Annotated in this window: 53 protein-coding genes, 1 tRNA gene and 1 pseudogene (1 of these 55 cut by a window edge); 12 read left to right on the top strand and 43 right to left on the bottom strand. The window is 71.7% G+C overall.

The features are described from left to right. Positions 1-103: 103 nt before the first annotated feature. A complete protein-coding gene (locus ABD714_RS03600) occupies positions 104-1,045 on the top strand; it encodes a manganese catalase family protein (RefSeq protein WP_344810893.1) in 942 nt (313 codons plus the stop codon). Between the two features lie 114 nt (positions 1,046-1,159). Here the strand turns inward: ABD714_RS03600 and ABD714_RS03595 are convergent, their stop codons facing one another. The 3 genes from ABD714_RS03595 to ABD714_RS03585 all read right to left on the bottom strand — a co-directional run bounded on the left by ABD714_RS03595 (position 1,160) and on the right by ABD714_RS03585 (position 3,958). Continuing rightward, positions 1,160-2,053 (bottom strand): CPBP family intramembrane glutamic endopeptidase, encoded by an 894-nt coding sequence (locus ABD714_RS03595; RefSeq protein WP_344810892.1) that lies wholly within the window; start codon positions 2,051-2,053, stop codon positions 1,160-1,162. An 88-nt stretch (positions 2,054-2,141) separates the two neighbouring features. Beyond that, positions 2,142-2,798: a response regulator gene (locus tag ABD714_RS03590; RefSeq protein WP_344810891.1), complete on the bottom strand. Its 657-nt coding sequence runs from the start codon at positions 2,796-2,798 to the stop codon at positions 2,142-2,144. Continuing rightward, positions 2,795-3,958, bottom strand: a complete 1,164-nt coding sequence (locus tag ABD714_RS03585; protein ID WP_344810890.1) for a sensor histidine kinase — start codon at positions 3,956-3,958, stop codon at positions 2,795-2,797. The genes ABD714_RS03590 and ABD714_RS03585 overlap by 4 nt, the downstream gene beginning before the upstream one ends. A gap of 127 nt (positions 3,959-4,085) precedes the next feature. On the opposite strand from ABD714_RS03585, the gene ABD714_RS03580 reads away from it, so the two are divergent. After that, positions 4,086-5,264: a glycosyltransferase gene (locus ABD714_RS03580; RefSeq protein ID WP_344810889.1), complete on the top strand. Its 1,179-nt coding sequence runs from the start codon at positions 4,086-4,088 to the stop codon at positions 5,262-5,264. Positions 5,265-5,281: 17 nt separating this feature from the next. Here ABD714_RS03580 and ABD714_RS03575 read toward each other — a convergent pair. From ABD714_RS03575 to ABD714_RS03540, 8 genes are all read right to left on the bottom strand, one after another. Then, positions 5,282-5,354 (bottom strand) — tRNA-Ala (locus ABD714_RS03575). Between the two features lie 103 nt (positions 5,355-5,457). Beyond that, entirely contained in the window at positions 5,458-6,762 is a 1,305-nt protein-coding gene (locus tag ABD714_RS03570; RefSeq protein ID WP_344810888.1) for a CynX/NimT family MFS transporter, read from the bottom strand. Further along, positions 6,759-7,385, bottom strand: a complete 627-nt coding sequence (locus ABD714_RS03565) for a histidine phosphatase family protein (protein ID WP_344810887.1) — start codon at positions 7,383-7,385, stop codon at positions 6,759-6,761. Before ABD714_RS03565 ends, ABD714_RS03570 begins: the two co-directional genes overlap by 4 nt. Further along, the gene (gene rsfS, locus ABD714_RS03560; protein WP_344810886.1) at positions 7,382-7,750 is read right to left on the bottom strand and encodes a ribosome silencing factor; all 369 of its coding nucleotides are present in this window, start codon (positions 7,748-7,750) and stop codon (positions 7,382-7,384) included. Before rsfS ends, ABD714_RS03565 begins: the two co-directional genes overlap by 4 nt. Positions 7,751-7,818: 68 nt before the next feature. Beyond that, positions 7,819-8,547 (bottom strand): nicotinate-nucleotide adenylyltransferase, encoded by a 729-nt coding sequence (gene nadD, locus ABD714_RS03555; protein ID WP_344810885.1) that lies wholly within the window; start codon positions 8,545-8,547, stop codon positions 7,819-7,821. Beyond that, on the bottom strand, positions 8,547-8,693 hold the full coding sequence (locus ABD714_RS03550) for a hypothetical protein (protein ID WP_344810884.1): 147 nt from the start codon (positions 8,691-8,693) through the stop codon (positions 8,547-8,549). The genes nadD and ABD714_RS03550 overlap by 1 nt, the downstream gene beginning before the upstream one ends. Before the next feature lie 77 nt (positions 8,694-8,770). Beyond that, positions 8,771-10,006, bottom strand: a complete 1,236-nt coding sequence (locus ABD714_RS03545) for a glutamate-5-semialdehyde dehydrogenase (RefSeq protein WP_344810883.1) — start codon at positions 10,004-10,006, stop codon at positions 8,771-8,773. Positions 10,007-10,045: 39 nt separating this feature from the next. Continuing rightward, positions 10,046-10,534 carry a group II truncated hemoglobin gene (locus ABD714_RS03540; protein WP_344810882.1) on the bottom strand — a complete coding sequence of 163 codons (489 nt, stop codon included), beginning with the start codon at positions 10,532-10,534 and terminating at the stop codon, positions 10,046-10,048. A 586-nt stretch (positions 10,535-11,120) separates the two neighbouring features. Here ABD714_RS03540 and ABD714_RS03535 point away from each other — a divergent pair. Then, positions 11,121-11,981 carry a glycoside hydrolase family 16 protein gene (locus ABD714_RS03535; RefSeq protein WP_344810881.1) on the top strand — a complete coding sequence of 287 codons (861 nt, stop codon included), beginning with the start codon at positions 11,121-11,123 and terminating at the stop codon, positions 11,979-11,981. A 23-nt stretch (positions 11,982-12,004) separates the two neighbouring features. Here the strand turns inward: ABD714_RS03535 and ABD714_RS03530 are convergent, their stop codons facing one another. The 12 genes from ABD714_RS03530 to rplU form a co-directional block, all read right to left on the bottom strand. Beyond that, positions 12,005-12,616, bottom strand: a complete 612-nt coding sequence (locus ABD714_RS03530; RefSeq protein ID WP_344810880.1) for a PQ-loop domain-containing transporter — start codon at positions 12,614-12,616, stop codon at positions 12,005-12,007. Between the two features lie 201 nt (positions 12,617-12,817). After that, complete coding sequence (locus ABD714_RS03525; RefSeq protein ID WP_344810879.1) at positions 12,818-13,702, bottom strand: siderophore-interacting protein; 885 nt, start codon at positions 13,700-13,702, stop codon at positions 12,818-12,820. A 140-nt stretch (positions 13,703-13,842) separates the two neighbouring features. Beyond that, entirely contained in the window at positions 13,843-14,355 is a 513-nt protein-coding gene (locus ABD714_RS03520; protein WP_344810878.1) for a methylated-DNA--[protein]-cysteine S-methyltransferase, read from the bottom strand. After that, complete coding sequence (locus ABD714_RS03515) at positions 14,352-15,434, bottom strand: ABC transporter ATP-binding protein (protein WP_344810877.1); 1,083 nt, start codon at positions 15,432-15,434, stop codon at positions 14,352-14,354. Before ABD714_RS03515 ends, ABD714_RS03520 begins: the two co-directional genes overlap by 4 nt. Then, entirely contained in the window at positions 15,431-16,522 is a 1,092-nt protein-coding gene (locus ABD714_RS03510) for an ABC transporter ATP-binding protein (RefSeq protein ID WP_344810876.1), read from the bottom strand. Before ABD714_RS03510 ends, ABD714_RS03515 begins: the two co-directional genes overlap by 4 nt. 2 nt (positions 16,523-16,524) lie before the next feature. Continuing rightward, on the bottom strand, positions 16,525-17,457 hold the full coding sequence (locus ABD714_RS03505; protein WP_344810875.1) for an ABC transporter permease: 933 nt from the start codon (positions 17,455-17,457) through the stop codon (positions 16,525-16,527). A 107-nt stretch (positions 17,458-17,564) separates the two neighbouring features. Next, positions 17,565-18,590 (bottom strand): ABC transporter permease, encoded by a 1,026-nt coding sequence (locus tag ABD714_RS03500; RefSeq protein WP_344810874.1) that lies wholly within the window; start codon positions 18,588-18,590, stop codon positions 17,565-17,567. A 97-nt stretch (positions 18,591-18,687) separates the two neighbouring features. After that, on the bottom strand, positions 18,688-20,361 hold the full coding sequence (locus ABD714_RS03495; RefSeq protein WP_344810872.1) for an ABC transporter substrate-binding protein: 1,674 nt from the start codon (positions 20,359-20,361) through the stop codon (positions 18,688-18,690). Between the two features lie 173 nt (positions 20,362-20,534). After that, positions 20,535-21,668 carry a glutamate 5-kinase gene (proB, locus tag ABD714_RS03490; RefSeq protein WP_344810871.1) on the bottom strand — a complete coding sequence of 378 codons (1,134 nt, stop codon included), beginning with the start codon at positions 21,666-21,668 and terminating at the stop codon, positions 20,535-20,537. Further along, positions 21,658-23,115 carry a GTPase ObgE gene (gene obgE / locus ABD714_RS03485; protein WP_344810870.1) on the bottom strand — a complete coding sequence of 486 codons (1,458 nt, stop codon included), beginning with the start codon at positions 23,113-23,115 and terminating at the stop codon, positions 21,658-21,660. Before obgE ends, proB begins: the two co-directional genes overlap by 11 nt. Before the next feature lie 119 nt (positions 23,116-23,234). Then, positions 23,235-23,504 (bottom strand): 50S ribosomal protein L27, encoded by a 270-nt coding sequence (gene rpmA / locus ABD714_RS03480; RefSeq protein WP_344810869.1) that lies wholly within the window; start codon positions 23,502-23,504, stop codon positions 23,235-23,237. An 11-nt stretch (positions 23,505-23,515) separates the two neighbouring features. After that, positions 23,516-23,824: a 50S ribosomal protein L21 gene (gene rplU, locus ABD714_RS03475; RefSeq protein ID WP_344810868.1), complete on the bottom strand. Its 309-nt coding sequence runs from the start codon at positions 23,822-23,824 to the stop codon at positions 23,516-23,518. A gap of 179 nt (positions 23,825-24,003) precedes the next feature. Here rplU and ABD714_RS03470 point away from each other — a divergent pair, with 179 nt between their 5' ends. Together ABD714_RS03470 and ABD714_RS03465 are read left to right on the top strand one after the other, a co-directional pair. Continuing rightward, positions 24,004-24,762 (top strand): HipA family kinase, encoded by a 759-nt coding sequence (locus tag ABD714_RS03470; protein ID WP_344810867.1) that lies wholly within the window; start codon positions 24,004-24,006, stop codon positions 24,760-24,762. Next, the gene (locus ABD714_RS03465; protein ID WP_344810866.1) at positions 24,759-25,157 is read left to right on the top strand and encodes a DUF3037 domain-containing protein; all 399 of its coding nucleotides are present in this window, start codon (positions 24,759-24,761) and stop codon (positions 25,155-25,157) included. The genes ABD714_RS03470 and ABD714_RS03465 overlap by 4 nt, the downstream gene beginning before the upstream one ends. Positions 25,158-25,223: 66 nt before the next feature. Here ABD714_RS03465 and ABD714_RS03460 read toward each other — a convergent pair whose 3' ends face one another. After that, on the bottom strand, positions 25,224-26,690 hold the full coding sequence (locus tag ABD714_RS03460) for an FAD-dependent oxidoreductase (protein ID WP_344810865.1): 1,467 nt from the start codon (positions 26,688-26,690) through the stop codon (positions 25,224-25,226). A 143-nt stretch (positions 26,691-26,833) separates the two neighbouring features. Then, a pseudogene (locus ABD714_RS03455) lies at positions 26,834-29,006 on the bottom strand (Rne/Rng family ribonuclease); the annotation flags it as partial. A gap of 420 nt (positions 29,007-29,426) precedes the next feature. Between ABD714_RS03455 and ABD714_RS23030 the strand changes: the two are divergent. Next, complete coding sequence (locus tag ABD714_RS23030; protein ID WP_425562328.1) at positions 29,427-29,747, top strand: hypothetical protein; 321 nt, start codon at positions 29,427-29,429, stop codon at positions 29,745-29,747. An 87-nt stretch (positions 29,748-29,834) separates the two neighbouring features. Further along, positions 29,835-30,026, top strand: a complete 192-nt coding sequence (locus ABD714_RS23025; protein WP_425562327.1) for a hypothetical protein — start codon at positions 29,835-29,837, stop codon at positions 30,024-30,026. A 278-nt stretch (positions 30,027-30,304) separates the two neighbouring features. Here ABD714_RS23025 and ABD714_RS03450 read toward each other — a convergent pair whose 3' ends face one another. Further along, entirely contained in the window at positions 30,305-31,009 is a 705-nt protein-coding gene (locus ABD714_RS03450; protein ID WP_344810863.1) for a TIGR03936 family radical SAM-associated protein, read from the bottom strand. 294 nt (positions 31,010-31,303) lie between these two features. Between ABD714_RS03450 and ABD714_RS03445 the strand changes: the two genes are divergently transcribed. Then, positions 31,304-32,788: an FAD-binding oxidoreductase gene (locus tag ABD714_RS03445; RefSeq protein WP_344810862.1), complete on the top strand. Its 1,485-nt coding sequence runs from the start codon at positions 31,304-31,306 to the stop codon at positions 32,786-32,788. Positions 32,789-32,930: 142 nt separating this feature from the next. Here ABD714_RS03445 and ABD714_RS03440 read toward each other — a convergent pair whose 3' ends face one another. From ABD714_RS03440 to ABD714_RS03415, 6 genes are all read right to left on the bottom strand, one after another. Further along, complete coding sequence (locus ABD714_RS03440) at positions 32,931-33,545, bottom strand: pyridoxamine 5'-phosphate oxidase family protein (protein WP_344810861.1); 615 nt, start codon at positions 33,543-33,545, stop codon at positions 32,931-32,933. A 54-nt stretch (positions 33,546-33,599) separates the two neighbouring features. Continuing rightward, on the bottom strand, positions 33,600-35,570 hold the full coding sequence (locus ABD714_RS03435) for a TIGR03960 family B12-binding radical SAM protein (RefSeq protein ID WP_344811273.1): 1,971 nt from the start codon (positions 35,568-35,570) through the stop codon (positions 33,600-33,602). Between the two features lie 32 nt (positions 35,571-35,602). Next, positions 35,603-36,166 (bottom strand): helix-turn-helix domain-containing protein, encoded by a 564-nt coding sequence (locus ABD714_RS03430; RefSeq protein WP_344810860.1) that lies wholly within the window; start codon positions 36,164-36,166, stop codon positions 35,603-35,605. Positions 36,167-36,227: 61 nt separating this feature from the next. Continuing rightward, the gene (locus ABD714_RS03425) at positions 36,228-36,419 is read right to left on the bottom strand and encodes a hypothetical protein (RefSeq protein WP_344810859.1); all 192 of its coding nucleotides are present in this window, start codon (positions 36,417-36,419) and stop codon (positions 36,228-36,230) included. Further along, positions 36,416-36,895, bottom strand: coding sequence for a hypothetical protein (locus tag ABD714_RS03420; RefSeq protein WP_344810858.1), 480 nt, complete (start codon positions 36,893-36,895; stop codon positions 36,416-36,418). Before ABD714_RS03420 ends, ABD714_RS03425 begins: the two co-directional genes overlap by 4 nt. Further along, positions 36,892-38,616, bottom strand: a complete 1,725-nt coding sequence (locus ABD714_RS03415) for a hypothetical protein (protein WP_344810857.1) — start codon at positions 38,614-38,616, stop codon at positions 36,892-36,894. Before ABD714_RS03415 ends, ABD714_RS03420 begins: the two co-directional genes overlap by 4 nt. 134 nt (positions 38,617-38,750) lie before the next feature. On the opposite strand from ABD714_RS03415, the gene ABD714_RS03410 reads away from it, so the two are divergent. Then, positions 38,751-39,941, top strand: coding sequence for a benzoate/H(+) symporter BenE family transporter (locus tag ABD714_RS03410; protein ID WP_344810856.1), 1,191 nt, complete (start codon positions 38,751-38,753; stop codon positions 39,939-39,941). Here ABD714_RS03410 and mnhG read toward each other — a convergent pair. Genes mnhG through ABD714_RS03380 form a run of 6 tightly spaced genes read right to left on the bottom strand, consistent with a single transcriptional unit; the run spans position 39,933 to position 46,493 of the window. Further along, a complete protein-coding gene (gene mnhG / locus ABD714_RS03405) occupies positions 39,933-40,343 on the bottom strand; it encodes a monovalent cation/H(+) antiporter subunit G (RefSeq protein WP_344810855.1) in 411 nt (136 codons plus the stop codon). The genes ABD714_RS03410 and mnhG overlap by 9 nt on opposite strands. Beyond that, positions 40,340-40,672, bottom strand: a complete 333-nt coding sequence (locus ABD714_RS03400) for an MrpF/PhaF family protein (RefSeq protein WP_344810854.1) — start codon at positions 40,670-40,672, stop codon at positions 40,340-40,342. The genes mnhG and ABD714_RS03400 overlap by 4 nt, the downstream gene beginning before the upstream one ends. Beyond that, complete coding sequence (locus tag ABD714_RS03395; protein WP_344810853.1) at positions 40,669-41,298, bottom strand: Na+/H+ antiporter subunit E; 630 nt, start codon at positions 41,296-41,298, stop codon at positions 40,669-40,671. The genes ABD714_RS03400 and ABD714_RS03395 overlap by 4 nt, the downstream gene beginning before the upstream one ends. Next, complete coding sequence (locus tag ABD714_RS03390) at positions 41,295-42,824, bottom strand: Na+/H+ antiporter subunit D (protein WP_344810852.1); 1,530 nt, start codon at positions 42,822-42,824, stop codon at positions 41,295-41,297. Before ABD714_RS03390 ends, ABD714_RS03395 begins: the two co-directional genes overlap by 4 nt. Beyond that, entirely contained in the window at positions 42,821-43,468 is a 648-nt protein-coding gene (locus ABD714_RS03385) for a Na(+)/H(+) antiporter subunit C (protein WP_344810851.1), read from the bottom strand. The genes ABD714_RS03390 and ABD714_RS03385 overlap by 4 nt, the downstream gene beginning before the upstream one ends. A gap of 40 nt (positions 43,469-43,508) precedes the next feature. Beyond that, a complete protein-coding gene (locus ABD714_RS03380) occupies positions 43,509-46,493 on the bottom strand; it encodes a Na+/H+ antiporter subunit A (RefSeq protein ID WP_344810850.1) in 2,985 nt (994 codons plus the stop codon). Positions 46,494-46,670: 177 nt separating this feature from the next. Between ABD714_RS03380 and ABD714_RS03375 the strand changes: the two genes are divergently transcribed. Then, positions 46,671-47,633 carry a hypothetical protein gene (locus ABD714_RS03375; RefSeq protein WP_344810849.1) on the top strand — a complete coding sequence of 321 codons (963 nt, stop codon included), beginning with the start codon at positions 46,671-46,673 and terminating at the stop codon, positions 47,631-47,633. 210 nt (positions 47,634-47,843) lie between these two features. On the opposite strand, the gene ABD714_RS03370 is transcribed toward ABD714_RS03375, so the two are convergent. From ABD714_RS03370 to ABD714_RS03360, 3 genes are all read right to left on the bottom strand, one after another. Beyond that, on the bottom strand, positions 47,844-48,200 hold the full coding sequence (locus ABD714_RS03370) for a DUF4233 domain-containing protein (RefSeq protein ID WP_344810848.1): 357 nt from the start codon (positions 48,198-48,200) through the stop codon (positions 47,844-47,846). After that, positions 48,197-49,852: a bifunctional folylpolyglutamate synthase/dihydrofolate synthase gene (locus ABD714_RS03365; protein WP_344810847.1), complete on the bottom strand. Its 1,656-nt coding sequence runs from the start codon at positions 49,850-49,852 to the stop codon at positions 48,197-48,199. The genes ABD714_RS03370 and ABD714_RS03365 overlap by 4 nt, the downstream gene beginning before the upstream one ends. 107 nt (positions 49,853-49,959) lie before the next feature. Then, positions 49,960-50,862 (bottom strand): phenylalanine 4-monooxygenase, encoded by a 903-nt coding sequence (locus tag ABD714_RS03360; protein WP_344810845.1) that lies wholly within the window; start codon positions 50,860-50,862, stop codon positions 49,960-49,962. A gap of 203 nt (positions 50,863-51,065) precedes the next feature. Between ABD714_RS03360 and valS the strand changes: the two genes are divergently transcribed. Together valS and ABD714_RS03350 are read left to right on the top strand one after the other, a co-directional pair. Then, complete coding sequence (gene valS / locus ABD714_RS03355) at positions 51,066-53,669, top strand: valine--tRNA ligase (protein ID WP_344810844.1); 2,604 nt, start codon at positions 51,066-51,068, stop codon at positions 53,667-53,669. A gap of 33 nt (positions 53,670-53,702) precedes the next feature. Beyond that, positions 53,703-54,497, top strand: a complete 795-nt coding sequence (locus ABD714_RS03350; RefSeq protein WP_344810843.1) for a carbon-nitrogen hydrolase family protein — start codon at positions 53,703-53,705, stop codon at positions 54,495-54,497. Positions 54,498-54,544: 47 nt separating this feature from the next. On the opposite strand, the gene nhaA is transcribed toward ABD714_RS03350, so the two are convergent. Together nhaA and clpX are read right to left on the bottom strand one after the other, a co-directional pair. Next, positions 54,545-56,482 carry a Na+/H+ antiporter NhaA gene (gene nhaA, locus ABD714_RS03345; protein ID WP_344810842.1) on the bottom strand — a complete coding sequence of 646 codons (1,938 nt, stop codon included), beginning with the start codon at positions 56,480-56,482 and terminating at the stop codon, positions 54,545-54,547. A 56-nt stretch (positions 56,483-56,538) separates the two neighbouring features. Then, positions 56,539-57,039, bottom strand: partial view of an ATP-dependent Clp protease ATP-binding subunit ClpX gene (clpX, locus tag ABD714_RS03340; RefSeq protein ID WP_344810841.1) — the final stretch only. 789 nt of this gene lie beyond the right edge of the window; 501 of the gene's 1,290 nt are visible here — the last part of the coding sequence; its start codon lies off the right edge, out of view; the stop codon is at positions 56,539-56,541.

The raw sequence follows: 57,039 nt of genomic DNA, 5'->3' as shown, positions 1-57,039 counted from the left end.
GTGCCCAGCGGGTCGACGCGGCCGCCGGGTTTCGGATCAGGCCCCGCGGGTAGCCGGGTACGACGGGGTTGACCACGACCCCGCTTCAGCGAAGGGCATCACGATGTACCTGCACACCGAGCAACTCATCAACGAGATCGTCGTCGACGAACCGGATCCGGCAGCGGCCAACGCGCTCCAGGAGGGACTGGGCGGTCAGTTCGGCGAGATGCGGACGATGATGCAGTACCTGTTCCAGAGCATGAACTTCCGCGGCGACCCGGCCAGCAAGCCGTACAAGGACCTGCTGCAGGGGGTCGGCACCGAGGAGATCAGCCACGTCGAGCTCATCGGCACGACGATCGCGCGGCTGCTGGACGGCTCCCCGGAGTACCAGGGCAAGAAGACCGACTCGGTCGACAAGCCGGGGGCCGGCGGGGCCACCCCGCTCAAGATCGCGTTGGACACCGGCAACATCCACCACTACCTGGTCGGCGCCCAGGGCGCGCTGCCGGTCGACGCCGTCGGCAACCCGTGGTCGGGGTCGTACGTCTACAACAGCGGCAACCTCGTCCTCGACCTGCTCTACAACCTGATGCTGGAGTCCACCGGCCGGCTGCAGAAGTGCCGGATCTACGAGATGACGGACAACAAGGCGGCACGGTCGACCATCGCCTACCTGATCGTCCGCGACCAGGCGCACGAGAACGCGTTCGCCAAGGCGCTGGAGTCCCTCGGGGTGAACTGGGGCGGGGTGCTGCCGATCCCGAAGACCAACGCGGAGAAGTTCCCGGAGGTGAAGAAGCTGCTGGACAAGGGGCTGCAGAGCATCCAGTACACGTTCAGCGGGGACAACCTGAGCCAGGCGGGCAAGCTCTATAGAGGCGCCTCACCGTCCAACGACGGCACCGAGCTCAGCACCGCCGTGATGCCGGAGGGGGTCCCGATCACCATCGCCCCGGAGCGCCGCGAGGAGTTCTCGCCGGGTCTGGACGCCGAGCTGCTCAGTCTGATCCAGGCCACCGCCGAGATCGAGCTGAAGAACGCCGACGCCCCCGGCGAGTAGCACCCGCCCGGTCGCCCTCGTGATCGACGGCCGGCCGCGGCCGACGCCCTCCTCGATCGCGCCCGGCGCGGCGCGATCGAGGGGCCGGTCGACGAACGCCTGCGAGCCCGGTGGTCATCGCTCGGCGGTGACCACCGTCGACGCCTCGCCGGCGAGCGCCGGGTCACCGACTCGGTCCGCCTTCCACACCTTCGCGTTCGTCAGCAGCACGATCGCCGCGACCACGACGGCGCCGAGAGTCGCCACCCCGGTCTCCCCCGCCACGTAGGCCAGACTCGCGGGTGTCGTCGAGGCGACCACGGCGAAGCCCCAGTCGAAGCTGAGGTTGGCGAAGGTGTGACCGATGCCGGCCGGCCAGACACTTCCCGAACGGTCCTTCAGCCAGGCGTAGAACACCCCCGCAGCGGTGATGGTGAGGACCGCCACCGGGGCGACGATCCAGCGCGAGCCGTCCGCGTCGTAGGTGGTGGCGATCAGGATCAGCGGCAGGTGGAAGCAGCCGTGGGCGAAGCCGGTCAGCACAGCGGCCCGCCGACGGGTGGTGAGCTGCTGCACCCGGGGCAGCAGGAAGCCCCGCCAGCCGATCTCCTCGCCCATCAACAACACCATCATGATCACGACGTTGGCCGCCGTGGCGCTGGCGAACGTACCCAGCGCGGCCCCGGTGAAGGGGATGGTCTGCAGGTGACCGGCGCCGACCAGCAGGGCGGCGCCGAAGGCCGCCCCGCACAGCAGGATCGGCACACCGAGGGCCCAACCCCAGGACCGTAGGCCGGCTCGACGGAGCCTGAAGCTGCGCCAGAGATCACGACGGGTGCCGCGCGGGAAGAGGGTGAACGTCAAGATCGTCACCGCCACCGTCGGCAGCAGCGCGGACGCCGGCACGTTGAGGTGGGCGTGGGGCAGTCCCACGGCCAGACCGGTGGCCAGACCGAAGACGACGAGCAGGAAGGCGAGGATCTCTCGCAGGGGTGCGGATCTGGGCGTCAGCCGCCGGAGGATGATCATGGACCGAGCCTCGCAGGAGGCCGCCCCGGTCGCGTCTGGCCGAAGACCTGTTCGCCGCAGGTCTCGGGACAGAGTGCGCGGGGACGCTCTATCGCCCGGGAACCGCGAGCCCGGACTCGTAGGCGTACATCACCAGCTGGGCCCGGTCCCGGCAGTCGAGCTTGCCCAGCAGGTGACTCACGTGGGTCTTGACCGTGCCGTAGCCGAGGTAGAGCCGGGCGGCGATCTCCTGGTTCGACAGACCCTGGGAGACCGCCAGCAGCACCTCCCGTTCGCGGTCGGTGAGCCCGTCGTCGTACGCCGGGGTCCGCCGGACGGGCAGCGACGCGAACCGTTCGATCAGGCGACGGGTCACCCGCGGGTGCAGGAGCGCCTCACCTCCGGCGACGACCTCGATGGCCTCGAGCAGCTGATCGGGCCGGGTCTCCTTGAGCAGGAAGCCGCTGGCACCGCTGCGCAACGCCTCCAGCACCAGGTCGTCGTCGTCGAAGGTCGTCAGCACCAGAACCCGGGTGCGCGTGCAGGCGGGGTCAGCCAGGATCGTCCGGGTCGCCGCCAGCCCGTCGAGGTGCGGCATCCGGACGTCCATCAGCACCACGTCCGGGGCCGTCCGCCGACACAGGGTGATCGCCTCGAGCCCGTCGCGCGCCTCTCCCACGACCTCGACGCCGCCCGAGGACCGCAGCAGGAGCACGAACCCGGCGCGGACCAGGTCCTGGTCGTCGACCACCGCGACCGTGATCATCGGGCGGCACCGGTGGGCAACCGGGCGTGCACCCGGAACCCGTCCCCGTCGACGCCGTACGTCAGGACGCCACCGACCATCCGGACGCGCTCGTCGAGACCGATCAGTCCGTGGCCCCGCGACCCGGTCCTCCCGGCGCTCCGGGTCGGCCCGGGATCGGTGACCTCGATCTCCACGGCGGGTCCGCTGGTGTCCACCGTGACGGTGGCGTTCCCGGCGGCGGAGTGCTTGATCACGTTCGTCAGCGACTCCTGGACGATGCGGTACGCCGTCAGGGACTCCGCAGCGCCGAGGACGGGAGCGGTGCCCGATCGGTCCAAAGCGACGTCCAGTCCGGCGGACCGGACGTCCTCGACCAGGGCCGATAGGTCGCCCAGCCCCTGTGTCGGCGGCCGGTTGCCCACCTCGTCCTCCTCGCGCAGCATGCCGAGCATGGACCTGGTCTGCTCGAGCGCCCTGCGGCTGGTCTCGGCGATGATGTCGAGGGCCTGGCCGGCGGCGGCCGGGTCGGTGCGGATCACGTGGGCACCGACGCCGGCCTGGACGGCGATCAGCGACATGCTGTGCGCCACCACGTCGTGCAGCTCGCGGGCGATCCGGAGCCGCTCCTCGGTGATGGCCGCGCGCACCTGCTCCCGCTGCCCCTCGCGCCGGGTGCGCACCGCCTCCCCCACCGCCCACGCCGCCACCAGGAGGGCGACAGCCAGCAGCAGGTCCTTGAGCCGCAGGTCGGGCACCCCCGCCAGAGCGAGGACACCGAAGCACGCGATCCCCGCCCCGAGCCCGAAAGCGGCGTCGCGGCGCGAGGTCCGCGTGGTCAGGGAGTACAGGCTGAGCAACACCATCAGCGACAGCAACCCGATGTAGTGGAAGGTCCCGCTCACCACCATCGACCCGGCGAGGAACACGCCGTAGGCGACCCGCGGTCGCGTACGCCGCCAGGCCAGTGAGCCGGCCGCGACCACGGTGGCCACCGCCCCGACCACGTCGGGCTCTCGCAACCGGGGGTCGATCGTCGCGATGTCGGCCGAGAGGAAGGAGGTGAGGGCGAGCGCTGCGGCCAGCACACCGATGGCCGGATCCAAAAACGGGTCGAGGCGTCGGGCCAGAGCTCCCCAGCCCCGGGGTCGGTGGACCCGCGCGATCGCCTCGGGGCTCATGCAGGTGAGGTTACGCGCGCGCGGCCTGGTCCGCGTCCGTCTGCAGACTCGTTCAGCGTGGGTCGCGGGACAGAGGGCTCGGCCGCGGACGCTGGCGCCGAGTGGACGTCGGTGGGATTCTCGGTGGATGCGGGTGCTGATCTCCACCACCGCCAACGACGGGCACTTCGGACCGCTGGTCCCCCTGGGGCGGGCCGCCCTGGCCCGCGGCCACGAGGTCCGGGTGGCCGCGCCGGCCTCGTTCGCCGACACCGTTCGGCGGGCGGGCTTCGCCCACGTCGCCTTTGCCGACCCCTCCCCCGAGCTGGTCGGACCGGTGATGGCCCGGCTGCCCACGCTGCCGTTCGACCAGGCCGACACCACAGTCGTCCGGGAGGTGTTCGGACGGATCGACGCCCAGGCCGCGTACCCGGGTGTGCTGGCGGCGGCGGAGGACTGGCGACCGGAGGTCCTGGTGCGGGAGCCGGCCGAGCTGGGTTCGCTGGCGGCAGCGGAACGGCTGGGGATCCCTCACCTGCAGGTGGTGATCGGGATGTCGGAGCTGACCCGCGTGCTCACCGAGCTGCTGGTCGAGCCGCTCGCCGACCTCAGTCGGATCGCCGAGCTCACCGACGACGCCCTGTCCACCGCGATGGCCGCCGAGCCGCTGCTCAGCCAGGTCCCCGAGTCCTTGGACCGCGCCGGTGACACCGGGTTCGACCCCACCGCGATCGCGTTCCGCTACCGGGACGGGAGCGCCCCGCCCGGGACCGCCGTACCGCTGCCGGTCTGGGGCGATCCCGACCACCTGCTCGTCTATGTCACCTTCGGCTCCGTCGCCGGCTCGCTGCCGCCGTTCGCGGGGGTGTTCCGGCAGGCGCTCGACGGGCTCGCGGAGCAACCCGTACGCGTGCTGATGACCGTCGGCCGCCGGGTCGACATCGCCGCGCTCGGACCGGTACCGCCGAACGCCCGGGTCGAGGCGTGGTGGCCGCAGACCGACGTGCTCGCCCAGGCCGGCCTGGTGCTGGGTCACGGGGGCTTCGGCACCACCATGGGCGCGCTGGCCGCCGGGGTCCCCCAGGTGGTGGCGCCGATCTTCACCTCCGACCAGATCGTGAACGCCCGGCACGTGGCCGCGATCGGGGCCGGGCGGATGGTGGCGGCCGGACCGGACGCCCCTGGCCGGGCTTGTCGGGAGGTGGCTGGTGTGCTGGCGGATCCGGCCTGTCGGCGGGCGGCCGCGGAGGTGGCGGCCGAGATCGAGGCGCTGCCGCCGGTCAGCCAGGCGCTGGACGTGCTCGAGCGGCATGCATCAGGAGGATGAGAAAGCGTACTGCTGGGTGGAGCATAGGAGATTCGAACTCCTGACCTCTTCCATGCCATGGAAGCGCGCTACCAACTGCGCCAATGCCCCGCTGTGCTCTCGATCTCCGGTCCGGCCGGGTCCCGAGCGCCCGATGAACACTACAGGCTCGGCGCGCCGGGGTGAAATCGAGGTGTCCACCGAAGCGGAGCGCTCACACTCCCAGATCGTCCTCCACGAAGCGGTTCCGGCCGGCGAGCACACCGGCGACGCCCTGCGGGACGAGCAGCACCAGCAGCAGGGCGATCGGGACGTGCCAGCCCCCGGTCGCCTCGTACAGGGCACCGACCACGATCGGACCCGGGATGGAGATCAGGTAGCCGATGCTCTGGCCGAAGGAGGACAGCCCCACGGTGCCGGCCGCCGAACGGGTCCGCAGCCCGATCATGGTCAGGGCCAGCGGGAACACCGACTGGGAGACCCCCAGCACCAGCACCCACAACCAGGGCACCGTGGTCGGCATGATCCAGAGCCCGAGATAGCCGACGAAGCCGAGAGCGGTGAGGCCGACCGCCACCCCACCCTGGGTCCGCAGCCGGGCCGCCAGCGTCGGCACCAGGAACGACGTCGGCACCCCGATGGCGGGGATCAGCGCGAGCAGCACGCCCGCGTACGTGGCCGAGAGCCCCGCGTCGCGGTAGATCTGCGGCACCCACCCCATGGTCACGTACGCCTGTGTCGATTGCAGCCCGAAGAGGATGGCCACCGCCCAGGCCGTACGGCTGCGGGTCAGCCGCAGTCCCCCGCTGCTCGCCCCGGCCGGCCGGCCGCCGGCCCGGTGCCGGATCCACCGGGCCACGCCCATCCAGAGCACCATGGCCAGCACCGCCGGCACCGCCCAGAACGCGAGCCCGTAACGCCAGTCGCCGCCGAGCGCACCGGTCAGCGGCACGGTGACGGCGGCGGCTGTGGCCGCGCCCAGGGTCAGGCCCATCGAGTAGACGCCCGTGACCATGCCGACCCGCCGCGGGAAGGCCCGACGGACCACCACCGGCATCATGATGTTGGCCACCCCGATGCCCCCGAGGGCGAGGCAGCTGACCAGGACGAAGGTGGCCGTGCCGGGCATGAACGGCCGCAGAGCCAACCCGACCGTCACCGCCGCCAGGGCGATCCAGACCAGCCGGCTGGGGAAGGAACGGGCCACCAGCCGCGGCGCCAGCGACCCGAAGGCCACGAAGCAGGCCGCCGGCAGCGCGGTCAGCAGACCGGCCACCACCCCACCCATGCCGAGACCTGTGCGGATCTCCTCGAGCAGCGGGCCGACGCTGGTCACCGCGGGCCGCAGGTTGAACGCCGCCAGCACCAGCGCGACCAGGATCACCACCCCGGCCACCGGGGTCAGCGGCACACCCTCCTGCGACGGCGCGGTCTGGTTCGCCGGTCCGTCGCTGGGCGGCAGGCCCTCGCGCGGAGGTAGGCCCTCGCGCGGCGGCAGGGGCTCCTGCGGCGCACTCACCGCCGGGGGGCGGTCGCGTTGTACTGGGTGATCCGCCAGTAGTCCCCGGTCCGGTGCCGCTCCAACGAGACCCAGCCGCAGTTGTCCAGACCGCTCAGCCGCTTCCAGGTCTCGGTCGGGAAGCCCAGCAGCCGGCAGAGCGCGACCCGCGCGGCCGTGCCGTGCATGACCACGACGACCGTCGAACCGTCGTCGGCGTCAAGGCCGATCTCGTCCAGGGCGGCGGCGGCCCGGTCGGCCACCTCGGCCACGGTCTCCCCCGTCGGCGATCGCCGGACGTCCTCGCCGGCCAGGTACGCCCGACGCAGGTCGTCGTCGAGCTCGCCGAGCACCTGGTCGTAGGTCAGGCCCTCCCAGCTGCCCACGTGGATCTCCCGCAGGCGCCGGTCGGTCTGCACCTCGAGCCCGCAGCGGGACGCCAGTGGTGCCGCCGTCTGCCGGGCCCGGGACAGGTCGCTGGAGAAGATGGCGGTCGGAGCCAGCTCGGCCAGCACCGCGGCGGCGCGGTCGGCCTGTGCCAGCCCCCGCTCGTCCAGCTCGATGTCGGCCTGGCCCTGGAAGCGTCCGGAGGCGTTCCAGGCGGTGCGTCCGTGCCGGAGGACGATCAGCTGGGCCGCCGTCACCGCCGATCGTCCAGCAGCAGCGGGATCCGGGGACAGTCGTGCCAGAGGCGCTCCAGGGCGAACAGGCGGCGCTCGTCGTCATGCTGGACGTGCACGACCAGGTCGAGGTAGTCCAGCAGCACCCAGCGCTGCTCCCGGTCCCCCTCCCGGCGTACGGGCTTGGCGTCCAGGCCGCGCAGGGCCTCTTCGACGCCGTCGACGACGGAGCCGACCTGTCGCTCGTTGCTGGCGGTGATGACGAGGAACACGTCGGTGATGGCCAGCTGCTCGGACACGTCGAAGGCGATGATGTCGGTGCCCAGCTTGTCGGCGGCCGCGACGGCGGCGGCCTGGGTCAGCTGCAGGGCGTGATCGGTGGCGGTCAAGGAACTCTCTTCTATCTCGTACGGTCGTCTCCGGGCCGGGCGCGGTGCGGGTCGCACGCGTCCGACGTTCAGAGCAGGTAGAGACCGCGTTTGGCGATGTACTGCACGATGCCGTCGGGCACCAGGTACCAGATCGGCTGGCGGGCGGTCACCCGCTCCCGGCATCCCGTGGACGAGATGGCCAGCGCCGGCACCTCCATCAGCGTAATGCGCTCCGGCGGTAGTTCCGCGATCGTCGGCGCGTGCAGCTCGACCCCGGGCCGCGTGCAGCCGACGAAGTGGGCCAGGTCGAACAGCTTCTGCACGTCCCGCCAGGTCAGGATCTGGGCCAGCGCGTCGGCACCGGTGATGAAGAACAGGTCGACGTCGTCGCCCCGCTCGTCCCGCAGGTCCCGGAGCGTGTCGACGGTGTACGTGGGTCCGTCGCGGTCGATGTCCACCCGGCTGACGCTGAACCGTGGGTTCGAGGCCGTCGCGATGACCGTCATCAGGTAGCGGTCCTCGGCCGAGGACACCTTCTTGTGCGACTTCTGCCACGGCTGGCCGGTGGGCACGAACACGACCTCGTCCAGGTCGTACCGACTCGCCACCTCGCTGGCCGCGACCAGGTGACCGTGGTGGATGGGGTCGAACGTGCCACCCATGACGCCGAGGCGGTAGGGGCGTCCCGGTGCCGCGGCCGGGTCACGGGCCAGTCCCAGAGCAGGGGTCCGTGCCTCGCGTGCAGGTGGGTCGAGACCGGACTCGGGTTCGGCGGACTCGAGGGGGGCGTCGGTGACGACGGAACCGTCGTCCATCAGCTGTGCGGGCGACCCTTGCCGATGGAGTAGGTCACGAACATCAGGATGGTCAGGGTCACGAAGGCGATGATGCCGAAACCCCAGGCCGGGATCGGGATCTCGTTGTGGGCTTCCGTCTCCAGCAGCATCAGACCGAAGTTCACCGTGCACCTCTCCGTCGGCTCGTCCGCGCGGCGGGATCGGTCTGCCGCACGGACTGTGTCCGGCTGAGCCTAGCCCCTCAGCGCACCTGACCGCTGCCCACCACCACGTACTTGGTCGACGTCATCTCGGGCAGGCCCATCGGACCGCGGGCGTGCAGCTTCTGGGTGGAGATGCCGATCTCGGCGCCGAAGCCGAACTCGCCGCCGTCCACGAACCGGCTGGACGCGTTCACCAGCACCGCGGCGGCGTCGACCTCGTCGGTGAACCGCTGGGCGGAGCGCTGCGACTCGGTGATGATCGTCTCGCTGTGCCCGGTGCTGTAGCGACGGATGTGGGCCAGGGCCCCGTCCAGGTCGTCGACGACGGCGACGGCGATGTCCAGCGACAGGTACTCGTCGGTGAAGTCGGTCTCGGTGGCGGGCACCACCTCTCCGTACGCGGCCGTGCGGTCGTCGCCGTGCACGGTCACCCCGGCATCGGCCAGCGCGGCCAGCGCCGCGGGCAGGAACGCGTCGGCGCTGTCGGCGTGCACGAGCAGCGTCTCCACCGCGTTGCAGACCGAGGGTCGCTGCGTCTTGGCGTTGAGCAGGATGGCCAGCGCCGTGTCGTGGTCGGCCGAGGCGTCCACGAAGAGGTGGCAGTTGCCGACTCCGGTCTCGATCACCGGCACCTGGCTGTTGCGGACCACCGCGTCGATCAGACCCGCGCCGCCGCGCGGGATCAGGACGTCGACCAGTCCGCGGGCCGCCATCAGCTCGGCCGTCACCTCCCGGGGGCCGGGGATCAGCTGGACCGCGTCGGTCGGCAGGTCGGAGGCGGCCAGACCCGCCCGGAGCGCCTCGACGATCGCGGTGTTGGACTCGGCGGCCGAGGACGAGCCGCGCAGCAGGGCGGCGTTGCCCGACTTCAGGCAGATGCCGCCGGCGTCGGCCGTCACGTTGGGGCGGGCCTCGTAGATGATCCCGACCACCCCGAACGGCACCCGCACCTGACGCACCTGGACACCGTTCGCGTTGGTCCACCCACGGACGACGTCGCCGACCGGGTCGGGCAGTCCGGCCAGGTCGCGCAGTCCCTGCACCATGCCGGCGATCCGGTCCGGGGTCAGCCGCAGCCGATCGATCAGGGAGGCGCTGGTGCCGTTGTTCCCGGCCCGGGCCACGTCGAGGGCGTTGGCGTCCAGGACCGCCGTCTCGGCCTTGGCCAGGGCGTCGGCCATGGCCTGCAGTCCCGCGTCCTTGGCGGCCCGCGGCGTGCCGGCCAGGATCCTGGCTGCCTCCCGTGCGCGGACGGCCTGCTCGGTGACACTCACGACGTCTCTCCTCGGCTCTGCGGTCGTACGGGTCCCAGGCTAGTCAGTCGGGACGTACGGCGGGGCCACTCCCCAACCCCATCGCGGGACCGGCGCGTCCGGGACGACGGCGGCACCGGGGCCGGAGTTGGCCAGGGCGATCCGCGTGCCCCACTCCAGGTAGCCCACCAGGGCCGCCCGGAACTCGGGGTCGTCGGGCAGAGCGGCGTCGTCGGCCGCCAGACTCATCAGCGAGGCGAACCGGAACCGCTGGTCGGCGGTGATGCCCAGACCGACGTGCTTGCGCACCATCCGCGGGTAGCCACCGAGCTCGTCGGTGTAGCGGGTCGGCCCGCCGAGCACCTCGCTCCACCAGGCGACCACGTGGTCCCGGTGCTCGGCGGTGACCGCGCCACCGAAGAGCGGCGCCAGCTCGGCGTCGGCCTCGACCCGGTCGTAGAACGCGTTGATCATCCGGGTCAGCGCCTCCCGGCCGCCGGCCCAGTCGTACAGCGCGGGTCGTCCCTCTTCACCCGGAAGACTGCTCATCTGGCGATTGTAATCATGTAATCGCCAGACGTCAGGAGGCTGCGGTGAACGACCCACCCCTTCCTGCCGACACCCGACCCATCCGCCGGCGGCGCCGCTCCGAATCACCCTCGTACCGTGACGGGCCTCGGGGGTGTCGTCGCGGCATCGGCGCGTTCCCGGCACCCGGGTCGCCGCGCCCGACCCGTCGCCGTGGCCGCTGTGCTGCCGGCTGGACTCGGACGACAGCTGTACCCCTGTCGACGAGCCCGACCTCCCGGTCGGCCGGACGAGACGGGGGCCTCGGATGGTGGACAGCATGCGCGCGGGACCGGCAGCGGACCGCCAGAGCGGCCTGGCCTCGCGCCGACAGCTGCCCCACAGCCTTCGGCGGCTACGCCGGTTGCTGACGGCACTGGTGGTCACGGCGACGGTCCTCGGGACAGCCTCCTGTGGATCGCCCGCTGGAGTCACCGCCGCCCCCGGTCCAGCGGGGCCGGCGGCTCGGGCCCCCGGCGCAGAGGAACCCGGGTCGCAGGCACCCGGATCGGGGCTGCCTGCGCCCTCAGCGCCCGCGCAGCTGCCGGACGCCACGTCGCCCCGCTCCGTGAGGGCCGGGCCCCTGGGACCGGACGGAGCGTGGTCACTCGCCTGGCGGGACGAGTTCTCCGGGCGCTCGGTCGATCTGGACCGCTGGCGGCCGAACTGGCTCGCCGACACCGACACGGCCGTCACCAAGCCGATCAACCGCGCCGAGCAGTCGTGCTACGACCCGGCGAACGCCACCGTGAAGAACGGGACGCTGCGACTGAAGGCCGAGCGCCGCCCGTGCCGGACCCACGACGGCCGGTCCTACGACTACACCTCAGCCCTCGTGGAGTCGGCGCACGACTACCGCTTCACCTACGGCTTCGCGGAGGCCAGGATCAAGCTGCCGCCGTCGGATGGCACGCTGGCTCCGGCCGGATCCTGCGGTCCCAACTGGGGGGTCTTCCTGCTCAACGGCCGCCAGCACCCCGACGACGGCGAGATCGACGTGATGGAGTGCCTGTCCGACGACGACGTGTCCTGGCACTACCACCACGGCACCGACGCCGATCCCCGTGGGGTGGGTGGGTATCCGCCGGCCTGGCGCGGCGACATGCCCGGTTCCGGCGGCTGGCACACCTTCGCGGTCGACTGGCAGCCGGGGCGCCTGGTCTTCTACTACGACGGCGTGCCGGTGGGTTCGACCGAGGCCGGCGTCACCGACCGCCCCCACTACCTCATCGCCGCCCTGGCCGTGTCCGGATCAGCGGTCGCGGCGCCGCAGACCATGCAGGTCGACTACATCAGGGTCTGGAAGCGGACAGACCTGGGCCGGACAGAACAGCCCGGGACAGAACAGGGCCGGACAGAACAGGGCCGGACGGAACAGGGCCGGACGGAACAGGGCCGGACAGACCTGGCCGCGGCGCCCGCGGACTAGTGCGGGCGCCTGCGGTCCTGACCTCAGGCCGACAGCACGGCCAGTCGAGCGCGGACGACGCCCTGTCGACGCAGCACGGCCCACAGCAGGTTGAGACCCATCAGCACGCCCATCGTGGAGGCCACCATGGTGATCGACTGCTCCCCCACCAGCAGGGCCCAGGACAGCCAGGCGGCCTGGGTGACCCAGTTCATGGCCAGGAAGGGCAGCGAGACCCCGCTGATCCGGGGCGCGACGACGAGCTCCTGGAACTGCAGCATCTGGGCGATCACCGAGGGCAGACCGGCAGCGATGGCGAAGACCAGCGCACCGTACGTGACATCCAGACCGAGCGTGGCCAGGCCGAGCACCAGGCTCGGGCCGAAGGTCGCACCCCAGGTGAGCACCCGGTCGCGTCGGAGCTGGTTCAGGATGATCACGCTGCAGATCATGAACATCAGGTTGGGCAGCCAGATGTTGGCGTGACCGACCACGAAGCCGTGTCCGGTCCAGGCGATGTTGGCGGCGAGGGTGAGCCGCCAGGCGGTCAGCGAGATCCCCGCGGTGGTGCGGTTGCGGAGCAGCTTGACGACCTGCGGCAGGGCGACGGTGGCGGCGAGGGCGGCGGCGAACCAGCCCAGGGCGACGACGAACACGGCGATCGATCTCTCTGCGGCGCGAGTCGCGACCGCGGGTGAGGTGGGTGGAACAGAGGGGCCGGCAGCACTGCCGTGCGGGCGCCGTCCGTTCGAGTTCGTCGCGGTGCGGTCGAGACCAATCCTAAGGCCATGTGACCGTACGACAAAAACGATTCAGAAGAGTGCCGTGACCGCGGTCAGGGGCCGGAGCTCGGCCACCTACAGACCGCGCGACTCCATCACCGAGAACACGTCGTCGAGGATCTCCTCGGAGTCCGCGCCGGCCCGGCGGCCCGTCTCGTAGACCTCCGCGACGCGGGCCTCCACCTCGCGGTAGCGACGTTCGTAGGCCTCCTGGTCGGGGCGCCAGTAGCCGACGATGTCGTAGTGCTGGGAGCGCCACTTCAGCTCGTGGCGGAAGTAGCGGCGCACGTCGCGGGCGCAGGAGGCCTCCCCGGCCATCCACACGAAGCCCTGCCCCGGTGGCAGGTCGATGGTGCGGACGACGGCGCTGAGCGGACTGGGGATGGCGGACGGGTCGGGGTTGTAGGCCCAACAGACCTTGAGGTCGGCGGGAGAGGACGGGGTGAACGTGGCGGCTTCGTTCGGCGCCTCGAAGACGGCGTGCGCGCGCTGGCGCGGCGACAGGTTCTCCAGGATCCGACAGGCGGCCGGGATCCCCGTCTGGTCCGCCAGGATCAGCACCCAGTCGGCTTCGGTGTCCACGCCGCGCCCGTGGGGCTGGGAGATCAGGAGCTGGTCGCCCGTCTGGACACTGCCGGCCCACCGGGTGGCGACACCGTGGCCGTGCACGACCACGTCGACGGTGAGCCGGCGCCGGTCGGCGTCCCAGCGACGCAGGCTGTACCAGCGTGGGGCCGGCTGGGGGTTGGCGAAGTGGAACTGCTGGCCCTGCTTGGTGGGCAGCTCGACCCGGGTCTGGCGCTCGAACGGCACCATCAACCGGAACCACTCGTCCGGAGCCCCGGAGGACCGGTAGTCGGCCAGCCCCTCCCCACCGAGGACGATCCGGCGCATCGACGACGAGAGAGCGGACACCTCGAGCACCTCGGCCCTGAAGTAGGCCTCCGGCAGCGCAGTCATCCTGGTACCTCCTCCCGATCGTGCCGATAGTTAGGCAACCCTAACTATCTCGAGTAGTCCATCTTCGCACAGATCCGGGGCGCGCGGGCCGCAACCGGACGGACCTCAGTCGTTTCTCACCCACCACGTAGGAATGCACGTCACCACAGCGGCGGCGGCAGGATGCCCTCCAGCTCGAGGAGCCACCGCTTCGTGGCGGGCCCCTGCCCCGGCGGCCCACCGGAGTACCCGCCGAGACCGTCGCCGGCCAGGACGCGGTGGCAGCCCACGAGGACCGGCACCGGGTTGGCGCCCATGACCGAGCCGATCGCGCGAGCCGGCAGTCCGGTGCCGCTGAGGGTGGCCAGCTCACCGTAGGTGATCGCGTGACCGTACGGGACCTCCCGCAGCGCCAGCAGCACCCGGCGCGTCGCCGGCTCGAGGCCGTCCAGATCGAGGTCCACGTCGAACTCGCGGCGCCGTCCGGCGAAGTACTCGCCCAGCTGCCGGACGGTGCTGTCGAGCACGCTCCCGTCCGCGGGGCACGGGTCGGTGACCGCCGCCGTCGACCAGGACAGTCGCCGCACCCGCTCGGCATCGGCCAGCACCACGATCCGCCCGACCGGCGTCTCCAGCGCGGCGCGGCCGACGGCCGGGATCGCCGGGCCGCTCACCGGGCCGGTTCCACCACCAGGTCGGGATCGGCCACCCCGACGGTGCCGGCGGCGATCTCCTCGGCCCAGTGGCAGGCGACCCGGCGTCCCTCCCCCAGCGTGGGGATGACCCGTAGCTCGGGCACCTCGTCGTCGCAGCGGGTCGCCTGCCGGAAGGGGCAACGGGTGTGGAACCGGCAGCCGCTCGGCGGGTTCGCCGGGCTCGGCAGGTCCCCCCGCAGCAGGATCCGCTCACGACGGTCCTCGATGGTCGGGTCGGGGATCGGGATGGCCGACATGAGGGCGATCGTGTACGGGTGCAACGGCCGCTCGTACAGGTCGTCGCTCGGCGCCTCCTCCACCAGGCGGCCGAGGTACATCACGCCGACGGTGTCGCTGATGTGCCGGACCACGGCGAGATCGTGGGCGATCACCAGGTAGGTCAGCCCGAGCAGCTCCTGCAGGTCCTCCAGCAGGTTGATCACCTGCGCCTGGACGGACACGTCCAGGGCGCTGACCGGCTCGTCGGCGATCACCAGATCCGGGTTCAGCACGATGGCCCGGGCAATGCCGATCCGCTGTCGCTGCCCGCCGGAGAACTCGTGCGGATAGCGGGACAGCGCCGAACGCGGAAGACCGACCACCTCGAGCATCGCCGACGCCTTGGCCAGGTGGGCCTTGGCCGAGTCCCGGCCGTACTCCTCGGCGTCCTGGGCCGACAGCCCGTGCACCTGCAGCGGCTCGACCAGCAGGCTCTCCACCGACTGCCGCGGGTCGAGGCTGGACAACGGGTCCTGGAAGACCATCTGCATCCGTCGGCGCAGCCGGCGCAGCGGCTCCGCCTTGAGAGCGCGGACGTCCGTGCCGTCGAAGACCACCGAACCGGCGGTCGGCTCCTCCAACCGCAGCAGCGCCCGGCCCAGGGTCGACTTGCCGCAGCCGGACTCACCGACCAGGCCGTACGTCTCCCCCCGCGCCACCGAGAGGTCGACCCCGTCGACGGCGCGGACGTGGCCGACGGTCCGGTCGAAGACCAGCCCCTGACGGATCGGGAAGTGGACCTGCAGACCCCGGACCTGCAGCAGCGCGTCGTCGGTCATCGTGCCGCCCTCTCGGTCGGGGCCGCTCCGCCGGTCGACCCTGAAGCGTCTGTCGGAGCCGGCAGCGGCGCCGGGTGGACGCAGCGCATCCGGTGGTCACCGGGACCGTCGGCGAGCAGGGCCAGGTCGGGGGTGGCACAGGAGTCGTCGGCGTGGTCGCAGCGGGGGGCGAAGGCACAGGCCTGCGACCAGGACACGACATCGCGGGGGGTGCCCCGGATGGGGCGCAACGGCTCGCCGCGCGGGCTGTCCAGCCGCGGGATGGAGGCCAGCAGGCCCTCGGTGTAGCGGTGCCGCGGGTGCGCGAACAGCTCCTGCCGGGTGGCCGACTCGACCACCCGCCCGCTGTACATCACGTTCACGAAGTCGCAGAGCCCGGCGACCACGCCGAGGTCGTGGGTGATCATGATCATGGCCGTGTCCAGGTCGCTGACCAGCTCCTTGAGCAGCTCGAGCACCTGAGCCTGGATGGTGACGTCCAGGGCCGTGGTCGGCTCGTCGCAGATCAGCAGGGCGGGCTTGCAGGCCAGGGCGATCGCGATCAGCGCCCGCTGGCGCATGCCACCGGACAGCTGGTGCGGATACTCCTTGAGCCGTCGCGCCGGGTCGGGGATGCCGCACCGCCGCAGCAGCTCGGTGGCCTCCTCCCGGGCCTCGGCCCGGCTCACGTCGGAGTGCCGCAGCAGCACCTCGGTCACCTGCAGACCGACCGGGATGACCGGGTTCAGCGAGCTCATCGGGTCCTGGAAGACCATGGCGATCTCCCGACCACGCAGGTCGTTCAGGGTCTTGGCGCCGATGCCCAGGAGGTCCTGGCCGCGGTAGCGGATCTGCCCGCTGACCTGCACCCCGCGCTTCGGCAGCAGTCCCATCACGGCGAGCGAGGTGACCGACTTGCCGCTGCCGCTCTCCCCCACGATGCCGACGATCTGCCCCGGCTTGACGTCGAAGGAGACGCCGTCGACGGCGTGCACCGAGGTCGACCCCTTGCGGGTGAAGGTGACCGACAGGTCGTCGACCTCCAGCAGCGTCTCGTCCCGGTTGGCTACTGGCCGTGGTCGCCCGCGGGTGAGTGTGTCCCGGCTCATCGTCATCGCCTCGATTTCGGGTCCAGGGCCTCGCGCAGGGCCTCCCCGAACAGGGTGAAGCCCAGCGCCGTGACCGCGATGCAGAGTCCGGGCAGGACGGCCAACCGGGGGTCGCTCTGCAGCCGGTCCTGCGCCTTGACCAGCATCCGGCCCCACTCGGCGACGGCGGGATCGGGTTGGCCGAGACCGAGGTAGGACAGGGCCGCCACCTCGATGGTGGCCGTGGCCAGCACCAGGGTGGCCTGCACGATCACGGGTCCCAGCGAGTTGGGCAGCACGTGGCTCATCACGATCCGCCGCTGCCGCAGCCCGAGCGAGGTGGAGGCCAGCACGTAGTCCTGGCCGCGCTGCCCGAGCATCGACCCCCGCAGCAGCCGGGCGAAGATCGGCACCTGGGCCGCCCCGATGGCGATCATGATCGCCCAGGGGTTGCGGCCCAGCACGGCGGCGATGCTGACCGCGAGCAGCAGCGACGGGATGGACAGCAGGATGTCGACCAGACGCATCACGCCGGTGTCCCACCAACCGCCGAGACCGCCGGCCAGCACGCCGAGCACCGCGCCCCCGAGCAGCCCGATCATGGTCGACACGATGCCGATCACCAGCGTCTGGCGCGCCCCGAAGAGCAGCTGGGTGAGCATGTCGGAGCCGAACGAGTCCAGACCCAGCGGGTGGCCCGGCGAGGGCCCGGGCACCGCGCTCGGTGTCACCTGGTCGATCCACTCGCTGCTGGCCGGTGCGTACGGCGCCAGCAGCGGCGCGAACACCGCGACCAGCACCAGCGCGCCCACGATGCCCGCGCCGACGATCGCCGACGGGTTGCGTCGCAACCGGCGGAAGGCGCCCTGCCACAGGCTGGTGCCGCGTTCGTCCTCCGGCGGCTTCCCGACCAGGCCCTCACCGATGGTGCCCTGTGTCGCGTCGAGGGCGGTCATCGGCGGAGCCTCTCGGAGGTGGGGATCACGACGAACGAGGGAGAACGCCCGGAGCCGACGACGCCGGAGCGCGGAGGGCGACCATCAAGGACAGCAGGCATGCCGGATCACCTCGTCCTCAGGCGGGGATCGATGACCCCGTACGACAGGTCGACGAGCAGGTTGACCAGCGCGTAGATGACCGCGATGAACAGGATGAAGCCCTGCAGCACGGCGAAGTCCAGGGTGCTGATGGCCTGGAACAGGTAGGAGCCGATGCCGTTGATCGCGAACACCGACTCGGTGAGCACCGCGCCGGCGAGCAGCGCCCCGGTCTGCAGACCGATCACGGTGATCACCGGCAGCAGGGCGTTGCGGAGCACGTGCCGCCGGGTGATCAACCCCGGGGCCAGCCCCTTGGCGGTGGCCGTGCGCACGTAGTCCTCGTTCAGCACCTCGATCACCGATGCCCGGGTCATCCGGACGATGATCGCCAACGGGATCGACCCCAGCGCGATGGCCGGCAGGATCAGGTGCAGGATCGCATCCCAGGCGGCGTCCCACTCCCGGGTCAGGAGTCCGTCCAGGACATAGAAGTTCGTGATGTGGGTGGCGTCGATGCGGGCGTTCTGGCGGCCCGAGGAGGGCAGCACGGCCAGCGCCCCCAGCGCACCGGGCAGGCCGACGGCGAAGACGAGCTTGAGCATGTACGCCAGCACGAACACCGGGATGACCACGCCGGCCAGCGAGGTGCCGACCGCGAAGGTGTCGAGCCAGCCGCCCGCGCGCTTGGCCGCCCAATAGCCGAGCGGGATGCCCACCACGACGGCGAAGATCAACGCGGCGGCGGCCAGCTCGATGGTGGCCGGGAAGCGCTGCAGGAAGGTCTCCAGCACCGGTTCGCCGGTGCGCGGGGAGTTGCCGAAGTTCCCGCGCAGGATCTGCGAGGCGTAGATGAGGAACTGCTGCAGGAGTGGCTGGTCGAAGCCGTACTGCGCGTTCACCGAGGCGATCGACTCAGGGGTGGCCTTCTCCCCGAGCAGGGCCCGGGCCGGGTCGCCGGGCAGCGCCCGCACCCAGACGAACAACAAGACGACGAGTCCCAGCAGCACCGGCACCATCAGCAGGATGCGCCGGATGACGAACCTGAGCACAGTCTGCCTCCTCCGGGGGGTCGGGAACCGAGACGACTCACACGGTAGGGGGCGGCACCTCCATCGAGGTGCCGCCCCGCCGTGTCAGAAGATCACGTCAGCGTGCGACGGTGACGTTGTTCCAGACCTCGTCCTGCACCGGGCTGGCCACGTAACCCTCCACGCCCTTGGCGAAGGCCAACGACGGCGCCGGGTGAGCCAGCGGCACACCCGGGATGTAGGCCGCGATCGCGGCGTTGATCTTCTCGTAGGCCGGCACCTGCTCGTCCCGGGTGGGCAGCTCGCGAGCCGCCCCCAGGTCGGAGAACAGGGTCGGGTTGTCGAAGCCCCACTCGGCGGACTTGGCGCCGAAGAAGACACCGACGAAGTTGTCCGGGTCGTTGTAGTCACCCGTCCAGCCCAGCAGGTGGATGTCGTGCTTGTCGGTGCCCGCGTCGCCCTGGATCATGTCGAGGTAGTCCGGGCTCCACTTGGCCGCCACCGGGGTGACCTTGATGCCGGCCTTCTCCAGCTGGGACTTGATCACCGCGAAGGTGTCCTCCGGCGAGGGCATGTAGGGCCGGGAGACACCGGTCGGGTAGGCGAACTTCAGCTCGAGGTTCTCCTGACCGGCCTCCTTGAGGAGCTTCTTGGCCTCGTCGACGTCGTAGGCCGGGTCCTCGATCGCGTCGTTGTAGCCCTCCACCAGGTTGGGCATGAACTCCTTGGCGGTGACCGAACCCTCGGGCAGCGAGGACTTGACCACGGCCTCCTTGTCGATCGCGTGGGCGATCGCCTCGCGGACCTTGACGTCCTGGAGCGCCTTGTTCTTCTGGTTGATGCCGAGGTAGAGGATGTTGAAGGCCGGCCGGTTCTGGATCTGGAAGCCGGCGTCCTTGAGCGGCTGGACGTCGGCCGGGCCGACCAGGTCGTAGCCGTCGATGTTGCCGGCCTGCAGCTCCTGGGTCCGCGCCTTGGGGTCGGAGATGGTCCGGATGATCACCCGCTCGACCTTGGCCTTGTCACCCCAGTAGCTGTCGTTGCGCTTCAGGGTGACCTGCTGGTCGCGTTCCCACTTCTCGAACACGAAGGGTCCGGTCCCGGTCGGGTGCTCGGTGGCGTACGCCGAGAACCGCGGGTCCTCTTCGGTGCCCTGGGTGTCGTCGGCGTTGTACTGCTTGAGCGCCGTCGGGCTCTGCATCGAGAACGCCGGCAGCGTCATGGCCTGGACGAAGGCGGCGAACGGCTTCTTCAGCTTCACCGTCGCCTCGGTCGGGCCGGTCGCCGCGCAGCTGTCGTAGATGCCGCCGGTCTTGCCGGTCTTGTAGCCACGGAACAGCTTGCCGTAGTAGTACGTGAGGTTCTCGGACTGGTTCACGCCCGACCAGTTGTACCAGCGGTCGAAGTTCGCGCAGACGGCCTCGCCGTTGAAGTCGGTGCCGTCGGAGAACGTGACCCCCTCGCGCAGGGTGAAGGTGTAGGACTTGCCGTCCTCGGACGCCTTCCACTCCGTGGCCAGGAGCGGCTCGAGCTCGGTGGTGCCGGGCTTGGCGCTGACCAGACCCTCGAACTGCTGACGGGCGATCCGGAAGGTCTCGCCGTCGCTGGCCATCGCCGGGTCGAGCATCACCGGGTCCGACGACGCAGCGAAGACGAAGTCCCCGCCGGCGGCGCCCTCCTCGGTGGTGGAGCCGGTCTCACGCTGGCTCTGCGCGCACGCCCCCAGCGTGCCCGCCAGGGTCAGCGCCGCGATGGCGGCGATCCCCCGACGCAAGATCCTTGTGTTTCGCACGACGTTCACCTCGTGTCTTGGCGGCCCGGCGCCCCTGGTCAAGGGTCTCCGCGGCCGATGGCGGTCCGAACAGAAAGTGACCCTAACCCAAGACACCGCTGAGAACGCAACGTCGGCGCAGTCGGAAACACAACCGAGACGTGGGCGGCGGTCCGCCCCGGGCCGGTCGCGGCTCAGGCGTCCGGCAGCATCACGACGAGCGCGTCCTTGTGCACGACCGTACGGTCGTAGCCGCTGCCCCGCTCGGCCGCGATCTGTCCGGTGGTCTTGCCCAGCAGCGGGGGCAGCTCGTCGGCGTCGAAGTTGACCAGCCCACGAGCCACCACGGTGCCGCGGAGATCGACCAGGTCGACGGCCTCGCCGGCGGTGAACCGGCCCCGGACCTCGGTCACCCCGGCGGGCAGCAGAGAGGCGTTGCGGGACACCACGGCGCGGACCGCCCCGTCGTCGAGCACCAGCTCACCACGGGCGTCGGAGGCGTGTCGCAGCCACAGCTGACGGGTCGGTCGACGCTTGCCGGTGGGGTGGAAGACGGTGCCGACGGGCGCCCCGCTGACGGCACCGGCCACCTGGGCGGCCGAGGTCAGCACGGTCGGGATCCCTGCCGAGGTGGCGATCTTGGCCGCGTCGACCTTCGTGATCATGCCCCCGGTGCCGACCGCCGTGCCGCGGGTGGAGATGTCGATCCCGTCGAGGTCCTCGACCGCGTACACGTCGGCGATGCGCTCGGATCCCGGCAGCTTCGGGTGCCCGGTGTAGAGCGCGTCGACGTCGCTGAGCAGGATCAGCGCATCCGCGTGCACCAGGTGCGCGACCAGGGCCGCCAGCCGGTCGTTGTCACCGAACCGGATCTCGTGGGTCGCCACGGTGTCGTTCTCGTTGACGATCGGCACCACACCGAGCTCCAGCAGTCGGCCGAAGGTGCGGTAGGCGTTGCGGTAGTGGCCCCGCCGGGTCACGTCGTCGACGGTCAGCAGCACCTGGCCGACCTCCAGGCCGTGCGCCGCGAACAGGTGCGTGTAGTAGCCCATCAACAGGCCCTGGCCCACCGAGGCGGCCGCCTGCTGGGTGGCCAGGTCCCGCGGGCGGGTCTTCAGCCGCAACGGTGACAACCCGGCGGCGATCGCTCCCGAGGACACCAGCACGACCTCGCGGCCCGCCGCCCGCGCCGCAGCCAGGGTGTCGACCAGACCCTGGATCCGCCCCGGGTCGAGGCCCTCGGTCGGGGTGGTCAGCGACGAGGACCCGATCTTGACCACGATGCGGTGCGCATCGGCGATCTCCGACCGGGTGCGCTCAGTCGTCATCGGACCAGTCGTCGTCGAACCCGACCCCGTCGGTGTCGTCGGAGTGGTACGCCTGGTCCTTCTCCCGCCGCCGGACGGCGGCCGGGCGCTCCTCGCTGAAGCGCTGGTCCTCCCCCCGCCGGCTGAGGATCTCGGCCCCGATGTCGATCTGCGGTCGGAAGTCGAAGACGACCGCGTCCTCGCCGCCGATGGCCACCCCGTCCCCGGCCTGGGCCCCGAGCTGCAGGAGCTTGTCCTCGATGCCGATCCGGTTCAGCCGGTCGGCCAGGTAGCCCACGGCCTCGGGGTTGCCGAAGTCGGTCTGCCGGACCCAGCGCTCGGGCTTGGCGCCCTGGACCCGCCACAGGTCGTTCTCGCGGCGGATGGTGAACTCGTCGGCTCCGCTGACCGGGGTCGGCCGCAGCACGATCCGGGCAGGCGGGGGCGGCGGCAGGGTCGCCCGGCGCTCGGCGACGATCTCGGCCATGGCGAACATCAGCCCCTGCAGACCCGCGCCGGACTTGGTGGAGATCTCGAACACCCGCAACCCCCGGGCCTCCAGCTCCGGCCGCGCGATCTCGGCGAGTCCACCGCCGTCCGGTACGTCGATCTTGTTGAGAGCCACCAGCCGGGGCCGGTCCTCCAGGCCACCGTGCGCGGCCAGCTCGGCCTCGATCACGTCGAGGTCGCTGATCGGGTCCCGACCGGGCTCGAAGGTGGCGCAGTCCAGGACGTGCACGATGGCCGCGCAGCGTTCGATGTGCCGCAGGAAGTCGTGGCCCAGGCCACGGCCCTGCGAGGCGCCCTCGATGAGGCCGGGCACGTCGGCCACGGTGTAGGTCGTCTCCCCGGCCACCACGACGCCGAGGTTGGGCACCAAGGTGGTGAACGGGTAGTCGGCGATCTTCGGCCGGGCCCGCGAGATGGCCGCCACCAGGGACGACTTGCCGGCACTGGGGAAGCCCACCAGGCCGACGTCGGCGACGACCTTGAGCTCGAGGGTGACCGTACGGGTGTCGCCCTCCTCGCCCAGCAGGGCGAAGCCGGGCGCCTTGCGCGAGGACGAGGCCAGGGCCGCGTTGCCGAGGCCGCCCCGTCCGCCGGCGGCGACCACGACCTCGGTGTCGTGCCCGGTGAGGTCGGCCAGGGTCTCGCCGGTGTCGGCGTCGTGGACGACGGTGCCGTCGGGCACGGCCAGCACGATGTCCTCGCCGTTGGCGCCGTTGGCGTGGTCACCCTTGCCGGGCACCCCGTTGTCGGCCCGCCGGAGCGACTGGCGGTGGAAGTCGACCAGCGTGGTCACGCTCGTGTCGACCCTGAGGATGACCGACCCGCCGTGACCTCCGTTGCCGCCGTCGGGGCCGCCGAGCGGCTTGAACTTCTCCCGGTGCACCGAGGCGCAGCCGTGACCGCCGTTCCCGCCGTGCACGTGCAGCGTGACCCGGTCGACGAAGGTGGGGATCGCCACGGGTGCGCCTCTTCTCTCTGGTGCGGAAACGTGACGGAGGGTGGCCCAGATCTGGGCCACCCTCCGTCGACGAGCTGGTGGATCGGTCGGTGCGTTCCGGTCGGACCGGAGGCTCGGACCTAGACCGAGGCGGCAGCCTCGGCCGGCAGGATGTTGACGACCCGGCGACCGCGACGGGTGCCGAAGTCGACCTTGCCCTCGACCAGGGCGAAGAGGGTGTCGTCGCCACCGCGACCGACACCGTCGCCCGGGTGGAAGTGGGTGCCGCGCTGGCGGACGATGATCTCGCCGGCGTTCACCTGCTGGCCGCCGAACCGCTTGACGCCCAAGCGCTGGGAGTTGGAGTCCCGACCGTTGCGGGTCGAGGACGCGCCCTTCTTGTGTGCCATGTCAGTGCTTCCTAGCTCTCGATCCCGGTGACCTTGACCTGGGTGTACCGCTGGCGATGACCCTGACGCCGCCGGTAGCCGGTCTTGTTCTTGAACTTGAGGATCCGGATCTTCGGACCCTTCGTCTCGGCCAGGACCTCCACGGTCACCTTCGCACCGGCGAGGCCGGCTGCGTCGGAGGTGACGGCATCGCCGTCGACCACCAGCAGCGGGGTCAGCTCGACGCTGTCCCCCGGCTTCTCGGACCGACGGTCGACGTCGAGGACGTCACCGACGGAGACCTTGTGCTGACGGCCGCCACTGCGCACGATCGCGTACACGCCTGACCCACTCTTTCGTTTACGACTGGTTGCATCGGCGACCCAGAGGACACTCACCTGGACACACCTGAGGGGTGCGCCTGAGCGCACACCGAGGAGCAAATCTACCTGGGCGGGCAAGACGGGTCAAACGAGCGCCGTCCGCGTCCACCGCGGGGGTCGACACTACGCTCACTCTCGTGCTGCCCCACCTGACGGCCACGGCCTACCTCACCCCGCTCCGCGAAGGCGGCTCGCTGCCGGGGCTGGTGGAGGCCGACGACCTCGGCACCTACGTGGTCAAGTTCACCGGCGCCGGTCAGGGCCCCCGGGCGCTCGTCGCCGAGATCGTCGTCGGCCGGCTCGGCCAGGAGCTCGGGGTGCGGGTCCCGGACCTGGCCCTGATCGACGTGGACCCCGAGATCGGCCGTCGGGAGCCCGACCAGGAGGTGCAGGACCTGGTCACCGCCAGCGCCGGGCTGAACCTGGCGATGGACTTCCTGCCCGGCTCGATCGGCTACGACCGCAGCTTCGAGGTCCCGGTGGCCGACGCCTCGGCGGTGGTCTGGCTGGACGCCTTCGTGGCCAACGTCGACCGGAGCCGGAGGAACACCAACCTGCTGATCTGGCACCGCAGCCTGTGGGCGATCGACCACGGTGCCTGTCTGCGCTTCCACCACTCCTGGGGCGACCCGCGACGCTTCGCCGAGTCCGCGTACGACTACGGCGACCACGTGCTCGGCGGACTGGGCCGGCCCCGGGACGTGCACGAGAGACTGGCCGCCCGCGTCACCCCCGAGCTGGTGGCGTCGGTGCTGGCCGAGGTGCCGGACGCCTGGCTGGTGCCGGACGCGACCCGCCCCGACCCCCAGGCCCCGCCCGACGCGGCCTCCGCGCGGGAACGGTACGCCGAGTTCCTGCTGGCCCGCCTCGCGGCGGCGGACCGGTGGCTGCCGTGAGCCGCCCGCGTGAGGCGTTCCAGTACGCCGTGCTCCGGGCAGTGCCCCGGATCGACCGCGGCGAGTTCGTCAACGTCGGGGTGATCCTCTACTGCCAGGGGATGGAGTTCCTGCGGGCCGCGGTGGCGGTCGACGACGTACGGCTGCGGGCGCTGGCCGCCGACGTGGACGCCGACGGCGTCCGGCTGGCGGCCGAGGCCGTCGCCCGCGCCTGCCACGAGCCGGTCGGGTCCGCTCGGGAGAACACCGGCCTGGCCACCCGGTTCGGGATGCTGACCGCTCCGAGGTCGACGGTCGTCCAACCCTCGCCGGTGCACGCCGGCGTGACCCACAACCCGGAACGCACCCTGGTCGACCTGATGTCCCGTCTGGTCGGCCCGCCCCGCTCCGCCTGAGCCCCGCATCCGCTTTTGCACCGGGATCCACATCTGACGTGGGTTTCGCTCCGCAATCGGCGGCGATCAGCGCTGGACGGCAGCCTGATCGTCCGCCTCGGCCGCCGCGAGCAGCTCGCTGCGGTGGGCCAGGGTGGTCCGCACCCGGCCGTGGGAGCGGCCCAGCTCCACCTCGGCGGCGTCGATCCGGTGCCAGCCGTCCATCTCCAGCGGGTGGATCCCCCGCTCGGCCAGCAGCGCGGTGAGCCGGCCGACCCGGCCGCCGGGCACCAGCGCCCCGTCGTCCACGTCGTGCAGCAGCGAGGTCACTGTCTCGACCGCGTCGGACTTGTTGGTGCCGATCACGCCGGTGGGACCGCGCTTCACCCAGCCCGTGACGTACTCGTCGGCGGAGAAACCCCCGTCGCGGATCACCCGACCCTCGGCGTGCGGGACCCGCCCGGTGCCGTCGTCGAAGGGCACCCCCGGCAGCGGCGTGCCCCGGTAGCCCACCGAGCGGACCACCAGCTGGGCCGGAATCACCCAGGGCTCACCCCGGCCGACCACGGCGCCGTCGGCATCGAGGGCGGTCCGCTCCACCTCCACCCCCGAGACCCGGTCGTCGCCGAGGATCCGTACGGGCCGGGTCCAGAAGTGCAGGTGCAGGCGACGCGACGCCCGACCGCGGGGACGCTCGGCCCACTCCCGCAGCACCACCAGGTTCCGGGCGGCGACCTTGTCCCGACCGACCACCGCCAGGCCGGAGGTGTCGAGCTCCAGATCGAGCGGGTCCACCAGCAGGTCCAGATCGGCGATCTGGCCCAGCTCGCGCAGCTCCTTGGTGGTGAACGCGGTGTACGCAGGTCCGCGTCGACCCAGCACGTGCACGTCGGTGACCTGCTTGTGGTCGAGGGAGTCCAGCACCTCGTCGGCCATGTCGGTCTCGGCCAGCTCCTCGGCGTGCTTGGCCAGGATCCGCGCGACGTCGAGGGCGACGTTGCCGACCCCGACGACGACCGCGTCGGTGGTGGTGGACACCAGGTGGGTGACGTGCTCCTGCTCCAACCGGCTGGTCCCGTCGGCCCCGGTGCTCGACTCCGCGGTGGGCCGGTCGGTGCTGTCGGGATGGACGTCCGGGTGACCGCAGTACCAGGCGACGAACTCGGCCGCGGCGATGCTGCCCTCCAGGTCCTCACCGTCGATCCCCAGCCGCTTGTCGCTGCCGGCCCCGAAGGCGTAGATGACGGCGTCGACGCTGTCCCGCAGCTCGTCGGCGGTCAGGTCGACCCCGATGGCCACGTCGCCGTAGAAGCGGACCCCCGTCTTCTCCAGCGTCCGCTCCAACGTGTTGCGGACCGACCGGATCGACGGGTGGTCGGGGGCGACCCCGTAGCGCACGAGGCCGAACGGCACCGGCAGCCGGTCGAGCACAGTCACGTCGACCGGGGTCTCGCTCTGCTGGGTCAGCGCCTCGGCGGCGTAGATGCCCGACGGGCCCGCTCCGACGACCGCCACCACCAGCGGCGGCGGGTCGTCGGACGCGGCTCGGGTCACTGGAGGGGGGCCTGCTCCGTCGTCCGGCACGGGCTCAACCTAGCCGGGACGGCTCGACCGCTGCGCGCAGCGGCCACCGGCCCGTCAACGGATGCGTTCGTCTCCGACATCGGGGACGGACGCATCCGATCTGAGAGGTGCGCTCAGTCGGTGAACGCCGGCGCCACGGCCACGTGGTCCGACGACGGCCCGGCGGTCTGGTCCGACGTGTCAGCTGACGACGGCTCCGCCGTGGGCTGATCCTCGTCGTGGCCGTTGTCGGGTCGCAGGGCGGGCGGGATGGACACCGGCTTGTGGGCGTTGCCGCCACCGTTACCACTGGACCGGTCGTTGCCGCCACCGTTGCCACGGCCGCGACCGCGGCCACCGCCGCTGTTGCCGCCACCGCCGCTGTTGTTGCCGCCACCGCCGCTGTTGTTGCCGCCACCGCTGTTGCCGCCACCGCGGTGGTCACGGGACCCGCCGTCCGGCTGCTTCTGGGTCTCCACCGGGACGTCGGAGATCTCGTAGCCACGGCCGTGGCACACCTCGCACTCGGTGGTGAAGGCCTCCAGCAGTCCGGTGCCGATCTTCTTCCGGGTCATCTGGACCAGACCCAGGCTGGTCACCTCGGCCACCTGGTGCCGGGTCCGGTCACGGCCCAGGCACTCCACCAGGCGCCGGAGCAGCAGCTCCCGGTTGGCGGGCAGCACCATGTCGATGAAGTCGATCACGATGATGCCGCCGATGTCGCGCAGCCGCAGCTGACGCACGATCTCCTCGGCCGCCTCCAGGTTGTTGCTGGTGACGGTGGCCTCGAGGTTGCCGCCGCTGCCGGTGAACTTGCCGGTGTTGACGTCGATGACCGTCATGGCCTCGGTGCGGTCGATGATCAGCGAGCCGCCCGACGGCAGGAAGACCTTGCGCTCCAGCGCCTTGGCGATCTGCTCGTCCAGCCGGTAGGTGGCGAACAGGTCCCCCTGTGTCTCCACGTCCCAGCGCTGCATCCGCTCGTGCAGGTGCGGGGCGACGTGACCGACGTAGGCGTCGACGGCCTCGTACGCGTCAGCACCGGAGCCGTTGCCCTGGATGGTCAGCTCGGCGAAGTCCTCGGTGAACAGGTCGCGGACGATCCGTACGGTCAGGTCGGGCTCGCCGTAGAGGAGCTTCGGGGCGCTGCCGGCCTTGACCTTGCGCTCGATGTCGTCCCACTGCGCCTTGAGGCGGTTCACGTCGCGGACCAGCTCGTCCTCGCTGGCGCCCTCGGCGGCGGTGCGGACGATGACGCTGGCCGAGTCGGGGACGAGGTCACTGAGCACCGACTTGAGCCGCTTGCGCTCGGTGTCGGGCAGCTTGCGGGAGATGCCGGAGAGGTGCCCGCCCGGGGCGTACACGATGTAGCGGCCGGGCAGCGTCACGTGGCTGGTCAGTCGGGCACCCTTGGCGCCGACCGGGTCCTTGGTCACCTGGACCAGCACGCTCTGGCCGGACTTCAGGACGTTCTCGACCTTGCGGTGCTGACCGTTCGCGCCGAACGCGTCCCAGTCGACCTCGCCGGCGTACAGCACCGCGTTGCGGCCCCGGCCGATGTCGATGAAGGCGGCCTCCATCGAGGGGAGCACGTTCTGCACCCGCCCGAGGTAGACGTTGCCGATCAGCGACGCCGCCGACTCCCGGTCGACGTAGTGCTCGACCAGGATGTCGTTCTCCAGCACCGCGATCTGGGTGAGGTCGTCGCGCTGGCGGATGACCATCTTGCGGACCACCGACTCGCGGCGGGCCAGGAACTCGGCCTCGGACAGGATCGGAGCCCGGCGACGGCCCGCTTCCCGACCCTCCCGGCGGCGCTGACGCTTGGCCTCCATCCGGGTCGACCCCTGGATGCCGGTGACCTCCTCGGCCGCCTTCTGTCGGGAGCGGGGCTCGCGGACCCGGACGACGACCTCGGCCGGGTCGTCGGCGGACGGGGCCGTCTCCTCCCCACGACGGCGACGCCGACGGCGGCGGCGGCGCTGACCGTCCTCGCCGGGCTCGTCACTGTCGGCGTCGTCCTCGGTGGCTTCGGCCTCCGGCTTCGCACCCCGGGACCGTCGTCCGTCCCCGCTGCGGCCGGAGCGCGTGCCCCGAGACGGCCTGGACTGGTCGTCATCGGCACCGGTCTCGTCACCGCTCGTAGCGGCGTCTGCCTCGGTGCTGTCGCCTGCCGCGACGCTCTCGGAGCCGTCGGAGCGGTCCACCTCAGAGGTCGGGGAGGAGGCCCTGCCGGCGTCGGACCGGCCGGCGTCGGACCGGCCGGCGTCGGACCGGTCGTCGTCGGACCGGTCGTCGTCGGACCGGTCGCTGTCGCCCTGGTCGCTGTCGGCGTCGGAGCGGTCGGCGTCGGACCCGCCACGACGGCGACGGCGACCGCCACGGCGACGGCGGCGGCGGCGCGGTGACCCGGTCTCGTCGGTGTCATCGGCACCGGTCTCGTCGTCGCTGTCGGACTCCTCGTCGTCGGAGTCGACCTCGTCGGACTCCTCGTCGTCGTCCGCCGGCGCATCGGTCACCGGGGCCTCGAGGGCGTCGGTTCCGCTCGACGCCACCGGATCGTCGGCGTTCGACCCCTCAGCGATCAGGCCGTCAGCGATCGGTGCGTCCAGGGACGGCACCGGCGCGAGGTCGGTGTCACCCTCGGTCGCGAGATCGTCGAGCATCGCGTCGGCGGGAGCCTCGTCGACCGTCCGGTCGGCGTCGGACGACGCCTGTGGTGCGTCGGTGCCGTCGACGGACTGCTCGGCCTGGTCGGTGGCCGGCGGGACGCTCAGCTCGGCGGGCGGGAGCTCGGCAGTCAGCGCCGTACGGATCTCGTCCAGCGCCGTCACGGCAGCCGGGGTCTCGGAGTCGGTCACCGACGTCGGGACCGGGTCCGGGGTCGGCGGCTGCGGCTCGGCGGACGGCTCGGCCGCCGCCTTCTTGGTCGCGCGCTTGCGGGGGGTTCTCGGGGTGCCGTCGCCGGTCGCCTTGGTGGCGCGCTTGCGTGCCGTCTTCTTGGCGGGCGGAGCGGTCTCCGCCCCGGCCTGGTCGGCCGCCGGCTGATCAGCGACGTGGTCGGCCATGGAGCCGTCGGTGGGTGCGGGGCCGGTACCGCCGGCAGACTCGGCGACGGGGGCGGTCTCAGCGGTCATGGCCGGGACGGTCTCAGCGGTCATGGCCGGGGCCGGGGCGGCCGTCGGTTCCTGGTCGGGACTCACCACCGGGGGTCCGGCCTGGCGGGTGGCGGCGCGGCGTCGGCGCCGGGGGGCCGGCGCACCGGTGTCCGGGGCCTGCTCGGTCGCCGATGGCGCGGTCGGGTTGTCGTTCGTGTCGGGCTCGTGATCGAGCATCCGGACTCCTTCGGGTGCGCAGATGCACCTCGTGTCAGTCGCGACGGCGGTGCGGGACCGCGTCGCGGAAAGCCTGCGGCATCGATGGCCGGGCGCCGATCTCCCGCGGTCGGACGTGGCCGTGGTGCGGCCGTTCGTCGCGGTGGAGATGGCACCCGCAGCCTCCGCGAGCTGTCACCTCGTGGAGCAGGAAGTCATCGAGTGGAGTGCGGGCGCACTCCAGCCGAGGCCTATTGTCCCACACCACCGGACGCGGACCGACCTGGCCGGTCACAGCGGCGCGGCGATGTCCCCGGTGGTGTCGTCCAGCTGCCCCTGGACGAGCCGGGTCAGCAGGGGTGGATGGGGCGGACGCCACGTCGGCTCCACCTCGCTCAGCGCCACCAGCAGGTCGTCGGGACGGACCAGCGGCACCTGGTGGGCGATGGTGGCGATCAACCGACCCTCGTCCACCCGCAGGTCGCGTACGGCGGCCCGGGCGTCGAAGGTCCGCAGACCGGACTTGGTCATCCGCGACACCTCGACGGCCTCGCGGGCCAGGAAGGCCGCGACCGCCCGGTCCAGGACCGCGGCCTCGACTCCGGTGACGTCGATCTGCCACCGGGACCCGGTCAGCCGGTCGGCCATGGTGTCCCCCGGCGACACCTGGGCGGCGACGATGTCGAGACCGGCGGGCAGCGCCCGGTCCAGCTCCGCCCGCACCTGCTCGGGGTCGCGCGTGGCGGTCAGCCCGATCTCCAGGAACTCGGCCTCGCTGGCGGCGCCGGTGGGCGCGGCGTTGGCGTACGAGATGCGTGGGTGCGGCGAGAAGCCCGAGGAGTAGGCCATCGGCACCGCGGCCCGCCGCAGCGCGCGCTCGAACGCCCGGCTGAAGTCGCGGTGGCTGGTGAACCGGGCTCGACCCCGCCGGGCGTAGCGGAGCCGCAGCCACTGCACGGGTGGCGGGTGCTGCTCGGGCTGGGTCCTGGGCGACACGCGGCTGACAGTACAACGGGCGGCCGGCGCGACGTGCGGCGAGAGCGACGACCCCACGGTCCGGGTCACACGCTCGACCGACCCGGGGTCACGCCCCACCGACCCAGGTCAGCGGGTGCGGCCGGCCGGGGGTGTCTCCCAGATGACACGGTCGGCCGGTATCGGCGGCGACCCGGGCGCGCTCTCTTCCCTCGGTGATCAGCACCTGACGCCCCAGCACGCCGATGGCGTCGGGCAACCCCGAGGCGGGTGCGGCTCCAGACCTGTTCGTCCTCATCCGAAGGGATCCCGATCGTGACCATCGATCTCACTGCACCCCGACTCACTGCACCCGGACCGCTCACCACGGCCACGCCCGACCCGACCACCGCGCCCGACCGGACGACGAGCGACCTGCGAGCGCGCCGACTGACCGGTGCCGGCTTCGACGTCGAGCTGCCCGGTGACCCGGGCTACGACACGTCTCGACTGGCCTGGAACCGGGCCGTCGACCAGCGCCCGGCCGCCGTCGCCCACCCGCGGTCCGCCCATGACGTGTCCCGGCTGGTCCGGCTGGCCGCCGAGCAGGGTCTCCGGGTGGCGCCGCAGTCCACCGGACACAACGCCGGTCCGCTGGCCCAGCGGGGTCTCGACGACGTGGTGCTGGCCAGGCTGTCGGGTCTGGACGACGTCAGCATCGACCCGGTCCGGCGGGTCGCCCGGGTGGGCGGCGGCGCGCTGTGGGACCCGGCCGTCGCCGCGGCGGCGACGCACGGGCTGGCCGCGCTGCACGGGTCCTCCCCCGATGTCGGCATCACCGGCTACAGCCTCGGCGGCGGACTCAGCTGGTACGCACGCTCGCTCGGCCTCGCCGCCAACCACGTCACCGCGGCGGAGATCGTGATCGGCGACGGCACCATCGTGCGCACCGACGCCGGGCACGACCCCGAGCTGCTCTGGGCCCTGCGCGGAGGCGGCGGGAGCTTCGGCGTCGTCACCGCCCTGGAGTTCTCCTTGTTCGACATCGCGACGGCGTACGCGGGCATGATGATCTTCGACATCGGTCGGGTCGAGGAGGTCCTGCGGTGCTGGGCGCCGTGGGCGGCGGCGGCGCCGGACGAGGTGACCACCTCGTTCCGCATCCTGCACCTGCCGCCGTTGCCGGAGCTGCCTCCCTTCCTGAGCGGGCGGTCGGTGGTGGTGATCGACGGGTCCGTACTGGCCGCCGACGACGCCGCGGACCGCATCCTGGGTGACCTCCGGGCGCTGCGACCGGAGATGGACACGTTCCTGCGGGTGCCGGCGGCCACCCTGACCCGGCTGCACATGGACCCCGAGGGCAGTGCAGCCGCGATCGGCGGCTCCGCCCTGCTCGCCGGCCTGCCCGACGCCGGCATCGACGCGTTCCTGGCCGCGACGGCGGACCGGTCCGCGACCTCGCTGATGGTGGCCGAGCTGCGTCAGCTGGGCGGGGCGCTGGCCCGACCGGCCGTCGGCGGCGGCGCGGTGTCCCAGCTCGACGGGACGTTCCTGGCCTTCGGCACCGGCATGGTGTTCGGTACGGAGATGGCCCAGCGGGTCCGGGCCGACGTGGCCGGGCTGCAGGCGGGCCTGGGTCCGTGGACGGGCGGGGGACGCGTCCTGAACTTCACCGAGGACGCGGTCGACCCCCGCGACGCGTACGACGCGGTCACCTGGCGCCGGTTGGCCGCCCTCCGGTCGGTGGTCGACCCGGACGGCCTGTTCGCGGCCAACCACCCGATCCCCCGCTTGTACGAGGACGGCCGCCCGAGCTGCTGACAACTGCCGCGTTCTGAGCACGACCGCCTGCTGAGCCGCTGACGCCCCCGTTCGCTACGTCACGCCCCCACCGCAGCGGTGGCGTGAGCGCGCGAAAGGGAGCGTCAGCAGGCGAGAGGGTGCGGGATGAGCGAAGGGGGGCTCAGCCGTACAGCTTCTCGGCGTAGGACGGTCCGTAGTAGGCGGTCAGCTCGGCCAGGCTGGCTTCCTTGGCGTCGAGGGTCTTGGCGATCACGGCCCGGGGCGGGAGCGGGTCGGTCCAGGTGTCGGGCTGCCACAGCGCCGAGCGCAGGAAGGCCTTGGCGCAGTGGTGGAACACCTCCTCCACCTCGACCACCAGGGCCAGGATCGGCCGGTGACCCTTGACGATCATGGAGTCGAAGAAGTCGGCGTCGCGGACCAGCCGGGCCCGACCGTTGATGCGGAGGGTGTCGCTCCGACCGGGGATCAGGAAGATCAGCCCGACGTGCGGGTTCGCCAGCACGTTGAGGTAGCCGTCGACGCGCCGGTTGCCGGGTCGCTCGGCGATGGCGACGGTGTGCTCGTCGAGCACGTAGGCCAGCTGCCCCGCCGGGTCCCCCTTGGGGGACACGTCGCACCGCCCGTCGGCGTCACTGGTGCCGATCAGACAGAAGGGGGAGGCGGCCAGCCACTGCCGGTCCAGGTCGTGCAGCCCCGGCCGCACCTTGTCCCGGGCCCGCTGGGTCGGTTCGCCGACCAGGGCGGTGAGCTCGTCTTCGCTGGTGATCTCGTCCACGGAACCAGCCTCGCTCACTCCGCCCCGTGCACCAAGCCCATTCCCCGTCCCGGGTCAGACCGGTGAGATCGGCAGCAGCTGGCGACCGGTCGGACCGATCTGGATCTCGGTGCCGAGGTCGGGGCAGACCCCGCAGTCGAAGCACGGCGTCCACCGGCAGTCCTCGACCTCGGTCTCGTCCAGGGCGTCCTCCCAGTCCTGCCAGAGCCAGTCCTTGTCCAGCCCGGAGTCGAGGTGGTCCCAGGGCAGCACCTCGTCGAAACCGCGTTCGCGCACCGTGTACCAGTCCACGTCGACCCCGGTGCCGGCGAGGGCGGACTCGGCGGAGCGCATCCACCGCTCGTAGCTGAAGTGCTCGCTCCAGCCGTCGAACCGGCCGCCGTCGCGCCAGACCGCCTCGATCACCTTGCCGACCCGACGGTCGCCGCGGGACAGCATGCCCTCGACCATGCCGGGTTTGCCGTCGTGGTAGCGGAAACCGATCGCCTTGCCGAACTGCCCGTCGGCCCGCACCGTGTCCCGGAGCAGCTTCAGCCGCCGGTCGATGGTGTCGGCGTCGCACTGCGCGGCCCACTGGAACGGGGTGTGCGGCTTGGGCACGAAGCCCCCGATGCTCACCGTGCAACGGATGTCGCGCTTGCCGCTGGCCTCCCGGCCGGTGGCGATCACCTTGCGGGCCAGGTCGGCGATGCCGAGCACGTCCTCGTCGGTCTCGGTCGGCAGACCGCACATGAAGTAGAGCTTGACCTGTCGCCAGCCGTTGGCGAACGCCGCGGCCACCGTACGGATCAGGTCCTCCTCGCTGACCATCTTGTTGATCACCTTGCGCAGCCGCTCCGAGCCACCCTCGGGCGCGAAGGTCAGACCGGAGCGACGACCGTTGCGGGACAGCTCGTTGGCCAGGTCGATGTTGAACGCGTCCACCCGGGTGCTGGGCAGGGACAGCGAGACGTTCGTGCCCTCGTAGCGGTCCGCCAGCTGCTTGGTGATCGGCGCGATCTCGGAGTGGTCGGCACTGGACAGGCTGAGCAGCCCCACCTCCTCCAGACCGGTGGCGTCGATGCCGCCCTGCACCATCGCCCCGATGGTGTCGATGCTGCGCTCGCGCACCGGTCGGGTGATCATGCCGGCCTGGCAGAAGCGGCACCCCCGGGTGCAGCCCCGGAAGATCTCCACCGAGTAGCGCTCGTGCACCGTCTCGGCCAGGGGCACCAGCGGCTTCTTCGGGTACGGCCACGCGTCCAGGTCCATCACCGTGTGCTTGACCACCCGCGCCGGCACACCCGGCCGGTTCGGCGTGACCGCCGCGAGTGCCCCGTCGGGGCCGTAGGTGACGTCGTAGAACTTCGGCACGTACACCCCGCCGGTCTCGGCCAGGCGCAACAGCAGGCCGTCCCGGCCGCCGGGTCGCCCCTCGCTCTTCCACTCCCGGATCACCGCGGAGATGGCCAGCGCGATCTCCTCGCCGTCACCGAGCACGGCGGCGTCGACGAAGTCGGCGACCGGTTCGGGGTTGAAGGCGGCGTGTCCGCCGGCGAGCACGATCGGCTCGTCCTCGCCGCGATCCACCGCGTGCAGCGCCATCCCGGCCAGGTCCAGCGCGTTCAGCAGGTTGGTGTAGCCGAGCTCGGTGGCGAAGCTGACCCCCAGCACGTCGAAGTCGGCGACCGGGCGGTGGTTGTCCAGGGTGAACTGCGGGATGCCCTGCTCCCGCATCAGCTTCTCCAGGTCCGCCCAGACCGCGTACGTGCGTTCGGCCAGGATCCAGTCGCGCTCGTTGAGCACCTCGTACAGGATGGCCACGCCCTGGTTGGGCAGGCCGACCTCGTACGCGTCCGGGTACATCAGGCACCACCGGACCTCGACGGCGTCCCAGTCCTTGCTGACGCTGTTGAGCTCGCCGCCGACGTACTGGATCGGCTTGCTGACGCTGGCCAGCAGCGGCTCCAGCCGCTCGAACAGCGATCGCGAGCTCGGGGACGTCGGGCCCGGAGACGTCGCGCCTGAGGACGGGGGTGCGGTGATGGTCACCGCATCAGGGTAAGACCTCCGGGTGGTCAGATCTCCTGGTCGCTCGGGCCACCACCGCTGCTGACGGCACGGGAGGGCGAGCGGATCACGAGCACCGACTCCACCGGTTCATCGGACAGCGCCGCGTAGCCGTGAGCGACGTCGCTCACCCACTCAGCGGTCTCCCCCACCCCGATCTCGACCTCCTCGCCGGCCCGCCCGACCCGAGCCCGACCACGGGTGAGAAGGAGGTGCTCGACGACTCCCGGCCCGTGGGGCACGGACCGGTGGTGGGCGCCGGCGTCCAGGACCAGCCGGTAGACCTCCACGGTCGCCTCCCCCGACTCCCGGACGTCGAGCAGCAGGGCCTCCACTCCCGGCGAGGTGACCCGGGCGCCCGGGCGGTCCGCCAGCAGCGACGACAACGGGAGCTCCAGCGCCCCGGCCAGCGCGTACAGGGTGGACAGGGTCGGATTCCGCTGCCCGTTCTCGACCTCGGACAACGAGCCTTTGCCGATCCCCGCCAGATCCGCCAGGGCGCCGACCGAGAGGCCGCGCTCCCGCCGGGCGACACGCAGGCGCTGCCCCACCAGCCGCGCCAGATCCTCCATGGGCTCACTGTAGGTCTCCGCGGTCGGGTCGGCGGGCCCGCCGGCAGCGAGCGGGACCGGCTCAGCCGTGCTCTTCCTCGGGGTCCAGGGTGTGCCGCTGAACCGCCATCAACCGGGCGACGGCGGCGTTCCCGGCCTGCTGCTGCAGATCGAGCAGCGGGTGCTGGGGCTCGTCGTCCGTGCGCCGCTGCACGTGCGGACGGACGTCGCCCTCGCGCTCGTCGTGAGCATGTCGTGCGGTGTGCGGGGTCATCGTCGTTCCCTCCTGATCGGTTCGAAGGCGCCGGTGTGCTCGGGGTACTCCTCGGCGGAGAGGGGTGGATAGAGCCAGACGGCCTGGTAGCCGAGGTCGCCGCTGTCGAAGACGGTGAGACCACGGTCGAGATGGCACCTCTGGTCGCCGCCCGGGACCGGGCCGCGGCCGTGCGCATGGACGATGTCGGGCTCTCCCAGGGCGTTGAGGACGGCCTCCCAGGACGGGTCGACCGCCGGCTCGGACAGGGCCACCAGGTCGAGCTCACCGTCAGTGGTCCAGCGCAGCCGCACGGGGTAGGGCTGTCCGACGACCGTGATGACGGTCTGCAGCCTCTCCCGCCCGCCGACCCGGATCGGTGCGGGTGCCAGCCGGGCACCGAGGGCGTCGCCGAGGGCGGTCGGGGACAGCCCGCCGGACCACCACCACCGGTCGAAGCGGCCGGCCATCGCCGCCAGGAAGGCGTCGGAGCTCATCGCGGCAACCGCGATCCGCCGAGCACGGCGGTGTTGCCCCGGAAGTACGCGGCTCGCATGTTCGGCAGCCCGATCAGCGCCTCGATCTGTTCCGCCTCGACGAGCTCCGGGTAGTGGCCCGGCGGTCCGCCGACCGAGGACATGTCGACGTCGGCGTCAGCGGTGCCTTGGATCCGCTGCCGGAAGCCTCGGTTGGCGGCGATCTCGTTGGGGAACACGGAGTTCCAGGCCTTCAACGTGAACAGGTCGGTGAACCCCTCCTGGTACGTGGTGACGTGGTGGGAGTCGGTGAGCCCCTCGTACCACGCCGTGTAGGTCGGGTGTGCCGTGGTGTGCAGGTACTCATGGAGCATCGTCTTGAACAGACCCCAGTAGATGCCACGCGTCTCGCGTGCCGTGCCGCCCTCACGGGCCCGGATGGAGACGTTGCCGCCCTGGGCGACCCCACCCCACATGCGGTCGATCAGCCGCAGCCGGCGCTGTCGTTCGGCGGTGGACATGCCCACCGCGGCCAGCGCCGCGCGCTCGTTGGCCAGCGCGGGGGCTGAGCGGCCCGAGTAGTGGTCGATCAGCCGGTTCTCGATCGCCTGCGACGCTACGGCGTCCTCGAAGGAGTTGTGCGCGGCCTGGACGTTCGAGACCGGTGCCTCCGCGCCCTCGTTGACGAAGTACCGCGTCATGTCGACCGGATCGCCGGCGATGGTGGTGCGATCGGACAGGTTGCCGGCGGCGAAGCTGAGCGACGGCGCCGGCCTGGATCCGTAGTCGCCGAACTGCGCGTCCACCCGGGCCTTGGCCTCGGTGGCGATGCCCTCCACGTGCCCGCCGGGGCGCGTGTCCATCGGGTTGCGTCGACTCCAGACCTCGTAGTAGGCGAACTCGGCCAGCATCTGCTGATGCAGACCGCGGATCAGGTCCTCGTAGTAGCGCGCCGGGATGAAGGCCGGTGGAGGTAGCCCGGCCGCGGCCGCGGCCGCTCGGGCGGCGGCGACCGCCGGTGGCGTGAGGATCGCCTCGACCCCGGTCTCCCTGGCCGGCGTCGACGCGGTGACTCCAGCCGCGCCGGGCGAGGCCAGCTCGCCGGCCAGGGCGGTCAGGTAGCCGTACGTGAGCCACAACGAGACGGGAACTCCCCCGATCGGGTTACGGGTGCGCAACGCCCTCAGGGCCACAGCGCCTTGGGCGTGGGTCTGCAGCACAGCCCGCAGCCGGGGCTCCGGGATCCTCGAGGCGATGACGAGCCCCAGCACCGGCTGAGCAGACGTCTGGAACACGTCGACCAGCCGGTTGCCGAGCGCGTCGTTGCTCTGAGCGCTCTCCAGGATGCCGATGATCTGCCGCGCCTGCGGATCCGCGAGCAACCCGGCCGCCCCGACAGCGACCTCGAAACCGTCGACCGACCCTCTGACCTGTCGAAGCAGCGCTGTCTGCCGATCGGTCGACCAGCCGCTCAACCGAGACGCAGCGGCGGGCAACCTGGTCGAGAGCGCGGCACCCCGCGCGGCCAGCAGGCGGCGCAACCAGGTCAGCGCGTCGGCCCGCGACTCGCGCTGGACGATGACCTGCCCGGGGCTCGACTCCTCCCGAAGGGAGGTCAGGGCCGCCTGGTTCCCGGCCGCGAAGCGGTTGACCGCGGCAGCCGGCAGGCCGGCGCTCGGCCGGGTCGTGGCCCGTGCGGTGGTCGGCGCCGCCCCGGGGACCCGGTAGGACCTGGTACCCACGGATCTGACGATAGGCGAGTGCCCGGCGGCGACGAAGCGCCGCGGACCGAGAGTGTCCCTCGATCGTCGATTCCTGCCCGATCGGGCATGCCGCACCGATCCACGTCGCACCGAGCGGCGTTAGGGTTCTGTCTATGGAACAGGTATCACGGCCGGTGATCGCCGGTGTCGTCGCCGCCCTGGTCGGCTTCACCAGCTCGTTCGCCGTGGTGCTGGCCGGGCTGCGGGCGGTGGGGGCGACGCCGACCCAGGCCGCCTCCGGGCTGCTGGTGCTCAGCCTGGCCCAGGGACTGGGCATCGTGTGGCTGACCCTGCGGCACCGGACTCCGCTGATCCTCGCCTGGTCGACCCCGGGCGCGGCGATGCTGGCCACCACCGGCGCGGTGGCCGGTGGCTGGGCCGCCGCCGTCGGTGCGTTCCTGCTGGTGGGTGTGCTGATCCTGGTCACCGGGCTGTGGCCCGCTCTGGGCCGCCTGGTGGCCGCGATCCCGACCGCGCTGGCCCAGGCGATGCTCGCCGGGGTGGTGCTGTCCCTGTGCCTCGCCCCGGTGCACGGGCTGGCGGCCGAGCCGTGGGCGGTCGCCCCGATCCTGGTCGGTTGGCTGCTGGCCACCCGGTTCGCGCCGCGCTGGGCCGTGCCGATCGCCTTCGCCCTCACCCTGGTCGTGATCGGCGTCGGGGCCGGTAGTGACCTGGGCGCGGCGCTGGTGGCACCGACCCTGACCTGGACGGTGCCGACGCTGACCTCGCCGGCGGTGCTCAGCCTCGCGCTCCCGCTCTACCTGGTGACCATGGCCAGCCAGAACGTGCCGGGGGCCGCCGTCCTCTCCTCGTACGGCTACCGCGTCCCGTGGCGGGAGTCGATGGCGGTGACCGGGGTCGGCACCCTGGCCGGGGCGGTGTTCGGCGGTCACGCGGTCAACCTCGCCGCCATCACCGCCTCGATGACGGCCAACCCCGACGTGCACGCCGACCCGGCCCGGCGCTGGGTGGCCGCCCACGCCGCCGGCTGGACCTACCTGGTGCTGGGGATCGTCTCGGCGCCGCTGACGGCTTTCGTCAGCCTGGCCCCGCCGGACGTGATCGGCACGGTCGCCGGCCTGGCCCTGCTCGGCACGCTGGCGGCCGCCCTGGTCGGCGCCCTGACCGCCGCCGAGGGACGGGAGGCGGTGACCGTCACCTTCGTGGTGGCCGCCTCCGGCACGGTGATCGGCGGCGTCGGCGCCGCGTTCTGGGCGCTGCTGGCCGGTCTGGCCGTCCGGGCGGTGCTGTCCCGACGCGGGAGTGGCGAGGCGTCACCGACGACGGTGACGACGTCACGCTGACGGGGTGCTGTCCTCGTCCTCGTCGGACGCCTCGTCCTCGTCGCCGGCCACCAGCTGGAACCCAGCGGCGGCCAGGTCGTCAGCCAGGTCGTCCTCGATCAGCAGATCCTCGCGCACCTGACCGGTCCGGTACGCCGTCCGGCTCACCATGTGCGCGGCGACCGGTGCGGTGAGCAGCTGCAGGATCGCCACCAGCACGAGGATGCCCAGCGCCTGGAAGTTCTGCAGCGACAGGGCCACCCCGGTCACCACGAACAGCAGCCCCAGGGTCTGCGGCTTGGTCGCCGCGTGCATCCGGGTGAGGACGTCGGGGAACCGGACGAGCCCGACCGAGGCGGCGAAGCAGAGCATCGCCCCCAGCAGCAGGAAGACCGCCCCGAGGATGTCCAGGACCGGGTTCACGTGCCCGCACCTCCGCGCTCGGAGTGGGTCGGCGGGGAGGTCGGGACGTCCCACTTCTTCGCCTTGTCCCGGTCGGCCACGAATCGGGCCATGCTCAGCGACCCGGCGAATCCGAGCAGCGACAGCACCAGCATGATCGGGATCGTGGTCGTGTGGTGGTTCATCGCGGCCTCCATGGCCAGCGCGGCGATGACCACCGCGACCACCACGTCGGCGGCCACCACCCGGTCCAGGGTGGAAGGACCGCGGGACATCCGGATCAGCGTCATCACCATCGCCGCGGCCAGGAAGACCACGCCGACGGCGATGATCACGTTCGCCACGGTCATGACTGGTCCCTCTCGGTTCGGAGCGGCCTCTCGGAGCGCAGGGCCGCCACCTCGTCGTCGGAGCCGAAGGACCGCACCACGCGCTCCTCGGCCTCCAGCACCTTGCGGCGGGCGGCGGCGATGTCGGCGGCGGAGCGGACGTCCATGACGTGCAGGTACACGACGCTCTCCTGCCGCCGCGCCTCCATCACCAGGCTGCCCGGCACCAGCGAGACCAGCTCGGAGGTGAGCGTCAGATAGAGGTCGGAGTGCGTCCGCAGATCCACCCGGACCACTGCGTTGCGCATGGTGTGGCCGAAGTGGAAGGCCTGGGCGGCGACCACGAAGCTGGACCGGACCAGGTCGAGCAGCAGGATGGCGATCATCTTCGCGTGCGGCCAGAGCCGGAACCGTCCGTGGAAGTCGATCGGCGGCAGCGGGAACACCCAGGTGATCAGCAGGCCGAGCAGGAAGCCGGAGACCAGGTTGGCCAGCGACAGGTCGCCCCACAGCAGCACCCAGAGCACCGCGGTGAGCAACGACATCCGCAGCTGCGGGCGGCGTCGCACCGATGCCGGACGGCGCTGCCCCGGCTCACCGACCACCTCGGCGGCCGCCTGCTCGCGGTCGGTTCCGTCGGTACTCATCGCACTCCCGCCGGCAGCACGGCCTGCACGTACGGCAGCCCGCTGAGCATGTCGGCCGCGGCCCGGTCGGCGTAGCCGTACAGGGGTCCGGCCACGAACGTGATGCCCACGCCGATCAGCACCAGGAAGCCGGTGGTGACCACCATCCCGCGCGGCAGCACCACCGAGCGACGACGCACCACCAGCGGGTTGCCGCTCGGCGTGCTGTCGGGGACGCCGCGCCAGAAGGCGCGGTTCCAGACCTTGGCCATCGCGTACAGGGTGAGCAGACTGGTCACCACGCCACCCGCGACGAGCACGTACGCCAGTGCCCCGCCGTGCTGGACCCCGGCCTCGAGCAACCCGATCTTGCCCACGAAACCGGACAGGGGTGGGATGCCGGCCAGGTTCATGGCCGGGATGAAGAACAGCACACCCAGGATCGGCGAGAGGGCGGCGAGCCCGCCCAGGTCGTTCAACGAGGTGCTGCCGCCCCGGCGCTCGATCAGCCCGGTGACCAGGAACAGCGTGGTCTGGATGGTGATGTGGTGGGCGGTGTAGAAGATCGCGCCCGCGAAGCCGGCCTCGCTGGCCAGCGCCACCCCGAAGATCATGTAGCCGATGTGGCTGACCAGGGTGAAGGACAGCATCCGCTTGATCTCGGCCTGGGCGATCGCGCCGAGGATGCCGATGATCATGGTGGCCAGCGCCGCCCACATCAGCAGGTCCGACAGCGGCGAGCTGGGGAACAGCAGGGTCTGGGTGCGGATGATCGCGTACACACCGACCTTGGTGAGCAGACCCGCGAACACCGCGGTGACCGGCGCGGGTGCGGTCGGGTAGGAGTCGGGCAACCAGGCCGACAACGGGAACACCGCTGCCTTGATCGAGAAGACGCTGAGCAGCAGCAGCTGGAGGACCAGCTGGACGTCCGGGGGCAGGGCTGGCAGCCGCTGGGAGAGCTGAGCCAGGTTGACGGTCCCACAGGCGGCGTAGACGGCGGCGATCGCGATCAGGAAGAGCAGCGAGGACAGCACGCTGACCAGGACGTAGGTGGTGCCGGCCCGGATCCGCTCCCCCGTGCCCCCGAGGGTCAGCAGCACGTAGGAGGCGAACAGCAGGATCTCGAAGCCGACGAACAGGTTGAACAGGTCGCCGGCCAGGAACGCGTTGGAGACGCCGGCCGCCAGCACCAGGAACGTCGGGTGGTAGATGGAGACCGGTGTCTCCCGCTTGCGCTCCTCGACGTCCTGCCCCATGGAGAAGACCAGCACGGTGAACGTGACGATGGAGGACACCAGCAGCATCAGCGACGACAGCCGGTCGGCGACCAGGGCGACCCCGAGGGGCTCCGGCCACGCTCCCACCCACAGGACGATCGGTCCGTGGCGGTCGGTCAGCACGACCAGGCTGGCCGCGACCACGACGACGATCAGCAGCACCGAGCTGGACACGGCCCGCTGGGCCCGGGGGTGGCGTCCGAGGATGAGGGCCAGTCCGGCGCCCAGCAGGGGCAGCAGGACGGGGAGCGGCAGCAGGTTGTTCACGAGCCGGTCCCTCCGACGCCTTGTCCGATGATGTCGTCGGTGGCTTCCTCCGCCGAGTCCCGGCGCTCGTCGCCGTCGGCGCCCCCGCCGGGTTGTCCGTCGCCGGGTTGTCCGTCGCCGGCGGCCCCGTGGGCCCGCCGGGCGGGGTCGGCACCGGTGCCGCCGGGGGGCCCGCCCGAGTCGTCGCTGGAGTCCTCGGAGCCCTCCACCGCCGGGTCCGGCTCCGAGTCGTCCTCCGACGGCAGCGACCGGTCGTCCTCGTCGAACGACGCCGACGCCAGGTCGGCCTCGGCCAGCCGGACGATCTGGCGGTCCTCCACGTCGTCGGCGACCTCGTCGTGGCCGTTCAGCTGGAAGCTGCGGTAGGCCATGGTCAGCAGGAAAGCGGTCAGCCCGAGGGTGATCACGATCGCTGTCAGCACCATCGCCTGCGGCAGCGGGTCGGAGATGTCCCGGCCCCGCTCGGTGTCGATGAACGGCGCGCCGCCGGGCTGCCCGGAGGCGATCAGGAACAGCAGGTTGACGCCGTTGCCGGCCAGCAGCACGCCGACCAGGATCCGGGTCAGCGACCGCTCCATCATCAGGTAGACCCCGGCGGTGATCAGCACCCCGGAGACGATCATCAGGGTCAGGCTGGAGCTCATCGCCGCCACCCCTGGCGTGCGCGAACGGCGAACCGGCGGCTCATCGGATCCCCGCCCGGAGCGCGGCCGCGCGGGCCCGGGGCCCGCTGATCTGCGGGGACGGGGTGCGGTCCTCCTCCTCGTGCTGGTCGATCCCCGACCCGAGACTGCGGGCCAGGTCGAGCATCACGCCGATCACCACGAGGTAGACGCCGATGTCGAAGACCACCGAGGTGACGAAGTGGATCTCCCCCAGCAACGTCACGGTGCCCCCGGGGGTGGGCAGGTAGCTGAGGTACGGGGCGTTGATCACCACGTCGAAGCTCTGACCGATCCGGCCGCCCACCAGCACCGGAGCCAGCGAGCTCAGCCCGGCGGTCAGCAGGCCGGCGCCCAGCACCCGACCGGCGTCGACTGGGGCGGCCTCGTCGAGCTCGTGCCGCCCGCCGGCCAGATAGCGGATGGTCAGGGCCAGGCCGGCGATCAGCCCACCGGCGAAGCCACCGCCGGGGTTGTTGTGACCACTGAACAGGAAGAAGAGCGAGGTCAGGATCATCACCGGGAACAGCAGCCGGGTGACCACCTCGAAGATGATCGAGCGCTTGATCGGCGACAGCTGCTCCGTGCCGCGCAGCCAGGTCATCCGGCCCTGGGTGCTGTTGGCCGGGGCGGACTCGGGACGCCGGAAGCTGCGTCGGCGCGGCCGGCCGGCACCGCGGGGCGGCTCCAGCTCGGTGTAGCGGCGCCGGATGAAGATCAGGCTGGCCACGCCGGTGGCCGCCACCACCAGCACGGAGATCTCGCCCAGGGTGTCCCAGGAGCGGATGTCGACGAGGGTGACGTTGACGATGTTCTTGCCGTAGCCGAACGTGTACGCGGCCTCGTAGAAGGCCTCCGACACTGGGGTGGCCACCCGGGCACCCGCGGCCAGGTACACGGTGGAGACCACCGTGAAGCCGACCAGCAGCGCGATCACCAGCCGCCACCACCGGGACGAGTGCAGGGGCCGGTCGGTGAAGTACTTGGGGAGCTTGCGCAGCACCAGGACGAACACCACCAGGGTCACCGTCTCCACCAGGACCTGGGTGAGGGCGAGGTCCGGGGCGCCGTGCAGCAGGAACATCAGGGCGGTGCCGTAGCCGGTGACGCCGACCAGGATGACCGCCTTCAGCCGCCCGCGGGAGCTGGCCGCCAGCACCGCGGCGACGATCATGGTGGCGCCGACCAGCACCTGGCCGGGCGTGTCCCAGGGCCGCAGCGAGCTCGGCCAGGCCGGCAGGGTCAGCAGGACCGAGCCGGGCAGCACCACCAGCACCAGCATGATCGTGCCCAGGTAGATGGGCAGCGAGCCGCGTTGCGTCCGGGCGGTCACCTCGACCGCGGACCGGTCGATGCCCCGCATCAGCGCCTGGTAGACCTCCTCGGCCTCCTGCGTCTGCGGGAAGGTGGCCTGCACCCGGCCGATCCAGCGACGCCGGACGAACAGCAGCACGCCGACCCCGAGAGCGAGTGCGGACAGGGCCAGCGGGGCCGTGAACCCGTGCCACAGGGCGATGCCGTGGCTGGGCTCCCCCACCTCGGCGGTCTCGGCCAGGGGGTCCAGCAGCTCGGTCAGTGACGGCCCGACGAAGCCGCCGACCAGAGAGGCCGCGGCCAGGACCAGCGGCGCGAGGCCGAACCCGAACGGCTCGCGGTCGACCGCTGTCGGCAGCACCCCCGGCTTGGTGCCGAACGCCCCCCACAGGAACCGCAGCGTGTACGCGACGGTGAGGGCGGAACCGGCGACCAGGGCGGTCATCAGCAAGACGGCGGGCAGCGGCGCGATACCGGTCTGGTCACCGTCGGGCAGCAGGTAGACCAGCGACTCGAAGGCCGCCTCCTTCGCCGTGAAGCCGATCAGCGGCGGCACGGCGGCCATCGAGGCCGCGGCCACAGCCGCGGCCCCGGCCACCAGCGGCAGCTCGCGCGCGACGCCGGACAGCTTGCGGATGTCCCGGGTCCCGGTGGAGCGGTCGACCACCCCGACCACCAGGAAGAGCGCCGCCTTGAACAATGCGTGCGAGATCACCATGGCCACCCCGGCCACCATCGCGGAGCGGGTGCCGAGACCGCACATGGCCATCAGGAAGCCGAGCTGGCTGACGGTCCCGTACGCGAGCAGGAGCTTGATGTCGTACTGCCGCAGCGCCCGCCAGGCGCCGAGGATCATCGTGACCGCTCCGAGGGTGAGGACCAGCGGGCGCCAGCCCGGCAGGTCGGCGAAGACCGGGGCGAGCAGCGCCACCAGGTAGACGCCGGCCTTGACCATGGCCGCGGCGTGCAGGTAGGCGCTGACCGGGGTGGGCGCGGCCATCGCCCCGGGCAGCCAGAAGTGGAACGGGACCTGCGCGGACTTGGTGAGCGCACCGACGAGGAGCAGCAGGACCGCGACGACGGCCACCGTGCCGGTGCCGAGCCGGTCGGGCTGGGCCAGCACCGCGGACAGCGAGAAGGTGCCGGCGGTGACGCCGATCATGACGATCCCGACCAGCATGGCCAGGCCGCCGAACGTCGTCACCATCAGGGCCGTCAGGGCCGCGCGCCGGTTAGCCCCGCGGGTCGGGTTGTGGCCGACCAGCAGGTAGGAGAAGACCGTGGTCAGCTCCCAGAACACGTACAGCAGGATCAGGTCGTCGGCGGTGACCAGGCCGAGCATCGCCCCCGCGAAGGCGACCAGCAGACCGCCGGTCCGGGCCGGCACGTCGGCGCCGCTGAAGTACCAGCGGCAGTAGAACAGCACCAGGGCGCCGACCCCGGTGACCAGCAGCGCGAGCACCCACTGCAGGGTGCCGATGTGGTAGGCCAGATCGACCCCGAGGGTCGGGATCCAGGGGACCCGCTCGGTCAGGTACCCGCCCGGCACGATGACCGGCGCCTGCGCCACCAGCCAGCCGAAGGCCGCCGCGGGCACCGCCGCGAGCACGAAGAACGCCCGCGCGCGCAGCACTCGCACCAGCAGTGGCGCACAGCACGCGACCGCGAAGTGCACGGCGATGAGAAAGGTCACGTCGGCCTCTCGTCGTCGGGGCGGGCGGGGGGCTCGGTGGTGGAGGTACGACCCTATCGGAGGTCGACAACCCGGATCGCCCGCTGGACCTGCCCCCGGACGTGAGGAAAGACCGCTGAACCGGACCCCGGAGACCCCGGGTTGCCTGCCCCCGGCCCGGACGGGCAGGCTTGCGGCATGAGTGCAGATCAGGTCCGCGGGGCCGTCGACCAGCGTCTCGACGGAGACGACACCGCCCCGGCCGGGAACGAGTTCGTCATCTTCAGCAAGCCCGAGCTGGGTCGGCTGTCGCCGGCGGACACCGACAAGGTGTGGGACCTGTTCGCCGGTGCCCTCGGCTCGTACGGGGTCACCGTGCACCGCACCCGGATCCTCACCGGGGCCGAGCTGGACAGCAGCGGCGTGATGGCCGAGCACTACGGGGTGATCAACAAGATCTCCCGACTGGGCCGGCCGTCGCTCACCGAGGCTGCGGAGCAGGCCCTCGTCGAGCAGTACGGCAGCGAGCTCGACGCCGGCGCGCTCGTTCTGGGCGGACACCAGTTCCTGGACTCCTACCCCGAGTTCGGCCCGTACTCCCTGGGTGTGCTGTTCGCCAACCTGTCGGTGGGTCGGCTCGGACCGGGCACGTACGCCGGTCTGGTCACTGTCGATGGTCAGCCGGTGATCGTGCTCAACGGGTTCCACCCACGGCAGCTCAGCTTCTTCACCGCCGACGACACCGTGTGCGTCTTCCTGCACGCCAGCAGCGCCACGGCGTGGGAGTCGCTCCGCGCCGACCTGATCGGGACGACCGACCCCGCCAAGGCCGACTCGACCTCGATCCGCGGCACGCTCTTCGCCGATCCCGCCGGCTTCGGGCTGGCCACCGTCTCCTCCAACTTCAACGGCGTGCACATGTCCGCCGGTCCGCTGGAGGGTCTGGCTGAGCTCACCCGCTTCTTCGGCGGCTCGTTGACCGACTGGACGTTCGCGGGCGAGCTGGCCTCGGCGGGTGTCTCGGCGGACCGGATCGCCGAGCTGGCCGACAACCCGAACCTGGAGGCGAACGGCGAGCGTGGCTCCGCGTTCGACCTGACCGAGGGTCTGGACGCCGAGCCGGCGGCCACCCTGCTGGCGGGCGCGAAGCCCGCCGCCTGAGACTCGCCGAGGGCGGGCCCGCTGGCGTCGAACATTCCGTCATTCGACGGCATCTGGTGCAGTCGGCGCCCCTTGACGTCGAACATTCCGTCATTCGACGGCATCTGATGGAGCCGACCCCACTCGACGTCGAACATTCCGTCACTCGACGGCATCCCGGCGGGCTGGTGCCGCCGCGTCAGGTGGCCGCTGTGTCAGGTGGCCGCTGTGTCAGGTGGCGCGGGCAGCCGCCTGCGCGTCCAACCGGCGGCCGAGCACGAAGCAGAGCACCCACAGCCCGGCGAACATGCCGCCGACCACCCACATCGACGGGGTCAGCAACCCGAGCAGGATGCCGACCGGCTGCGCGACCCAGCCGACCAGGTAGCCGATCGGCTTGCGCATCAGGCCCGACGCCACCAGGGCCAGGAGCGCGGCCCCGCCCCCGCCCAGCGCGGCCGCTGTGGGAGCGACCCCGGACACCAGGATCATCACCGGCACGGCCAGACCGAACACGACGACCTCGAAGAGCAGCACGCACAGCAGCACCACCCGCATCGGGTTGCCGGCCGGCAGCGCGTACCTCATCGGCCGGCGCCCTCGCCCGGCCCCGTTGAGCCAGGGTCCTGCTGGTCGGCGTCCCACTCCTCGTACCGACTCGGGTCTTCCGGGTCGTCGGCGAACGGGTCGTCATCGGCGAACGGGTCGTCGTCGGGTTCGGGGGTGAGCGTCTCGCCCTCCACCGCCACGCCGGTCAGGTCGGCGTCGACCAGGTCCTCGTCGACCGGCGTGTCGTCGTCCAGGTCGGCGACCTCGGTCTCGTCGTCCACCCAGTCGTCGTCGGGATCGGCGGTGTCCTGGGCGGCGGCGGCGACGGCGTCGTCGGCCGCCTGCTGCCGGACCAGCAGGGTCCGGGCCTCCCCGACCAGGACCACCGAGCCCGTCACCAGCACACCCGCCGCGCCGACGCCGTCGGCCTCGGCCAGGGTCACGGCGGTCTCCAGGGCGTCATCGAGCCGACGCGCGACGGTCACCCGCTCGGCGCCGAAGAGACCGGCGGCCAGCTCGCCGAGCTCGTCGGCGGGCATCCCGCGGCTGGTCGAGGCCACCTGGGTGACCACGATCTGCTGCATCACCTCCGACCAGACCTCGAGCATCCCGCGGACGTCCTTGTCACCCATGGCGGCGATCACCCCGATCAGGGGGGTGAAGGCGAACGCCTCGGTGACGGCCGCGGCCGCGGCCCGGGCCCCGTGGGGGTTGTGCGCGGCATCCAGCACCACTGTCGGCGAGCGCCGTACCACCTCCATCCGTCCCGGCACGGTGACACCGGCGAACCCCTCACGGACCAGGTCGGGGGCCAGGGCCTTCATGCCCAGGAACGCCTCGGCCGCGGCCAGCGCCTGCGCCGCGTTCGCGGCCTGGTGGGCACCGTAGAGCGGCAGGAAGACCTCGTCCACCGGACCCTCGGCCCCGTTCAGCCGCAGCAGCTGACCGCCCACGGCAGGGACCCGGTCCAGCACGCCGAACTCGATGCCCTCGCGCTGGACCAGCGCGCCGACCTCGGCGGCCCGCTCCAGCAGGACCTGGGCGGCCTCGGCCGACTGACCGGCCAGCACGGCCAGCGCGCCCGGCTTGATGATGCCGGCCTTCTCGGTCGCGATCTCGGTGATGCTCGAGCCGAGCAGGTGGGTGTGGTCCAGGTCGATCGGGGTGATCACGGCGACGTCCCCGTCGGCCACGTTGGTGGCGTCCCAGGTGCCCCCCAGCCCGACCTCGATCACCGCGACATCCACCGGGGCATCGGCGAAGGCGGCGTACGCCATCGCGGTCACGATCTCGAAGAAGGTCATCGACACGCCGTCGATCTGCTGGGTGTCGACCAGGTCGACGTACGGGGCGATCTCACGGAACAGCTCGTCGAAGCGGGCCTCGCTGACCGGCTCACCGTTGATGACGATCCGCTCGGTCACCGAGGTCACGTGCGGGCTGGAGAACCGGCCGGTGCGCAGACCCGTGGCGCGGAGCAGTCCCTCGATCATGGCCGCGGTGCTGCCCTTGCCGTTGGTCCCGGTGACGTGGACGACCGGGTACGCGCGCTGCGGGTCACCGAGGAGCTCGGTCAGGGCCGCGATGCGGCCGAGGCTGGGAGCGACCCGGTGCTCGGGCCAGCGGCTGGTCAGGGCGGCGACGATCTCGGCGTGCGAGGCGTCCTCGGACGGGGTGGGAGTGTGCGACATGGCCCTCTGAGTCTAGGGCGCGGCCCCACCCGGGCGGACCGGGTGACTCCCGGTGCGATGTCGCACCGAGATCCACCCACTAGGGCCTCGATCCACCCACGGTGGCCTCAGGAACCCGTCGGGACCGCGGTGACGGCGCCGAGCCGCTCCGGTGCGTCGTCGTCGCAGCCGGCGAAGAAGGCGCCGACCACGTCTTCCAGGTGGTCCACGGACTCGGCGGCGAACAGGACGGGCTGATAGGTGGTGATGTCGTAGTGCTGGGTGGCCATGGCGGTCAGCTCCAGCGGACGGATCTCCATCTCCGCGAACTCGTCGATCTCGCCGTAGCTGGAGCAGATCCCCGCTCCGTACGCCTTGAGCTCCCCCCGGTCGTACATCACCCCGAACTCCATGGTGAACCAGAAGACGTCGGCGATCACCTGGACGGTCTCGGCCCGCTCTGCCCGGGCGACCGCCGCCCCGGCAGCCCGGGTGACCTCGGCGAAGCGTGGACTGGCCAGCTGGTTCCCGTGGCCGAGCACCTCGTGGATCACATCCGGTTCGGGGGTGTAGAGCGGCTGGGAGGGGTGCCGCACGTACTGCGTGGAGTGGAAGACCCGGTCCCCCAACGAGGAGTAGAACTCCCGCAGCTCGACCAGGCCGGGCGCGGCCACGTAACGGAAGCCGGTCAACGCCTGCAGGGCCACCGACACCTCGTCCAGCTGCGGGATCCGATCGGTCGGCAGCCCCAGCCGCTCCTTGGCGGCCAGGTACTCCGGGTGGGCCCGCCGTCGGTGCTTCTCGGACAGCTCGGCGCTGACCTGGCACCAGATGGCGGTCTCGCCGTCGGTGTAGTCGATCCGCGGCAGCGGTTCACCCGGCCGCCAGGCGACGGCCCGGGCGGCGATGGCATTGCGGCGAGCCCGGTAGTCGGCGTCGTGGAAGCCGGGGTGGTCGGCACCCAGGTGCACCTCGACGGTCCCGTCGTCGTGGTGCGACACCGGCGAGTAGAGCTGAGCCTCCTCGAACACCTGCGACCTCCTCGTCGTGCAGCGCTGCCGAACCACCAGCACACCACTCCGACCGGTACGCCGACAGGCTGCGCACCCCGACTGAGCAACTTTTGCACCGGAATCCACATCTGACGTGGATAGCGGTGCAAAACGCCCAGTGGGGGACGGGGCACGGTGAAACGAGTTCGTCGGGTCCGGTCGCGGCTCCCTAGAATCTCCCCATGCCTGCCACGCCTGCTGCCCCGAGTCTCGACGCGCCCACCACCGGTGCGCGCGTCGTACCGGACAAGCCGGCCCTGGAGGGCCTGGAGGACAAGTGGTCGGCCGCGTGGAAGGCCGACGACACGTACGCGTTCGTGCGGCCCGCGGGCGATCCGGCGCAGGCCCGCAGCCGGGTGTTCAGCATCGACACCCCGCCGCCCACGGTGTCGGGCTCGCTGCACGTGGGCCACGTGTTCTCCTACACCCACACCGACCTGATCGCCCGCTACCAGCGGATGCGCGGCCAGCACGTGTTCTACCCGATCGGCTGGGACGATAACGGCCTGCCCACCGAGCGCCGGGTGCAGAACTACTACGGCGTGCGCTGCGATCCCTCCGTGCCGTACGACCCCGACTTCACCCCGCCGGCCAAGCCGGACCCGAAGCGCCAGCTGCCGATCAGCCGCCGCAACTTCGTCACCCTGTGCCACGAGCTCACCCACATCGACGAGAAGGCGTTCGCCGACCTCTGGCAGCGGGTGGGCCTGTCGGTGAACTGGGGCGGGCTCTACACCACCATCTCCGACGAGTCGGTGCGCATCTCCCAGCTGGCCTTCCTGCGCAACCTCGGTCGTGACGAGGCGTACCTGTCCGAGGCCCCGACCCTCTGGGACGTGACCTTCCAGACAGCCGTGGCCCAGGCCGAGCTCGAGGCCCGGGACTACCCCGGCGCCTACCACAAGGTGGCCTTCACCAGGCCCGACGGCGGCCAGGCCGTGATCGAGACCACCCGGCCGGAGCTGATCGCCGCCTGTGTGGCCCTGATCGCGCACCCCGACGACGAGCGGTACGCCGACCTGGTCGGCACGACGGTGACCAGTCCGGTGTTCGGGGTGGAGCTGCCGGTGGTGACGCACGAGCTGGCCGAGCCCGACAAGGGCTCCGGGGTGGTGATGTGCTGCACCTTCGGCGACCTGACCGACGTGACCTGGTGGCGCGAGCTGCAGCTGCCCGCCCGGGTGATCATCGGCCGGGACGGCCGCATCCTGCGCGACCAGCCGAGCTGGATCGCCGACGGCGATCGGTGGGCCGAGCTGGCCGGCAAGACCACCTTCGGCGCCCGCGAGCAGATGGTGACCTGGCTGCGGGAGTCGGGCGCCCTGCTCGCCGACCCCACGCCCACCCAGCGCAAGGCGAACTTCTACGAGAAGGGCGACAAGCCGCTGGAGATCGTGTCGACGCGCCAGTGGTACCTCCGCAACGGCGGCCGCGACGACGCTCTCAAGGCCGACCTGCTGGCTCGTGGCCACGAGCTGGCCTGGGTGCCGGAGCACATGCGGTACCGCTACGACAACTGGGTGGGGGGCCTGAACGGCGACTGGCTGATCTCCCGGCAGCGCTTCTACGGCGTGCCTTTCCCGGTCTGGTACCCGTTGGACGCCGACGGCGAGCCCAGCTACGACGCCCCGCTCCTGCCGACCGAGGCCGAGCTCCCGATCGACCCGAGCTCGCAGGTGCCGACCGGCTACACCGAGAGCCAGCGCGGCGAGCCCGGGGGCTTCATGGCCGACCCGGACGTGATGGACACCTGGGCGACCTCGTCGCTGTCGCCGCAGCTGGTCTGCGGCTGGGAACGCGACCCGGAGCTGTTCGCGCTGACCTTCCCGATGGACCTGGCTCCGCAGTCGCACGACATCATCCGCACCTGGCTGTTCGACCGGGTGGTGCGCGCCCACCTCGAGCACGACTCGCTGCCGTGGACCCGGGCCGCCATCTCCGGCTTCGTGATGGACCCGGACCGCAAGAAGATGTCGAAGTCCAAGGGCAACGTGGTGGTGCCCACCGAGGTCCTCGACACCTACGGCGCCGACGCGGTGCGCTGGCGGGCGGCCCGGGCCCGACCCGGACTGGACTCCCCCTTCGACGAGAAGGAGATGAAGGTCGGCCGACGGTTGGCCATGAAGGTGCTGAACGCGTCCAAGTTCGTGCTGGGCTTCGCGGGCGACGCGGCGGCGGCCGACCTCGCCCGGGTCACCGAACCGCTGGACCGGGCCCTGTTGGCCGGGCTGGAGCGGGTGGTGGTCGAGGCCACCGCCGCCTTCGACGCCTACGACTACACCGGTGCCCTGGACGTCACCGAACGGTTCTTCTGGGCCTTCTGCGACGACTACCTGGAGACGGTCAAGGAGCGGGCGTACGGCGAAGGCGACGGAGCCGACTCGGCGCAGGCCGCGCTGGCCGTCGCGCTGCGGACGGTGTTGCGGCTGCTCGCGCCGATCATGCCGTACGTGACCGAGGAGGTGTGGTCGTGGTGGCAGGACGGCTCGATCCACACCGCCGCCTGGCCGACCGCCGACGAGGTGGCCGTCGACGGCGACGCGTTGCTGCTGGACGATCTGGCCACCGCCCTGGCCGCCGTGCGCGGGGCGAAGTCCCAGGCCAAGGTGTCGATGCGGACCGAGGTCGCCCGCGCCGAGCTCACCGGGCCGGCCGAGGTGCTGGACCGGCTGAAGGAGATCGAGACCGACCTGCGGGCCGTGGGACGCCTGACCGGAGAGCTGCAGTGGTCCGCGGCCGACGTGCCCCTCGTCGTCGATGTGCAGCTGGCGGACGCGCCGGCCTGACGTCTCGCCCGCCCGGACCAGGATCGGAGGCTCATGATGCGCATCGCCCTCGCCCAGCTGGTGGCGGGCGCCGACCCGTACGCCAATCTCGAGCTGGTGGCCGACCACGCGCGGCGCGCCGCCGAGCAGTCAGCCGACCTGCTGGTCTGTCCGGAGGCGACGATGCGCTGCTTCGGTCTCCCGTTGGGCGAGATCGCCGAACCCTCCGACGGCCCGTGGGCGAGCCGGCTCGCCGAGATCGCCGCGGCCCACGGGCTGGTGGTCGCCGCCGGCATGTTCACCCCGGCTGACGACGGTCGGGTGCGCAACACCCTCCGGGTCGTCGGCCGGGGGATCGACGCGAGCTACGACAAGATCCACCTCTACGACGCGTACGGCTTCGCCGAGTCCGACACGGTGGCACCCGGCGAGGAGCTCCTGGTGGTGGAGGTCGACGGTGTCGGGGTCGGCTTCGCCGTCTGCTACGACGTGCGCTTCCCCGCGCTCTTCACCGCCCTGGCCGACCGCGGCGCCCGGCTGATCTGCCTGCCCGCCTCCTGGGGCGCCGGCCCGACCAAGCTCGAGCAGTGGGAGGTGCTGGTCCGGGCCCGCGCCCTGGACAGCACCTGCTTCGTCGCCGCGGTCGACCAGGCCGACCCGAGCACCATCGGCTTCCCGACCCGCGGCAGCGCCCCGACCGGGATCGGACACTCCCTGGTGGTCTCCCCCGGCGGTCAGGTGGTCGACTCGCTGGGTGCCGAGCCCGGCCTGCTGGTGAACGACATCGACGTCGCCGAGGTCGACACCGTCCGGCGGTCCATCCCGGTGCTGGCCAACCGTCGTCTTTGACGCGCCGCTCTCCCCCACTTCTCAAGCGACGCCGGCCCCGTTCGAGGTCAGGAGTCCTGGCGGGCGGGCCGCGAGTCCTGCAGAGCGGCGGCCAGGGTCACGGCGTCGTACGCGCCTTGGTGACGCCGCCCGTTGACGTAGAAGGTCGGCGTGCCGTGCACCTCGGACGCCTCGGCGTCGATCGCGTCGTCGTCCACCCGGTTCTCGTAGCGGCGCGTGCGCAGGTCCTCCTCGAACCGCTCCACGTCCAGCCCGAGCGTGACCGCGTACGCCCGCAGGTCGTCCGGCTCCAGCGCGTCCTGGTGCCCGAACAGCTCGCCGGCCATCTCCCAGAACCGGTCCTGGGCGGCGGCGGCCTCGCTGGCCAGGGCCGCTGCCCGGGCGTGCGGGTGCACGTGCTCCAGCGGCAGGTGGCGGAACACGTAGCGGAGGTCGTCACCGAGCCGGCGCCGGAGCTCGGCGATGGACCCTGTCGCCTTGGAGCAGAACGGGCACTCGAAGTCCCCGTACTCCACCAAGGTCAACGGGGCGTCCACCGGGCCGCGGATGTGGTCCCGCTCCGGGTCGACCGGGCGGAGCAGCTCGACCGGTGGTCCGCTGAGGGCGGCGTCGGCCCGGCCGAGGAAGAAGATCCCGGCGCCGAGTCCGGCGGCGATCAGCGAGGCGGCGAACACCCCGACCCGGGCCTGGTCCTGGAGCGCCGGGTCGTCCAGCGCCAGGTCGACGATGAACAGCGAGATGGTGAACCCGATGCCGGCCAGGGCGGCCCCGCCGCCCAGCTGCTTGTGCGTGAGGCCCGGGGGCAGCTCGGCCCACGGGGTACGGGCGGCCAGAGCGGCGCCCAGCAGCACCCCGAGCAGCTTGCCGACGACCAGACCGGCGATCACGCCCCAGGTGAGCCTGGAGGTCGCCGCAGCCGCCAGGGCGTCACCGGACAGGGACACGCCGGCGTTGGCCAGCGCAAACAGCGGGAGCACGACCAGCGCGATCAGGGGGCGGAGCAGCACCTGCAACCGCTCGTTCATGGCCACCGAGCCACTGAGCTGACGACGGGCCAGCCGCTCGGACTCGGCGCTGGGGCTCTGCCGGAAGGCGCGGGTGACAGCCTCGGCCCGTTCGACCGCCTCCCGCTTCGGCGGGTAGACCGGCAGGATCAGCGCGATCGCCACCCCGGCCAGCGTCGCGTGGATCCCGGACTCGTAGACGGCGACCCAGGTCAGCACACCGACCGCCAGGTAGACGCCGTCGCGACGGACGCGCAGCCAGCGGAGCAGCCCGATCAGCGCCAGACCGACCAGACCGAGACCCAGCCAGCCCCAGGACAGGGAGGCCGTGTAGAACAACGCGATGATCGTCAGGGCGCCGATGTCGTCGGCGACCGCCAGCGTGACCAGGAACAACCGCAGCCGGGTGCCGGGCTTCGGCCCGACCAGGGCGAGCAGGGCCAGCACGAACGCGGTGTCGGTGGAGACGACCACACCCCAGGCGTGCGCGGCCTGCGTGCCGGCGTTGAAGACCCAGAAGATCAGAGCCGGCGCAGCCAGACCGGCGATCGCGGCCACGATGGGCACGGCGGCTCGGCGGCGGTCGGTCAGCTCCCCGATCGTGAGCTCGCGTTTGACCTCCAACCCGACGGCGAAGAAGAACAGGGCCATCAGCCCGTCGTTCACCCAGTGCTTGAGATCGAGCAGCAGCTCGTACGGCCCGAGCAGCACACCGGCCTCGATGTGCCAGAACGTGTCGTAGGACGCGCCGATCGGTGAGTTCACCCAGAGGATCGCCAGCAGCGTCGCCGCCACCAGGACCGCCGCCGACGCGACCGCGCTGTCGGCGATCCCGGCCAGCGTGGCGGCCACCCGCTGGGTGAGACCCTGACTGCGCTGTTGCATCCGCGGCAGCATCCCGACGGTGTCGACGCTCATGCCGACCACCGGGGTGACCGGGTCCCCGGACGAGGGATCGGCTCGCTGGTCCGTCTCGGCCACGTCAGCAGGTTCCTCTCGATCGTTCGAGCGGGGCCGTCAGCGTCGACGGTCGGCGATCAGGCCGACTTCTCCCGGCGCTCCCGCTTGGCGAACTTGTCCCGGGGCACCAGGGTCGGCAGCACCGACTCCTTGACCACGTCGGCGTTGATGATCACCTGCGCGACGTCGTCCCGGCTGGGCACGTCGTACATGATGTTGAGCAGGACCTCTTCGAGGATGGCGCGCAACCCGCGGGCGCCGGTCCCCCGCAGCAGGGCGAGGTCGGCGATCGCCTCGATCGCGTCCGGGGTGAACTCGAGGTCGACCCCGTCGAGGTCGAACAGCTTCTTGAACTGCTTGACCAGCGCGTTCCGCGGCTCGATCAGGATCCGGATGAGGGCGTCGCGGTCCAGCGGGCTGACCGAGGCGATCATCGGCAGCCGGCCGATGAACTCGGGGATCAGACCGAACTTGACCAGGTCCTCCGGTCGCACGTCGTGGAACGGGTCCTCGGACGGGTCCTTGCGGCTCTCCAGGTCGTTGTTGAAACCCAGCGGCCGCTTGCCGACGCGGGAGGA

This window comes from Microlunatus aurantiacus, from assembly GCF_039536605.1.
Classification (GTDB): domain Bacteria; phylum Actinomycetota; class Actinomycetes; order Propionibacteriales; family Propionibacteriaceae; genus Microlunatus; species Microlunatus aurantiacus.
This window is presented reverse-complemented; position numbering and strand designations above follow the sequence as displayed.

What these genes read in the sequence shown, in the direction of transcription:
- ABD714_RS03595 (WP_344810892.1), bottom strand. Translation starts at nt 2,053, where the DNA reads ATGATCATCCTCCGGCGGCTGACGCCCAGATCCGCACCCCTGCGAGAG.
- ABD714_RS03585 (WP_344810890.1), bottom strand. Translation starts at nt 3,958, where the DNA reads ATGAGCCCCGAGGCGATCGCGCGGGTCCACCGACCCCGGGGCTGGGGA.
- ABD714_RS03510 (WP_344810876.1), bottom strand. Translation starts at nt 16,522, where the DNA reads ATGAGCCGGGACACACTCACCCGCGGGCGACCACGGCCAGTAGCCAAC.
- ABD714_RS03370 (WP_344810848.1), bottom strand. Translation starts at nt 48,200, where the DNA reads ATGAGGTACGCGCTGCCGGCCGGCAACCCGATGCGGGTGGTGCTGCTG.
- proB (WP_344810871.1), bottom strand. Translation starts at nt 21,668, where the DNA reads ATGACGACTGAGCGCACCCGGTCGGAGATCGCCGATGCGCACCGCATC.
- ABD714_RS03580 (WP_344810889.1), top strand. Translation starts at nt 4,086, where the DNA reads ATGCGGGTGCTGATCTCCACCACCGCCAACGACGGGCACTTCGGACCG.
- ABD714_RS03590 (WP_344810891.1), bottom strand. Translation starts at nt 2,798, where the DNA reads ATGATCACGGTCGCGGTGGTCGACGACCAGGACCTGGTCCGCGCCGGG.
- nadD (WP_344810885.1), bottom strand. Translation starts at nt 8,547, where the DNA reads ATGGACGACGGTTCCGTCGTCACCGACGCCCCCCTCGAGTCCGCCGAA.
- ABD714_RS03420 (WP_344810858.1), bottom strand. Translation starts at nt 36,895, where the DNA reads ATGAGCTCCGACGCCTTCCTGGCGGCGATGGCCGGCCGCTTCGACCGG.
- ABD714_RS03400 (WP_344810854.1), bottom strand. Translation starts at nt 40,672, where the DNA reads ATGACCGTGGCGAACGTGATCATCGCCGTCGGCGTGGTCTTCCTGGCC.
- ABD714_RS03525 (WP_344810879.1), bottom strand. Translation starts at nt 13,702, where the DNA reads ATGACTGCGCTGCCGGAGGCCTACTTCAGGGCCGAGGTGCTCGAGGTG.
- ABD714_RS03600 (WP_344810893.1), top strand. Translation starts at nt 104, where the DNA reads ATGTACCTGCACACCGAGCAACTCATCAACGAGATCGTCGTCGACGAA.
- ABD714_RS03365 (WP_344810847.1), bottom strand. Translation starts at nt 49,852, where the DNA reads ATGTCGCACACTCCCACCCCGTCCGAGGACGCCTCGCACGCCGAGATC.
- rpmA (WP_344810869.1), bottom strand. Translation starts at nt 23,504, where the DNA reads ATGGCACACAAGAAGGGCGCGTCCTCGACCCGCAACGGTCGGGACTCC.
- ABD714_RS03430 (WP_344810860.1), bottom strand. Translation starts at nt 36,166, where the DNA reads ATGGAGGATCTGGCGCGGCTGGTGGGGCAGCGCCTGCGTGTCGCCCGG.
- ABD714_RS03385 (WP_344810851.1), bottom strand. Translation starts at nt 43,468, where the DNA reads ATGAGCTCCAGCCTGACCCTGATGATCGTCTCCGGGGTGCTGATCACC.
- ABD714_RS03425 (WP_344810859.1), bottom strand. Translation starts at nt 36,419, where the DNA reads ATGACCCCGCACACCGCACGACATGCTCACGACGAGCGCGAGGGCGAC.
- ABD714_RS23025 (WP_425562327.1), top strand. Translation starts at nt 29,835, where the DNA reads ATGGCCGGGACGGTCTCAGCGGTCATGGCCGGGGCCGGGGCGGCCGTC.
- ABD714_RS03395 (WP_344810853.1), bottom strand. Translation starts at nt 41,298, where the DNA reads ATGAGTACCGACGGAACCGACCGCGAGCAGGCGGCCGCCGAGGTGGTC.
- ABD714_RS03410 (WP_344810856.1), top strand. Translation starts at nt 38,751, where the DNA reads ATGGAACAGGTATCACGGCCGGTGATCGCCGGTGTCGTCGCCGCCCTG.
- ABD714_RS03505 (WP_344810875.1), bottom strand. Translation starts at nt 17,457, where the DNA reads ATGACCGCCCTCGACGCGACACAGGGCACCATCGGTGAGGGCCTGGTC.
- ABD714_RS03515 (WP_344810877.1), bottom strand. Translation starts at nt 15,434, where the DNA reads ATGACCGACGACGCGCTGCTGCAGGTCCGGGGTCTGCAGGTCCACTTC.
- ABD714_RS03375 (WP_344810849.1), top strand. Translation starts at nt 46,671, where the DNA reads ATGAGTGCAGATCAGGTCCGCGGGGCCGTCGACCAGCGTCTCGACGGA.
- ABD714_RS03540 (WP_344810882.1), bottom strand. Translation starts at nt 10,534, where the DNA reads ATGAGCAGTCTTCCGGGTGAAGAGGGACGACCCGCGCTGTACGACTGG.
- ABD714_RS03350 (WP_344810843.1), top strand. Translation starts at nt 53,703, where the DNA reads ATGATGCGCATCGCCCTCGCCCAGCTGGTGGCGGGCGCCGACCCGTAC.
- valS (WP_344810844.1), top strand. Translation starts at nt 51,066, where the DNA reads ATGCCTGCCACGCCTGCTGCCCCGAGTCTCGACGCGCCCACCACCGGT.